We start from the raw sequence: 54,752 nt of genomic DNA, 5'->3' as shown, positions 1-54,752 counted from the left end.
CCCGACTGCGATGACGTGCCCGCCGCCCTGGCCGGCAGGCAGGCCCGGAGCGCGAAGACGGACTGGGCCGACCCGGCGCTGCTCCCGCGGATCCTCACCCGCGGCCGTGACCGGGCGCTTCCGGTGGACGCGACCAAGCGCCTGCTGGGCCTGCTCGCCAAGAAGGCGCCCGAGGCCGCGGACGTCCGCGAGTTCTGCGACCGGCATTCGCTGGCGGAGTTCTCCTGGGCGGTGTTCCAGCGCTGGTACGCGCTCGGGTCGCCGTCCAAACACAACTGGGCGCTGGCGCAGCTCGGCCTGATCGGCGACGACACGACGGTGCGGCGGCTCGCTCCGCTGATCAAGCGGTGGCCGGGCGAGGGCGGCACCAGCCGGGCCGTCGCCGGGCTGGACGTCCTGGCCCGGATCGGCTCCGACGTCGCCCTGACCCACCTGTTCGAGCTGACCCGCCGCGGCAAGTACAAGGGGCTCAAGGCGAAGGCGGCGCAGAAGATCGACGAGATCGCGGCCGCGCGCGGGATCACGCCGGACGACCTCGCCGACCGCGCCGTCCCCGACTTCGGCCTGGACGGGGAGGGCGGCCTCGTCCTGGACTACGGTCCGCGCCGGTTCACCGTGACCTTCGACCAGCAGCTCGCCCCGCTGGTCGTGGAGGCGAACGGCAAGGTCCGCAAGAGCGCGCCCAAGCCCGGCCCGAAGGACGATCCGGCGCTCGCCCCCGCCGCGCACGCGCTGTTCACCGGCCTGAAGAAGGACCTCCGGACGATCGCCGACCAGGAGATCAAGCGCCTGGAGAAGGCCATGGTCGTCCGGCGGAGCTGGACGCCGGACGACTTCCGCGGCCTGTTCGCCGGCCATCCGCTGCTGGGGCACATCGTCCGCCGGCTGGTGTGGATCACTGATGGCGGTACCGCCTTCCGCGTCGCGGAGGACCGCACCTACGCCGACATCAACGACGACTCCTTCGAACCGGCGCCGGACGCCCGCATCGGCATCGCGCATCCGCTGCTGCTGGGCGACGACCTCGGCGCCTGGTCGGAGCTGTTCGCCGACTACGAGATCCTGCAGCCGTTCGAGCAGCTCGGGCGGCCCGTGTACCGGCTCGCGGACGACGAGCGCGCCGCCCACAGGCTCACCCGTGTGGAGAGCCTTGTGCTGCCGTACGGCAAGGCCAAGGGCCATTCGGAGGGACGCTGGGAGTCCGTGGACGCCGACGGGAACTTCGCGGGCGGATGGCTCGCCCGGCGCGACCCGGCCGGTCTGTACGTCGTGGCCGGCCTGAGCCCCGGCCTCGGCTACTACCTGTACGGCGAGGGCGAGGACCAGAAGATCAGCTTCCTGTGGGCCGGACCGGCCCCGGCGCACACGCCGAAGGACGCGGTGCCGCTCGGCGAGGTCGACCCGGTCACGATGAGCGAGGCCGTCCACGACCTGATGCGCAGCGCGTCGTAGCCGGGTGCGGGACGGGCGCACCCACTGTGACCTTGGTGACCCATTTGAGACGATGATGTCTCAAATGGGTTAGCATGGTGTCATGTCGTTCGATCGTGACCGCGTCCTGGCCGACGCGGCGGAGCTGCTGTCGCGCAAGGCGACCGCCACCCAGGACGAGATCGCCCAGGCCGCCGGGATCAGCCGCGCGACCCTGCACCGGCACTTCGCCGGGCGGGACGGGCTCGTCCGCGCGCTCGAGGAGCTGGGGCTGCGCCGGCTCGAGGCGGTGGTGGACGAGGCCCGGCTCGACGAGGGCACCGCGACCGGCGCGCTCGTGCGGCTGGTCGAGGCCTCCCGCCCCGTCGCGGCGTTCCTCGCCTTCCTCGCGACCGAGAACCAGCTGTTCGAGGGCGGCGAGGTCAACGAGGGCTGGGAGCGGGTCGACGGCCGCGTCACGGCGCTGTTCCGGCGCGGCCAGGAGTCCGGGGAGTTCCGCATCGACCTGTCCCCCGCCTGGCTCACCGAGGCGCTGTACGGGCTGATCGCCTCCGCCGCCTGGACCATCCAGACCGGCAGGACCGCGCCTCGCGACTACACCGCGATGATCTCCGGGCTGCTGCTGGGCGGCGTCGAGCGCCGGGCCCCGCGGCCCTGACCACCCCATCGCGTTACGCGGCCTCAAGCGCCGCACCGGACAACACCCTTCGCAACACCCGTTAGGACACGTGGGAGCATGACCACCGCGACGCCGCCCGTTCTCGTGCGCAACGACCGCGACCCAGGCCGCTGGGTCTCGCTCGGCGTCCTCGTCCTCGCCGTGCTGCTGGTAGCCGTCGACGCGACCGTGCTCGGGCTGGCCACCCCCTTCATCAGCGCGGACCTCGGGCCGTCCGGCGCCCAGCTGCTGTGGATCGGCGACGTCTACTCGTTCGTCCTGGCCGGGCTGCTGGTGTCCATGGGCGGCCTCGGCGACCGCATCGGCCGCAAGCGCCTGCTGCTCGCCGGCGCCGCCGCGTTCGGCGCCACCTCCGTGCTCAACGCCTACGCCACCAGTCCCGAGCTGCTCATCGCGGCACGGGCCCTGATGGGCGTGGCGGGCGCGACGCTGATGCCGTCGACGCTGGCGCTGATCCGCAACATCTTCACCGACTCGCGGGAACGTTCCATGGCCATCGGGATCTGGGCCTCCAGCGTCTCGGCCGGCGCCGCCGTCGGACCGCTGGCCGGCGGGATCCTGCTGGAGCACTTCTGGTGGGGGTCGGTCTTCCTCATCAACCTGCCGGTGATGGCGGTGCTGGTCGTGGCCGGCATGCGGCTGCTGCCCGAGTCGAAGGACCCCTCGCCGGGGCCGTGGGACCTGCCGAGCGCCGCGCTGTCCCTCGTCGGCATGATCGGGACGGTCTACGCGATCAAGGAGGCCGCCGCGCACGGCTGGTCGGCGCGGGTCGCCGTGGCCGCCGTCGCGGGCGCCGCCGCGCTGGCCTGGTTCGTCCGCAGGCAGCGGACCCTGGACTCGCCGCTGATCGACGTCCGGCTGTTCCGGCACCGCGGCTTCAGCACGGCCGTGGCCGCCGACCTGCTCGCCGTACTCGGGCTGGCCGGGCTGGTGTTCTTCCTCTCGCAGTTCTTCCAACTGGTCCAGGGCCGCTCGCCGCTGCAGGCCGGACTGGCCGAGCTGCCCGCCACCGTGGGGTCCATCGTCACCGGGCTGCTCGCCGCGATGGCGGTTCGGCGCACGTCGCTGCGCACCGTCGTCGCCGGCGGGCTCCTGTGCATGGGGCTGGGGCTGGCGCTGCTGGCCGGTCTGCACGCGGGCACCGGCTACCCGCTGCTGTTCGGCGCGCTGCTGCTCGCCGGCGCGGGCGCCGGGTTCGCCTTCGCCACGACGTCCGACATGATCGTCTCGATGGTGCCGAAGGAGCAGGCCGGAGCCGCGTCGGCGGTCTCCGAGACCGCCTACGAGCTCGGCGCCGCGCTCGGCATCGCGCTGCTCGGCTCGATCACGACCGGCGTGTACCGGGGCTTCGCGACCCCGGACGGCGTCCCGGCCGGAGCCGCCGCTGCGGCGCACGACTCGATCGGCGGCGCCGCCCAGGCGGCCGCGGCGCTCGGCGGGCCTGAGGGCCACGCGCTGCTGGCCGCCGCCCGCGACGCCTTCGCCGCGGGACTGCGCTGCTCCGCGGGCATCGGCGCGGCGGTGCTGCTGGCGACCGCCGCCGCCGCGTGGATCCTGCTGAAGGACCACCGCCCCGACACGCCCGGGCGGCCGGTCCCGGCGCGCGGCCCGGCCGTCAGCGGTATTGGAACGGGAGGTGGGAGCCGCCGTAGACGAGCACCGGGATCGCGGTGAAGACGATCACGCCTGCCGCGAGCGCGGGCAGGAACGCGGCGGCGGCCGACCCGCGGGCCCCGCGGCGCAGCCGGCCGAGCACGAGCACCGCCCCCGCCAGGTTGAACAGCGCGTAGCCGAGCCGGTAGGGGGTGCTGTAGCCGAGCCACACCCGGACCGCCTCGGCGACGAGCAGCCCGGCCAGGCCCGCCGCCGCGAGGCCCGCCCACGCGGTCGCGGACCTGGTCAGATGCCCCGCCAGGCCGAGCAGCGGCCCGCCGGTCACCGCGATCGCGAGCCAGAAGACCCAGAGCGTCCCGCGCAGTTCCGACTCCAGGGCGAGGACGGTGAGGTAGAAGGCGCAGACCATGCCCAGCAGGAACGCGGACGCGTGGACGGCGGCGGCCTTCGGCGAGTCCGTCCGGCGGCCGATCCAGCTGGCCCCCACCACCCACACGCCCGCGAAGACCGCCAGCAGGTGGAAGGGACGGTGGACGATGGCGAGTTCGGTCAGCACACCGGACAGTGCTCCGACCGCCAGGAGGACCCCTGCACGTCGCATCATGGCCCCAGTGTCGGCCGCGCCATGGGTCCGGGGCATCACCGCACGGAATGATGATCGGGGCGTCCGTGAGATGCTGCCGTCGTGACGACGGCCGAACCGACCCCGCGCCGGCGGCGTGGCCGTCCGGGACACGACCAGGCGGCGATCCTGCGCGCCGCGGTGGAGCTGTTCAACCGCAAGGGGTACGACGCCACCAGCATGGGAGACCTGGCCAAGGAGCTCGGGCTCACCAAGCCGGCCATCTACCATCACGTCACGAGCAAGGAGCAGCTGCTCAGCCGGGCGTTGGACGACGCCCTCGACGAGCTCACCGCCGCCGTCGCCGAGGCCTCCCGCAAGGGCGCCGGGACGAGCGCCTACCAGCGGCTGCGGGCGGTGGTGCGGCGCAGCGTCGAGGTGCTCGTCGCGCACCAGCCGTCCGTCACGCTCCTGCTGCGGGTCAGGGGCAACAGCGAGGTGGAGCTGGCCGCGCTGGAGCGGCGCCGGTGGCTCGACGACCGCCTGGCCGAGCTGGTCGCCGACGCCGCCGCCGAGGGCTCCCTGCGCGGCGACGTGCCGCCGGCGCTGGTGAGCCGCCTGCTGTTCGGCATGGTGAACTCGCTGGTCGAGTGGTACCGCGCGGACGGCGTGTACGACACGGCGACGGTCGCCGGCGCCATCACCGCCATCGCCTTCGACGGCCTGGCCCGCCACGAACCGGAACCGCCGGCGAGTCAGGCGTCGTAGTCGACGGTGACGGTCCCGGTGGCCGGGAACGACTGGCAGGTGAGGACGAACCCGGCGTCGACCTCCGCCGGTTCGAGGGCGTAGTTGCGGCGCATGTCGGCCTCGCCGTCGCGGACGAGGGCGCGGCAGGTCCCGCAGACACCGCCCTTGCAGGCGAACGGCAGGTCCGCGCGGGTCCGCTGGGCGCCCTCCAGGACCGTCGTCTCGCGGGGCACCCGGGACGTCGTGCGCAGGCCGTCGAGGACGACGGTCAGCTCGGCGGTGGCGCCGGTGAGGGTGTCGTCGGTCCGTCGCGGCTGCGGCGGGGGCGCGTCGACATAGAAGAGTTCGACGTGCACGCGGTCCGCAGGGACGCCGAGGCCGGTGAGCGCTCGCCGGGCGTCCTGCACCATCTGCAGCGGACCGCAGAGCCAGACGTGGTCGAAGGCCTCGACCGGGACGAGGCCGGTGAGCAGGCGGGTGAGGCGGTCGTGGTCGAGGCGGCCGGAGAACAGCTCGACGTCGCGGGGTTCCCGGGACAGCACGTGGGCGATCTGGAGGCGGGGCCCGTACCGGTTCTTCAGGTCGCCGAGTTCCTCGGTGAACATCACGGTGCGGCTGGTGCGGTTGCCGTACAGCAGCGTCACCTGCGCGGCGGGGTGGGTCAGCACGGTGGAGGCGACCGAGAGCATCGGGGTGATGCCGGATCCTGCGGCGATGCACAGGTGCCGTTCGCCGAGCGCCGGGTCGGCCTGCCAGGAGCCGGTGGGCGTCTGCACCTCGATGCGGGTGCCGGGCGTGACCTCGTGCACGAGCCAGGAGGAGAACAGGCCGCCGGGGATCTCGCGGACGCCGATGCGCGGCGCCGCGCCGGCGGGCGCGCAGATCGAGTAGGAGCGGCGCTCTTCGCGGCCGTCCACGAAGCGGCGCAGCGTGAGCGACTGGCCGGCCCGGAAGGCGTAGGCGTCGCGCAACGCGGCGGGGACGTCGAAGGTGATCGCGGCGGCGTCGTCGCAGAGGTGATCGACCGCCGCGACGGTCAGCTCGTGGAACACCGCCGACCGGGCGGGTGCGGCGCCGGGCGCGAGCGTGGTCATCTCAGATCTCCTTGACGTGCTCGAACGGCTCGAGGCAGCCGGTGCAGCGGTACAGGGCCTTGCACGCGGTGGCGCCGAACTCCGAGGTCAGGCGGGTGGCCGCCGAGCCGCAGCGCGGGCAGGCGGGCGCGGGCCGGGTCGGGCCGAGCGTGAGCCCCACGGGCCCGGACCCCCGCCGGGCCGGACCGGGCGGTGACAGGCCCGCGGCGCGCAGCGCGGCCCGGCCGCGCTCGGAGATCCAGTCGCTGGACCACGGCGGGTCCAGGACGACGCGGACCTCGACGCGCGGGAATCCGGCGCCGGTCAGCCGGTGGACGAGGTCGTCGCGCATCGTGGCCATCGCCGGGCAGCCGGTGTAGGTCGGGGTGATCGAGGCGACGACGGCCTCCCCGCCGTCCGGCCGGGGTTCGACGTCGACGCCGCGCAGCACGCCGAGGTCGGCGAGGGTGAGCATCGGCATCTCCGGGTCCCGCACCTGCTCGGCGACCCGGCGGGCACGCTCGCGGGCGTTCACCAGCGCCCCATCGGGTGGGCTCGCGCGACGACCTGCATCTCGGCGAGCAGCCTGCCGAGCGCCTCGGTGTGCATGCCGTCGCGGCCCGTCCGGCCGCCGACTCCGGCGAGCGGCGCGCGGTCGGGGCGGTCGACGCCGCTGACGGCCAGCACCTGGTCCAGGACGGCGTCCACCTCGTCGCGGGCGGAGCCGGGATCGACGCCCACCCCGGCCCCGGCGAGGGACGCCTCGACCGGGTGCGCGGCGACCAGTTCCGGTTGGAGCGGCCACAGCGCGTCCAGCGCGGCGACGAGCCGCCGGCGGGATTCCTCGGTCCCCTGGGCCAGGGTGAGGAACCAGCGGCCCGCCCAGTCCCGGTGGTAGGTGATCTCTTTGACGCCCTTGGCCGCGACCGCCGCCAGCACATGGTCGGTGCTCGCGCGGAGCCGCTCCAGCAGCGCGAGGCGGGCGGCGGAGAACAGCAGCAGGCGGACGACCACGTGCGCGAAGTCGCCGTTGGGGACCTCGGCGAGGCGGACGTTGCGGAACCCGCCGGCCTCGCGGAAGAACGCGAGCGCGTCCTCGGCGGGGACCGGTGAGCCCTCGGGGAGCGCGGGGACGGCGCCGGGGTCGGCGGCGGCGGCGCGGGCCAGCAGCAGGCGCGCCTGCCCGAGCAGGTCCAGCGCGATGTTCGCCAGCGCGATGTCCTCTTCGAGGTCCGGCGCGCGGCTGCACCACTCCGCCAGCCGCTGCGACATGATCAGCGCGTCGTCGCCGAGCATCAGGCAGTACACGGCCAGGTCGGCGTGGTCGACGCCGTCCGGGACGGTGGTGTCGACGCCGGCGAGGGGGTCCTCGAAGTCGGTGCCGAACGCCCACTGCGAGGAGTCGCCGCCGATCAGGCCGTCGAAGATGCTGCCGTGGTCGTCGCTCATGGGTGGTCCGCCCTCACATGTGGGGGACGTTCTCGGGGATCTCGTAGAACGTCGGGTGCCGGTAGACCTTGTCGCCGCTGGGCGCGAACAGCGGGTCCTTCTCGTCGGGGCTGGACGCGGTGATCGCGTCGGCCCGCACGACCCAGATGCTCACGCCCTCGTTGCGCCGCGTGTAGACGTCGCGGGCGTGCCGCAGCGCCATGACGTCGTCGGGGGCGTGCAGCGACCCGACGTGCACATGGTTGAGCCCGCGCTTGCCGCGGACGAACACCTCGTACAGCGGCCATTCCCGCCGGTCCTCGCTCATCGGACGCCCTCCTTCGCGTTGTCGGCGGTCCGGTCGGCGAACGCCGTCGCGGCCTCGCGCACCCACGCCCCGTCCTCGTGGGCGGCGCGGCGGTGCGCCATGCGCTGCGCATTGCACGGTCCGTTTCCGCGCAGCACCTGGGCGAACTCGTCCCAGTCCGGTTCGCCGAAGTCGTGGTGCCCGCGCTCGGCGTTCCAGCGGAGCGCGGGGTCGGGCAGCGTCACGCCGAGCGCCTTGGCCTGCGGGACCGTCATGTCGACGAACTTCTGCCGCAGCTCGTCGTTGGAGTTGCGCTTGACGCCCCACGCCATCGACCGCGCGCTGTTGGGCGACTCGGCGTCCGGCGGCCCGAACATCATCAGCGACGGCCACCAGAACCGGTCGACCGACTCCTGCACCATCGCGCGCTGGGCGTCCGTGCCGCGCATCATCGTCATCAGCAGCTCGAATCCCTGCCGCTGATGGAACGACTCCTCCTTGCAGATGCGGATCATCGCCCGCCCGTACGGCCCGTAGGACGTCCGGCACAGCGGCACCTGGTTGCAGATGGCCGCCCCGTCCACCAGCCACCCGATCGTCCCCACGTCGGCGTACGACAGGGTCGGATAGTTGAAGATCGAGGAGTACTTCTGCCGCCCGGACAGCAGCATCTCCGTCAGCTCCGCGCGGGAGACGCCCAGGGTCTCGCACGCCGAGTACAGGTACAGCCCGTGCCCGGCCTCGTCCTGCACCTTGGCCAGCAGGATCGCCTTGCGGCGCAGCGACGGGGCCCGGCCGATCCAGTCGCCCTCCGGCTGCATCCCGATGATCTCCGAGTGCGCGTGCTGGGCGATCTGGCGCACCAGGGTCCGGCGGTAGTCGTCCGGCATCCAGTCCCGCGGCTCGATCCGGTCGCCGCGCCCGATAGTCGCGTCGAATCCGGCTTGCAGCCGCTCCCGTCCCGCCGGTTCCACGGGGGTCGCCGCCATGTCCCCTCCTTGCCCGCCGCACAATTACTTATCGTTCGGTCAGTAATACGGTCGCACGGGCGGGCACCCCGGCGCAACGGGTCGGCGCGGACCGGATCGCTCCGGCGGGCCCGGGTCCTCCGCGGAACCCGCCCGCGGGCTACGGTGAGGTGGCCCGGACCTGGCCGGCCGCATCCACCCTGGAGGAGCGCACATGCACCGCCTCACCGTCCAGTACTTCTCCCCCACCGACCCGGCGGCGTTCGACGAGCGCTACGAGAGCACGCACGTCCCGCTGGTGCGGGCGCTGCCCGGACTGAAGTCGTTCACCCTCACCCGCCCCCGGCCGCTGGGGACCGAGGCGCCCTACCTGGTCGCGGAGCTGTGGTTCGAGGACGGCGACGCGCTCAACGCGGCACTGGGCAGCCCGGAGATGGCCGCGGCGGCCGAGGACGCGGCCAAGTACGACGTCGCCTCCACCACGATGTTCTCCGGCGACGTGAAGGAAGCCCTGCAGTAGCGATCGACGCGCCGCCGCCCCCTTCGTCGCGGAGGGAGGGGGCGGCGGTCGCGTTCCCGGGCCCGTCCAGGCGCCCCCGCCCTGCCTGGGCGTCCCCCGCCCTGCCTAGGAGTTCCCGGACTCCCACTCCGCGCCCCGGCCGCGGGCCTCGCCGAACACCAGCCAGGTGCGGGTGGCGCGGACGCCCGGGATGTCCTGGATGCGCTCCAGCACGACGTGCCGCAGCGCGGTGTTGTCGGGGGCCCTGACCAGGACCAGCACGTCGTAGTCGCCGCCGACCATGGCGAAGTGCTCGACGTAGCGGATGTCCTTCAGCCCGGCCGAGACCGCGCGCCAGGAGTTCTGCTCGATGGTGACCGAGACGTAGGCGCTGGTGCCGAGGCCGGCGCGGTGCGGGGCGATCTGCGCGGTGAACCCGGTGACCACGCCCTCGTCGGTGAGGCGGGTGAGGCGGGCGTAGGCGCTGGCGCGCGAGATGTGCACGTTCTCGGCGAGCGCCCGCACCGAGATCCGGCCGTCGCGCAGCAGCTCGGCGATGATCGCGCGGTCCACCGCGTCCAGCGGTCCGGCAGAACGTCCGGCCCGGACGCCCTCGGCGGCCTCTCCGTCCGACATTCGGTCACCTCCGATCCGGCCTGATGGCCATTTGTCGCTCATTATGCGTGATGTCTTGAACGGATGGTCGCCCGGGCGGACGCTTTGGTCATCAAGCGTCCAGAGAAAGCGAGGGGCGCCATGCTCATGCGGGAACCCGCGCCCGGGCGGGAACGGCGCCAGGCCGCCGAAGACCTCCTCCCCTCTCCCGTGCCGGTCCGTTTCGTCGCCGAGGACGGCACGGCCGCCGATCCGCCGGCCGGGTACGCGGTGCCGGAGGACGCGCGGCTCGTGGAGGCGTACCGCCGGATGGTGGCGGGCCGCCGGTTCGACCGGCAGGCGACCGCGCTGACCAAGCAGGGGCGGCTGGCGGTGTACCCCTCCAGCCGCGGGCAGGAGGCCTGCCAGATCGGCGGCGTGCTCGCCCTCCGCGAGGCCGACTGGCTGTTCCCCACCTACCGGGACTCGATGGCCCTGGTCTCCCGCGGCATGGACCCGGCCGAGGTGCTCACCCTGCTGCAGGGCGGCTGGCACTGCGGATACGACCCGGCCGCCACCCGCGTGGCACCGCAGTGCACCCCGCTGGCCACCCAGACCCTGCACGCGGTGGGGATGGCCGAGGCCCTGCGCCGCAAGGGCGAGGACGCCGTGGTGATGGCCTTCATCGGCGACGGCGGCACCAGCGAGGGCGACTTCCACGAGGCGCTCAACTACGCGGCCGTCCGCCGGGCGCCCGTGGTGTTCCTGGTGCAGAACAACCAGTACGCGATCTCGGTGCCGCTGGCCAAGCAGACCGCCGCGCCCGCGCTGGCCTACAAGGGGATCGGGTACGGCGTCCGCTCGGAGCAGGTCGACGGCAACGACCTGGTCGCGGTGCTGTCGGTGCTGACCACCGCCGTGCGGCACGCCCGTGCAGGGGACGGCCCGTGGCTGGTGGAGGCGCACACCTACCGCATGGACCCCCACACCAACGCCGACGACCCCACCCGCTACCGCGACGGCGGCGAAGTCGAGCGGTGGGAATCGGCCGACCCCGTCGCGCGCCTGGAGACCTACCTGCGGGGCCGCGGCCTGCTGGACGACGAGCAGGTCACCGTCGCGCACCAGGCCGCCGAGGAGTTCGCCGCCCGGGTCCGCGAGGCGATGAACGCCGACTCCGAGCCCGCGCCGCTGGAGATCTTCGAGCACGTCTTCGCCGAGCCCACGCCCCAACTGCGCGAGCAGCGGGCCCTGCTGGCGGCCGAGCTGAGCGCGTCGGAGGACTGAGATGACCTCGATGACGACCGGCACGACGGAAATGACCATGGCGCAGGCGCTGAACACCGCACTGCGGGACGCCCTGCGCGAGGACGAGCGGGTCCTGGTGTTCGGCGAGGACGTCGGCCCGCTCGGCGGCGTGTTCCGCATCACCGACGGGCTGACCGCCGAGTTCGGCGAGGAGCGCTGCTTCGACACCCCGCTGGCCGAGGCCGGCATCGTGGGGCTGGCCGTCGGCCTGGCGATGGGCGGGTTCCGCCCGGTGGTGGAGATGCAGTTCGACGCGTTCGCCTACCCGGCGTTCGAGCAGATCGCCTCGCACGTGGCGAAGATGCGCAACCGCACCCGCGGGCTGCTGCCGCTGCCGATGGTGATCCGCATCCCCTACGCCGGGGGCATCGGCGGCGTCGAGCACCACTGCGACTCCAGTGAGGCGTACTACGCCCACACCCCCGGCCTGAAGGTGGTCACTCCGGCCACCCCCGACGACGCGTACTGGCTGCTGCGCGACGCCATCGCCGACCCCGACCCGGTCGTCTTCATGGAACCCAAGCGGTTGTACTGGTCGTCCGGCGAGGTGTCCCCCGCCGATCGGCGCGCGGCCGGGACGGGACGGGCGGCGGTGCGGCGCAGCGGGGCCGACGCCACGCTGGTCGCCTACGGGCCGAGCGTCCCCGTCGCCCTGGAGGCGGCGCAGGCCGCCGCCGCCGACGGCCTCGACCTGGAGGTCGTGGACCTGCGCACGATCGTCCCGTTCGACGACGAGACCGTCGTGGCGTCCGTCCGAAAGACGGGGCGCTGCGTGGTGATCCAGGAGGCGCAGGGGTTCGCCGGGGTCGGCGCGGAGATCGCGGCGCGCGTGCAGGAACGCTGCTTCCACTCGCTGGCCGCCCCGGTCCTGCGCGTCAGCGGGTTCGACATCCCCTACCCGCCGCCCAAGCTCGAACGCTCGCACCTGCCCGACGTCGACCGCGTCCTCGACGCCGTCGACCGGCTCCAGTTCGGCGACGAGCCCGACGTCCTGCACCTGGCCGGGGAGGCGTCATGACGACGGCCGCTCCCGCCCGGCAGGTGTTCCGGCTGCCCGACCTCGGCGAGGGCCTCACCGAGGCCGAGATCGTCGAGTGGAAGGTCGCGGTCGGCGACACCGTCCGGATCGACCAGGTCGTGGTAGAGGTCGAGACCGCCAAGGCCGCCGTCGAGGTCCCCGTCCCCTACGCCGGGACCGTGCTGAAGGTGCACGCCGAAGCAGGGACGGTCCTCGGGGTCGGCGAACCCCTCATCGAGGTCGGCCCCGCCGGGACGGCGGAGGAGGACCCCGCCGCGGCCCGCTACCGCGAGGAGGAGCAGGCCGGCTCCGGCAACGTCCTGATCGGCTACGGCACCGGCGGCGCGGCGGGCGCGCGCAGGCGGCGGCGCGGCCGCGCCCGGCCCGCCGGCCGGACGGCCACCGCGCCCCTGGCCGGCCCGGAGCAGGCGCGCCCGGTTCCGGCGCCCCCGGCGCAGGCGCCCCGGGTGATCTCGCCGCTCGTCCGCAGGATCGCCGCCGAGCACGGGATCGACGTCGCCGCCGTCACCCCCACCGGGCCGCGCGGCGTCGTCCTCCGCCGCGACGTCGAACAGGCCATCGCCGACGGGACCCGCCGCGGACCGGCCGCCGCGCCGCCGCCCGGGCCGGCGGACGAGCGCGTCCCGCTGCGCGGGCTGCGCCGGGCCGTGGCCGACAAGCTGGCCCGCAGCCGCCGCGAGATCCCCGACGCCACGACGTGGGTGGACGTCGACGCCACCGCCCTCATCGCGACCAAGGACGCGCTGCGCGAGAACCGCCCGGACCTCGGCATCGGGCTGCTCGCGCTGCTGGCCCGCATCTGCGTGTCCGGCCTGCGCCGGTTCCCCGAGCTGAACTCCTCGGTCGACACAGAGCGCGGCGAGATCGTCCGGCACGGGCGCGTCAACCTCGGGTTCGCCGCGCAGACCGACCGCGGCCTCGTGGTACCGGTCGTCCGGGACGCGCAACTGCTGACGACCGAGGGGCTCGCAGCGGAACTCGCCCGGCTCACCGGGCTGGCGCGGGCCGGGAAGCTGCCGCCCGAATCGCTGACCGGCGGCACCTTCACCCTCAACAACTACGGCGTCTTCGGCGTCGACGGCTCCACCCCCATCATCAACCACCCCGAAGCCGCGCTCCTCGGCGTCGGACGCGTCATCGACCGGCCCTGGGTGCACGGCGGCGACGTCGTCCCGCGCAAGGTCGCCCAGCTGTCCCTGACCTTCGACCACCGGGTCTGCGACGGCGGCACCGCCGGCGGGTTCCTGCGCTACGTGGCCGACTGCGTGGAGGACCCCGCCGTCCTGATCGCGCACACGTGAGGGGCGGCCCCGGCCACACGGGACGGAACGGCTAGCCGTGGCGGTCGGGCCGGTAGGGCGCGAGCGCCTCGGCGGGACGGCCGTGGATCTCCTGGTCGACCAGCTCGGCCAGGTGGGGGCCGAGCGTGATGCCGCTGTGGGTGACGGCGGTGTAGAGGCCGGGACGCTGCGGGCCGACCAGCGGGTACCCGTCGAGGGGCAGCGGGCGGACGCACCGCCGCACCTGCGCGACCCGCGCGGTCAGGGCGGGGAGGAGCGTCCGGGCGCGGGCGAGGAGCTCGTCGCCGGCCGCCCGGATCCGCTCCGCCGGGACCGACTCGTCGACACCGGCGTCGATGTCGACGCACTCCAGGACCAGCGTCTCGTTCTCCGCCGGCCGGGCCGACAGTTCGGGGGCGTGGACGACGCCCTTGAGGGCGCCCGGCGCCGGGGTCGTGGTGGCGACCAGGCACGGCGCGGCCGAGCCGGGCTCGGCCGGGTCGACCAGCGGCAGCGTGATCCCGGCGGTGGCCAGCAGCGCGGGGGCGTGCCGGCCCGCGGCGCAGATCGTGAGGTCGGCGTCCAGGTCCCGGCCGTCGTCCAGCCGCACGCCGGTCACGCGGTCGCCGCGCAGGTTGAGCCGCACGGCGCGGTGCCCGGTGACGATGTCGGCACCGGACTGCTGCGCGCGCAGGGCGAGGGCCTGCGCGGCGGGGCCGCCGTGCACGTGGCCCTCGTCCGGGAAGTGCGCGATGAGCGCGCCGCGCGGTGCGCTCAGCGCCGGCTCCAGCGCGTGCAGCTTCTCCCCGTCGATCAGCCGGGCGGCGTACCCGAGGCCGGCCAGGCCGTCGACCCGGGCGGACAGCAGGGCCTTCGCCTCGTCCGCCGTCGCCCACACGACGTTGCCCGCCCGCCGGTACCAGGACGGGTCACCGAACCCGGCGGCCAGGTCCCGCCAGGTGCGCAGCGCCGCCGTCCGGAACCGGTGGTAGACCGGGTCGGCCGGGTCGTTGGCGTTGAGCCAGGCGTAGCTGGTGCCGGACGTCCCGGCGCCGGGCCACCGCTCCTCGACGACCGTCACCGTGTCGCCCGGGCCGGCCCGCCCGCCGTCCACCGGGCGGGCGAGCCGGTCGGCCAGCGGCACCGATGATCCCGGCGCCGATGACGAGTATCCGCATGCTCCCCAGCCTGACAGGCCGCCGGGCCCGCACCAAGAGCGGCCGGCCTACCGCAGCGCGGGAGCGAGGCGGCGCCACTCATCCCGGGGGAAGGCGCTCTGGTCGGCGGTCAGCACCTGCACGCACACGTGGTCGGCGCCGGCGGCGCGGTGCTCGTCCACCCGCCGCTTGATCGCCTCCTCGTCGCCCCAGGCGATCACCGCGTCGAACAGCCGGTCGCTCACCGAGTCGACGTCCTCCTGCGTGTAGCCGAGGCGCAGCAGGTTGCCCGCGTAGTTCGGCAGGCCGAGATAGGAGCCCAGCCAGTTCGTCCCGATCGCCCGCGCCTCGTCCCGCGTCGAGCAGAGGATCACCGTCTGCTCCGGGAGCACGAGCGGCCCGTCGCCCACCGCCTCGCGGGCCAGCCGGGTGTGCTCGGGCGGGACGAGATAGGGGTGGACGCCCCGCGCGCGCTTCGCCGCCGTCTCCAGCATCTTGGGGCCGAGCGCGGCGAGCACCCGGCTCTCCCGGGGCACGGGCCGGTCCGCCCCGTCCAGGCCGTCGAGGAAGGCGCCCATCGCCGCGAGCGGCCTGCGGTACCGGCCGGGCTCCGACGCGTCCACCAGCGGAGCGTGGCTCACCCCGATGCCCATCAGGAAGCGGTCGCCGTGCGCGGCCGACAGCGAGGCGAAGGACGCGGCCGCGTCCTCGGGCGCGTGCATCCACAGGTTCAGGATGCCGGTCGCGACGACGGTGCTCCGGGTCGCCGCGAGGAGATTCCCGACGGCGTCGAAGACCGGCCCCCCGATGTCGGGGATCCACAGGGCGCGGAACCCCAGCTCCTCCAGTTCCGCGGCGGCCTCCGCCGCCTCGGCGGCGTCCCCGTAGCGCAACTGCTGGCTCCATACGCCGACACCGGAAAGCTCCACGGCGTCCTCCCTCCGGTCGTGCGCGCGCCCGGCGGGCCGCCCGGCTCGCGCGGCATGTCCTGATCTTGGTCGCGACTGTACCGGCCCGGCCGCGGGCCGCACCGCCCTCCCCGCCCCGGCCCCGGCCCGGCGCATGACGATGACCAGGGCGGGGCGAGCGTTTGACGTGGGCTTTCTCCGGCTAGTGCCCGGGTAGGCACGGGGAGCGGGAGGGGGCCCGATGACGGCGGTCGAGGAGGCAGCCGACACCAGCGCCGAGGAGTCGCTGGCGCGGCACGGCCTCGGGGCGAGGATCGGCAAGGTCGTGGCGACGACCGACCACAAGACGGTCGGCTACCTGTACCTGTCCACGTCGTTCGCGCTGTTCCTGGTCGCCGGGCTGATGGCCATGCTGATGCGGGCGGAGCTGCTGCGGCCCGGCCTGCAGGTGATGAACGAGCTGCAGTACAACCAGCTCTTCACCATGCACGGCACCATCATGCTGCTGCTGTTCGCGACCCCGACGTTCCTCGGGTTCGCCAACGTCATCGTGCCGCTGCAGATCGGCGCGCCCGACGTGGCGTTCCCGCGGCTCAACGCGCTGACCTACTACCTGTTCGCGTTCGGCTCCCTGATGCTGCTGGCCGGCTTCCTCATGCCCAACGGCGCCGCCGACTACGGATGGTTCGCCTACTCGCCCCTGACGTCGGCGACGTTCTCCCCCGGCGAGGGCAAGGACCTGTGGGTCATGGGCCTGATCGTGTCCGGGGTCGGGACGACGCTGACCGGGGTCAACCTGATCACCACCGTCATCACGATGCGGGCCCCCGGCATGCTGATGTTCCGGATGCCGATCTTCACCTGGAACGTGCTGCTCACCAGCCTGATGGTCATCATCGCGTTCCCGGTGCTGACCTCCGCCCTGTTCGCGCTGGAGGCCGACCGCAGGCTCGGCGCCCACGTCTACGACGGCGCGAACGGCGGGGCGCTGCTGTGGCAGCACCTGTTCTGGTTCTTCGGCCATCCCGAGGTCTACATCGTGGCGCTGCCGTTCTTCGGCATCGTCACCGAGATCATCCCGGTGTTCGCGCGCAAGCCGCTGTTCGGGTACCTCGGCATGGTCGCCGCCACCATCAGCATCACCGGCCTGTCCATGACCGTCTGGGCGCACCACATGTTCGCCACCGGCCAGGTCCTGCTGCCCTTCTTCTCGATCACCTCGTTCATGATCGCGGTGCCGACGGGCATCAAGTTCTTCAACTGGGTCGGCACCCTGTGGAAGGGCGAGATCTCGCTCGAGACGCCGATGCTGTGGGCGATCGGCTTCCTGGTCACGTTCCTGTTCGGCGGCCTCACCGGGGTGATCCTGGCGTCCCCGGCCATGGACTTCCACCTCACCGACTCGTTCTTCGTCGTGGGGCACATGCACTACGTGCTGTTCGGCACGGTGGTGTTCGCGATGTTCGGCGGGTTCTACTTCTGGTGGCCGAAGATGACCGGCAGGAAGCTGAACGAGACCTGGGGCAAGATCCACTTCTGGTCGCTGTTCGTCGGCTTCCACACCACCTTCCTCGTCCAGCACTGGCTGGGCGCGCAGGGCATGCCGCGCCGCATCGCCGACTACCCCGAGGAGTTCGCGACGCTGAACCTCGTGTCGTCGATCGGCTCCTTCATCCTGGGCGCGTCGACGTTCGCGTTCCTGTGGAACATCTATCGGACGCACCGGCGCGGCGAGCCCGTCGGCGTGGACGACCCGTGGGGCTACGGCGGCTCGCTGGAATGGGCCACGTCCTGCCCACCGCCCCGGCACAACTTCACCTCGATGCCGCGGATCCGCTCCCTGCGTCCGGCGTTCGACCTGCGCTACCCGCCGCTGGAGCCGCCAGAGGAGGCGGAGATCGCGACGCCCCCGCCTCCTCCGGCGGCTCCGCCTCCCGGCCGCCGGTGACCGCCCGGGAGGCGGGGGTGTCGCGATCTCCGCAGCGGCTCAGCCCTTGTCGCGGCCGGTCACCTTGTCGAGCACCCGGTCCGCCATCCCGACCATCGGCCCCGCCGCCTTCAGCACGCCGGGCTTGGGCGGGGTGTTGGGGTGCGGGCGGGTCGGCGCGAGCCGCTTGCCCGCCTCCACCTTGCGGCCGAGCTCCTTCGCCCGCTCGGCGGTGATGACCTCGCGCAGGCGCGGCCACACCTGCTCCTCCTCGAAGGCGATGTGCTCGCGGGCGTCGGCGATGAAGTCCGCCAGCAGCTCCTCGAACCTGTCCTGCCAGGCGTGCACGGCGATGAGGTCGTCCAGCACCTGCTTGGCGGCCTGCTCCTGCGCCACGGCGTGGTCGGCCAGCCGGTCCCCTCCCCGGACGAACCGCCGGACGGCCGGCCAGAAGTACTCCTCCTCCACCGCCTCGTGCTTGGACTCCTCGGTGATGAGCCTCTGCACCTTTCTCCGGCGCGCCACGAGCGCGTCCTCGCCGGCGCCGGTCGCCATGGTGGGGCCCGCCTCCAGCTCGTCCAGCATCCGCTTGACCTCGGTGTGGTCGTCGGCCAGCACCGTGAACACGTCGGCCATCTCTCCTCCTCCTGCCCGCGGACGGCTCAGCCCTGCGGGCGGATCACCGCCCGGACGCAGCCGTCCTTCTTGTGTTTGAAAAGGTCGTAGGCGCGGGGCGCGTCGTCGAGGGGCATCTCGTGGGTGGCCAGATGGCCGGTGGCGAGCTCCCCCGCGGCGATGCGGTCCAGGAGCATCGGGATGTAGCGCTGGCCGTGCATCTGGGCGCCGCGCAAGGTGAGGCCCTTGTTCATCAACGCGCCGAGCGGGAACTTGTCGACCGCGCCACCGAAGACGCCCAGCACGAACACCGAGCCGCCCTTGCGGCACGCGTAGACGGCCTCGCGCACCGCGGCGGGCCGGTCGGTCTGCGCCCGCAGCCGCTGCTTGACCCGGTCGTAGGCGTTCTCCGGGCCGGTGGTGTGGGCCTCCATCCCGACCGCCTCGATGCACACGTCCGGGCCGCGCCCGCCGGTCCGCTCCCGGAGCTCGGCTCCGACGTCGGTGGCGGTGTAGTCGATGGTCTCGGCGCCGACGTGCTCGCGGGTCATGGCGAGCCGCTCGGGGAAGCGGTCGATACAGATGACGCGCTCGGCGCCCAGCAGCATCGCGGCGCGCGCGGCCATCTGCCCGACCGCGCCGCAGCCCCACACCGCGACGACGTCGCCGGGCCGCACACCGCCCAGATCGGCGCCCATCCATCCGGTGGGCGCCGAGTCGGAGGCGAACAGCGCGCTGACGTCGTCGACCCCGTCGGGCACGGGAAAGGCGCCGTAGTCGGCGAAGGGCACGCGGACGTACTCGGCGTGACTGCCGCGCAGGCCGCCCATGGCGTGCGAGTAGCCGAACACCGCGCCCGGCTCGTAACCCCACATGGCCTGGGTGATGCCGGAGTTGGTGTTGGAGTTGTCGCACAGCGACCACATGTCGTTGGCGCAGTACCAGCAGCGTCCGCAGCCGACGAAGGAGCACACCACGACACGGTCGCCGACCTTGTGGCGCCGCACGTCCGGGCCGGTCTCGACGACCTCGCCGAGGAACTCGTGCCCGATGACGTCACCGGCCCGCATCGCGGGGATGTAGCCGCCGATCAGATGCAGATCGGAGCCGCACGTGGTGCTCGCCGTGACCTTGACGATGACGTCCTGGTCGTTGCGCATCTCCGGTTCGGGGACGTCCCGCACCGCCAGCTCGTCGACGCCCTCCCAGCACAGTGCCCTCACAGCCGTCCCTCCCCGCCGGCGCGCCGGGTGGCCAGGCCCATCAGCCGCCCGCCCACCGTCGGCCGGGTGGTCGGCGGCGCGTCCGGCCGCATGACCTCGCCGGTCTCGGCCAGCGACTTGGCCTCCCGCAGCGCCTGCCGCACCTGCTGCCGGGGGTCGCGCCCGGTCAGCCGCGCCAGGGTCCCGGTGCCGTTCGCCTCGCGCGGCCGCGCGGCCAGCTCGGTGCCCTTGCCGCCCGGCGCCGCCGCGGTCCGGATCTCGATGTGGTCGCCGAGCCGGGCCAGCGGGTCCGGGACCCCGCCGCGGTCGAACTCCCCGGGCGGCCGGTTGACGGTGACGGCCAGCCAGCGGCCGGACTCCACCCCGCGCGAGGCCGGGCGGGAGCGCAGGCGGCGGACGGCGCCGGCGACGGCGCCGGCCGTGACCATCCCCACCACGATGGCGCGCTTCATCTTCCCTCCAAAGCACACGTGGCGCCCGGGGCGGCGGCGCCCGGGGCCGGCGCGCGGCCGGGCCCGGGCGCCGGGCCGGTCAGCTCTTGCCCCGGGCGTCGCGGATCATGTCCCGGATGCGGTCCGCCATCGCGACCATGGGGCCGGCGAGCATGTTCTTGGCCGCCGACTCCACCCCCGGGTGCGGGTGGGTGGGCGCGGTCGCCTCGGCCGCGCGGACGGCGGCGGCGAACCCCTTGAGCTGCGCCGGGCTGAACTGGTCGCGGAGCCGGTCGAACTCGTAGCGCTCCTCGGCCCTGGCGTGGGTGAGCACGTCCATGCGGAGCTTGTCGATCGACTTCAGGAACCGCGGGTCATCGGTGTCCATGCCGTCCAGCTCCGACAGCAGCTCCTTGGCCTCGCGCTCCTCGGCCAGCCGGTCGTCGACGATCCCGTCGCCGCCGGGCAGCCGCCGCGCGGCCGGGTGGACGATCTCCTCCTCGGCCGTCTCGTGCACCGCCAGCAGCCGCACGAGCGCCTGGAAGGCCTCCTTGCGCTCCCGCCCGTCCGAGTGGAGCACCTCGTCGAACAGGTCCCGGATCCGCCCGTGCTGCGCCCGCAGCAGGTCGATGACATCGCCGGTGGACTCCACCCGCGTCGTTGTCGCGCTCACGTTCGTCGTCTCCTTCGGGGTCGTCACCGGGCGGGCTTGTCGCGCAGCCGCTCGACGGGGTGGGGGCCTTCGGTGGCGAGGCGGTACTCGTCGCCGAACTTGGCGCGGTGCTCGTCGATCACGCGCTCCTGCGGGCCCGGCTCGGCGTTGATCTTCTCCTGCATCCGCTCGAACCGCTCGTGCATCTCCTGGACGTAGCCGGTGCCCAGCGTGGTGAAGTCGATCTGGGTGCCGAGCAGGTCGCGCACCAGCTGCTTGTTCGGCTCGAAGGTGACCGGCTCGGGCAGCGCGGGCGCCAGGACGCTCTCGGGGTCGCGGCCGTCGTGGCGGCGCATCAGGTCGCAGGCGATCCGCAGGTGCTCCAGCTCCATGTTCAGGTGCAGTTCCCAGATGCCCTTGACGCGCGGGTCGGACTCGGTCTGCATGAACGAGTAGTACAGGTAGCACTCGTTGTACTCGTGGTTGACGAGCCGCTCCCACCACGTCTCGCCCGGGTCGACCAGGGACTCGTAGTGGGTGACGTGCTCCTCCTCCACCAGCCCGATCTCCTGGTAGAGCTGGCGCGCGATCGGCTCCATGTACATCGGGCCGACGTTCATGTAGAAGTTCATCGTCTGCTGCTCGGCCGACATGATCGTCAGCGCGTGCAGCTTGGACAGCGGCGCCGCGGTCGCCTTGTCGTAGGGCTCGCGGACGTTGTCCATCGGGTCGCGGTGCTGCAGGTGGCCGGGACGGCCCGGCATCACCTCGGTGAGCTGGTCGACGATCTTCTCGGCCTTGCGGTGCTCGATCATCTCGTACAGGTTGGCGTACCGGTACAGGTGGTCGAAGTCCTCCAGCAGCCCGAACTCGTAGGCCTGCCTGAGGTAGGGGTCGGGCTCCTGCCGGGCGACCCAGCCGGTCAGGTCGACCGCGACCTGCTCGTAGCTGATCGTGGTCTCCAGGATCGAGGCGGGGCCGGGCAGCAGCCAGTTGACCACCTTCTGCTGCTGGGCCTCGATGTAGCGGACCCGGGCCAGCTGCTGCTTGACCTCCAGGTCCGGGCAGACGCGGGCGAAGTGGTGGCTGAACATGATCGCCTCCACCTCGATGCCGTTCATCGCGATGATGCGGCACTTGGTGTAGGGATCGGACTCGTCGGGATCGACGGGCGCGACGTCCAGCTGCGCCCAGTTGCGCAGCTGGTCCTCCAGCGGGATTCCGCGGTGTTCGAGCGGGTTGAACGCCATTGGGGACGACCTTTCTCATCCGTGGCCGGCGGGTGTGCGGGCTACCGGGGGCGGCGTTGGCGGCGCATCTGCCCGAGGGCGACCCGCAAAAACATCCCCTGGCCCTCATCGGCCTCTGCTACCCGCGTATCCGCTGTTCAGACACCCTGCCGTGGCCGTGGTCGCCGGCCGGGCGGCGGCACCGGCCAGCAGGACCCGCCATTCCACTGCAAAGCGGGCATGTGACCTTTATCCAACAAAGCCGATCTTCCGGCATGTTTTCGGCCGGGCTTCTGCGGCATAGAGAGCAGCATGGTGCTGTTGAGGCCGCCGGGCGTGTACCGGCCCCAGGGGGACACCCGACTGCTGACCGATGTTCTGCGCCGCCTTCCCGAGACGCCGGGCGCCCGCGTCCTGGAGCTCGGCACGGGGACGGGCGCCGTGGCGATGGCCGCCGCGCGCGCCGGAGCCTCCCGCGTCGTCGCGGTGGACGTGTCGGCGCGCGCCGTGCTGGCCGCGCGGCTCAACGCCCGGTTGCGGGGACTGCCGGTCCGCGCGGTGCGGGGCGATTTGTTCAAGCCCGTCGCGGGCGAGCGGTTCGACCTGGTCATCGCCAACCCGCCGTACGTGTGCGGGACGGACCCCGCGGCGGCGCGCGGTTCGGCCCGCGCGTGGGAGGCCGGGCCGGACGGCCGGGCCCTGCTGAACCGGATCTGCACCGAGGCCCCGGGCCACCTGGCCCCGGGCGGGACCCTGCTGGTGCTGCACTCCGCGCTCAACGGGATCGCGGCCACCTTCGACCTGCTCGAACGCGCGGGGATGCGGGCGTCGGTCGTGGCCCGCCGCCAGGAGCCCTTCGGGCCGGTGATGCTCGGCCGGGCCGCCGAACTGGAATCGCGCGGGCTGGTGCGGGCCGGGCAGCGCCATGAGGAGCTGGTGGTGATCCGCGCCGACCTCGCGGGCGCGGACGAGCGCCCCGGCGACGTCTCCCAGGTCGCGTGAGGCACCGCAGACGAGCCCGGAAGGCCGGTGACCACCGATGACGCCCGATCCCGCCGGCACGCCGCGCGACCGCCGCTCCGAGGAGCCGGAGGCGCGGCGGGTGCGGATGGTGCCCGGCGGTCCGATGCTGGTCGAGGGCCCGGTCGAGGTCGTCCTGGACGACGGCACCACGGTGACGTGCGATCGCTTCCAGGTCGCACTGTGCGCCTGCCGGCGGAGCCACCGCTACCCGTTCTGCGACACGAGCCACCGCGCCCGGCGGCGTGCCGGCGCGCGACCCCGCGCCGGGGGGGGGCGGGGCCCGAGACCGCGCCCGGACGGGCCGGAGGCCGCCGCCTCCTAGGGGCCTCCTAGGGGCCGCGCGCTAGAGACGGCCGTCGAGGGACGGCCGGCCCGACTCCCAGCGGTCCAGGACGAACGTTCCGAACCGCTCCTCCAGCAGCTCGGTGGCCCGCACTCCGAAGACCACGTCGGCGGCCAGCTCGGGCTCGCCTCGCAGGAGGTCGCCGATGACCTCGTGCCGCAGCACCTGCTCGTGCACGGCGTCGGCCTCGATGTGCTCGGTGTAGAACAGCAGCGCGGCCGGGCCCGCCTCCAGCCGTTCCAGGGCGCCGGCCAGCCGCCGGGCGCTCGGCGCGGTGGTGATCTCGGCGGCGGCGAAATGCCCGACCATCGCCCCGCGCAGGCCGCGGTGCAGCCCGAACAGCGACATCATGTTCACGATCGCCAGCATCTCGGCGGGCACCCGGTCCAGGTAGGCGCCGTACGAGGGATCGAGGCCGACCTCTTCCAGCAGGTCCGCGAAGAGCCGGGCGTGGACGCGGTCGCCGCGTCCGCCGCCGAACTCGTCGAACTCCACCGCGACCAGGGCCGCCTTGGCGTGGCCGCGCAGGCGCGGGATGACCCAGGCGTGCGGATCGGCCTCCTTGAGGTGGTAGATCGAACGGTGCGCCAGGTACTCGCGCATCTGCCACCACTCGCCGCGGTCGCGCAGGTAGTGGGACACGCCCTGCCCGTCGACGGGCTCCACCAGCAGTTCGTCCAGGACGCCGGTCACATCGTCGCCTTCGGCGGTCCCGGCTCGGAGCGCGTGCAGGAAGGCGCGCTCCATCTCGCCGCGAAGGCGCAGCAGGTCCGAGTCCCACTCCCATCCGGCGTCGACGCCCTCGAACCCGCGGTAGTGCAGCTCGTAGCAGGAGTACAGCGCGAGTTGCAGGTCCTCCCCGAACGGATCGGCGCCGGACACGGCGTCCGGCGCCACGCGGACGCCGCTTCCGGGCGGACGCGGCAGCGCCGCCGTCACCGCTTCCGACAACGCTCCACGGGGCGCCGGGAGCGGCGGCACCGTCTCGCGAACAACGCTTCCCACCAGAGTCACAATGCCCCCTTTAACCAGGCTTTCAGGGCATTTGTCGTACCCGGCGGATCGCCGTCCAAGCGCCCGGCCGGGCGCGGCCCGGGCCGCGCCCGGCCGGTCACTCCATCTGGGCGGCCATGCGCGCGATGTCCTCGCGGTCCAGGTGGACGAAGTCGCCCGTCGCCTCGACCGTCACCCGGCCGCGCTGCAGCAGCCGCCCGACGGTCCGCACCCGCCTGCCCTCGCGCGCCTCGACCTCGCCCTCGAACACGCACGGCTCCCCGAGCAGGGTCGGGCGGCGGTAGACGATCTCCAGCCGGGCCGTCGGGCCCGCGACCCCGGCGATGACGTTCGCCGCCGCGCAGACGATGTCGAACGCGCCCGCGAGCACCGCGCCGTGCACGCAGCCGGGCGGCCCCTCGTAGGGGCGGGTGAACGTGCCGCGCAGTAGCGCCTTCGGCGGCTCGAGCGCCACCTCCAGCGGGAGCGCCATCGGGTTGTGCCGGCCGATGACGATGTCGTAGGCCATGCGCCCGGCGAGGTCGGCGCCGGCGCCGTCGGCGCGGGCGCCGTCCGCGAGGTGCAGCATGGTCTTCGGCAGCGGCGGGTCGGGGACGTGCCGCTCCAGGGCGTCCGCGACGGACTCCAGCTCGCGCGCCGCCGCCAGCGTCGCGTCCGCGGGCGCCGTCGTCGCCGTGGCGACCGCGATGAGGCGCCGGATGGCGTCCATCAGCACCGCGGACTCCTCTTCGCGGCCCGCCAGCGCGGGATGCGGGGGTTCGGACGTGTTCGTCACATGCACCTCAACCATCGTTGCCATGCCGCCGGGACGTTCTCAGGGTGAGGCGGGCGCCGCCTCCGCGTCCGGCTGCTCGAACATGCCCCGGCCGCGGAACAGCTTGACGACCAGGTCGCCCTGGTTGCGCAGCATCGTGACGTACTCCCGCTCCGCGGCCTGCGCGTCGGCCTTCTTCATGGCGCGGACGATCGCGGCGGTGCCGCGCTTCTCCACGGCCTGCACGCCGGGCACCAGCTCGAAGACGTTGCCGGGGATGATGCCGGTCATCTGCTTCAGCATGTTGCGCAGCCGCGGCGACTGCGCGGCCTCCACGACGAGGCCGTGGAAGCGCGCCGTCAGCTCCTGCAGCGCCTCCGGATCGCCGGCCGCGGCGATCTCCTTCTGCAGCACCGCCAGCCGCGCGCCCAGCTCCGCGCCCTGCCGCTCCACCGCCCGCCGGGCCCCGAAGCCGTAGAACAGCCCGTACAGCTCGTAGTGGTCGCGGACCGACGACTCGTCGAGCGCGTTCACGAACGCCCCGCGGTGGGCGAGGATCGTGATCCAGCCCTCCCGCTCCAGCGCGATCAGCGCCTCGCGGACGGGGATCCGCGACACCCCGAGCGCGCGGGCCACCGCGTCCTGCGGGACCCGCTGCCCCTGCCGCAGCACGCCGTCGAAGATCAGCCGACGCAGGTAGAGCCGGACCTGCTCGCCGCTGGTCAGCCGGGACAGGCTCTGCCCCGGCAGCGCGTCGGCCCCGTCCGTCATGCCGGCGCCCCGCAGCTCGGGTTCCTGGCTCCGCGGGATCTGTCTCACCCCTAGGCTCGGTGGGCGGCCCGACGCCGCCCGGCACGCAACGCAAAGCTAGCAGCGCGCACTCCCCGTGTCCGGCGGCCCGCGGGTCCGGCACGTCCGCCGGGGCGGCGCACCTCCGCGCGCGGCGCGCAAAGAATATATTGTAGCCGTTATCACATCGCATGGTCGCCCCCGGCGGCCGGAGCCTCCTCCAGGAGCCGCTTGATCACCTTGCCGGTCTCGTTGTAGGGCAGCGCGTCGCGGAACTCGACGTGCGCGGGCACCTTGAAGGGCGCGAGCCCCGCGGCCACCCAGTCCCGCACCGCCCGCGCCGTGAGGCGCGCGCCGTCGCGGGGCACCACGACGGCCTTGACCTCCTGCCCCAGGACGGTGTGCGGGACGCCGATGACGCAGGCGTCGGCGATGTCCGGGTGCTCCACGAGCCGGTACTCGATCTCGATCGGGTAGACGTTCTCGCCGCCCCGGATGATGAGGTCGCGCATCCGGCTCTCCAGGTACAGGACGCCGTCCACGATCCGGCCGAAGTCGCTCGACCGGTACCAGCGGTCCGGGGTGAGCGCCTCGGCCGTCGCCTTCTCGTCGCCCCAGTAGCCGAGGAACACGCCCGCGCCGCTGATGTGGACGCGTCCGACCTCGCCCTCGGGCAGCGGGTTCCCGTCCTCGTCGCGGACCTGCACCCGGACGGTGGGCGCGGCGGCGCCGACCGAGGCGGGATGGCCCTGCATCTCGCGGCCGTTGAGGAAGGTGCCGGTCCCGGTCGTCTCGGTCATCCCGTAGCCGTTGGTGATGCCGACGCCGGGCATCTTCTCCTCGAACAGCCGCAGCAGTTCCGGCGCGAAGTTGGCGCCGCCGCTGCCGATCGTGGTGACCCGCGAGGTGTCGTACTCGGCGAACCTCGGGTGGGTCAGCATCCGCCAGAAGTGGGTCGGGACGCCGGTCCACTGCGTCAGCCCATGGTCGTGGGTCAGTTTCAGCGCGGCCTCCTCGTCCCACCGACCGGGCGGCGGGAGCACGAGCTTGATGCCGTACAGCGGCGCGTTCGCCAGCGCGAAGCAGGCGCCCGAGATGTGGAAGAGCGGGTTGGCGAAGACCGAGGCGCGCTGCGCGCCGTCGGGGACCTGCCGCCGGCCGGGCGGGCCGGTGAGCGTTTCGACGGCGCCGCCGAGCCCGCCGAACAGCCCGAAGTGGACGAAGTTGCGGTGCGACATGGTGGCGCCCTTCGGGCGTCCGGTCGTCCCGCTGGTGAACATGATCGCCGCGGGATCGTCCTCGTGGATCCCGGCGGCGGGTGGGGCGGCGGGCCGCTCCGCCTGAGCGAGGGCGGCGGTGTGCAGCTCGTCCAGCGAGACGACCGGGACGCCGTCGGCGGCGGCGCGGGTCTCCGCCAGGCGCACCAGCGGCTTACCCGAGCCGAACAGCACCGACGGCCCGGTCAGGCCGATGCCGTGGTCGAGCTCGCCCGGCGTCCACCAGCCGTTCAGCCCGACCATGACCGCGCCGAGGGAGAGCGTCCCCCACCACAGCAGGACGTGCTCCAGACCGTTCGGCGCGGACACCGCCACCCGGTCGCCCTTCACGATGCCGTACCGGGCGGACAGGACGCGGGCGTACGCGGCGGCGAGCCGGTGCGCCTCGGCGAACGTGACGGAGGGGGCGGAGGGGGCGGAGGGATCGGCGAAGGCCAGGTAGGTCACGTCGGGGGTGTGCTCGGCGGCGCCGGCGAGCAGGGCGGGGACGTGCGGCGCGCGCTGCGCGAACACCTCGGCCGGCACGCCGAGCACGTCCTCGACGCGGCGCTCGAACATCGCGCCGGGACCGCACAGCAGCTCGCGCATGCCGTCGTCGAGCAGCTCGTCGCCGTGCCACGCCAGGGTGAGGGGGGTGGGCATGGATCACATCCCGTCGTGCGCCGGGGGTCGGCTCACCCCTTGTATATAACATCAAGTCTACGAAATTATGAGACGGCAGTCTCATCCGATTTCCTCGGGCGCGGGCCGCGCGCCGAGCCGGCCCGTCCAGCCTCCCGCGCACTGGTGGAGAGAGCACGATGAACGAGTCGATCAACCTGGTCAGCGGCGAGTTCTGGGGCCGCGACCCGCACCCCGAACTCCGCTGGATCCGCGAGAACGACCCGGTCTACCGGGACGAGAACGGCGGCGTGTGGGGCATCTCCAAGCACGCCGACGTCAAGGCGGTGTCCCGCGACCCCGAGGCGTTCTCGAGCGCGCACGGGATCCGGCCCGACAACGCGGCCATGCCGATGATGATCGACATGGACGACCCGGAGCACAAGATGCGCCGCAAGCTGGTCAGCGCCGGCTTCACCCCGCGCCGGGTCGCCGAGCAGAAGGCCTACCTGCGGCGGATCTGCGACGAGATCATCGACGCGGTGTGCGAGCACGGCGAGTGCGACTTCGTCCACGACATCGCCGCGCAGCTGCCCCTGATCGTGATCGGGGACGCGCTCGGCTTCGCGCCGCAGGACCGCCAGACGCTGCTGGCCTGGTCGGACGACATGCTGTGCGCGCTGACCGGCGGCGACGACGTGGAGCTGATGGTCAAGGCCGCGGACGCCTTCAACGGGTTCAACGAGTACGCCACCCGGGCCGTCGAGCAGCGCCGCGCCGAACCCCGCGACGACCTGCTCAGCATCCTGGTGCACGCCGAGATCGACGGCGACCACCTCGACCACGACTCGCTGCTCCAGGAGTCGCTGCTGATCCTGATCGGCGGCGACGAGACGACCCGGCACGTCGTCTCCGGCGGCATGTACCAGCTGTGCCTGCACCCGGACCAGCGGCGGAAGCTGATCGACGACCCCGGGAAGATCCCGACGGCGGTCGAGGAGATGCTGCGCTGGGTCTCCCCCATCAAGAACATGAACCGGACCGCGACCCGCGACGTCGAGCTGCGCGGGCGCACGATCCGCGAGGGCGACAAGGTGCTGCTCCTCTACCCGTCCGCCAACCGGGACGAGGAGGTGTTCGAGGACCCGTTCCGGTTCGACGTGGAGCGCACCCCCAACGACCACATCGCGTTCGGCAACGGCCCGCACTTCTGCCTCGGCAACAGCCTCGCCCGGCTGGAGCTCAAGGTGATGTTCGAGCGGCTGATGGCCCGGCTGCCCGACATCGAGCCGATCGACGACGCCGAGCCGGCCCACCGGTCCGCCAACTTCGTCTCCGGCTACGAGTCGTTCAAGGTGCGGTTCACCCCGTCCGCCCGGCTGGGCGCCTGACGTGGCGGCCGCGGACGACCTGCCGGAACTGGGCTTCTACGGGCTGGCCGGGCACGCGTCCTCGCCCCGCGACCTGCTCGGCCAGGTGCGCGACGGCGAGCGCCTCGGCCTCGGCTCGGTGTTCCTGTCCGAGCGCTTCGCCACCAAGGACGCCGCGACCCTGTCGGGCGCGGCGGGCGCGGTGAGCGAGCGCCTCGGCATCGCCACCGCCGCCACCAACCACAACACGCGCCACCCGCTCGTCACCGCGACGTTCGCGGCGACGATGCACCGGCTCACCGGCGGGCGCTTCGCGCTCGGCCTCGGCCGCGGGTTCGACCTGCTGTTCGACGTGATGGGCCTGCCGCGCGTCACGTCCGCGCAGCTGGAGGACTTCATCGGCATCATGCGGCGGCTGTGGCGCGGCGAGGCGGTCGTCGACCACCACGGGCCCGCGGGCGACTTCCCGTACCTGAACCAGGACGCCTCCTTCGACGAGGACATCCCGGTCATGCTGACCGCGATGGGCGAGAAGACGCTGGAGTTCGCCGGGTCGGTCGCGGACGGCGTCGTCCTGCACACCTTCTTCACCGACGAGACGCTGAGCCGTTCGGTGCGGGCGGTGCGGCGGGGCGCCGAGAAGGCCGGACGTGATCCGGCGGGCGTCCGGGTCTGGTCCGTCCTCGCCACGGTCGGCGACCACCTGGACGAGGAGCAGCGGCTGCGCAAGCTCGTCGGCCGGTTCGCCACTTATCTGCAGGGGTACGGCGACCTGCTGGTCCGCGTCAACGGCTGGGACCCTGAGCCGCTCGCCCGCTTCCGCGCGGACGACCTCGTCACCGGCTTCCCCGGCGCGTTCGACGCGATCGGCACCGTCGATCAGCTCACGCACCTCGCCACGCTCATCCCGGACGAATGGCTGGCCGCGTCGGCGACCGGAAGCGCCGCGGCCTGCGCGCGGCGCGTCCTCGACCAGTTCGACGCGGGCGCCGACGGGGTCGTCCTGCACGGCGTCACGCCGGCCGAGGTCGAGCCCGTCGTGGCCGCCTACCGCGAGGTCAGGCCCGACGGCTTCGCGGAAGCGCGGCACAACCCCGGTCGGAGCTGAGCCCGTGACCGTGATCGACGGCCCGTCGGGGCTCACAGCGGCCGTGCTCAGCGAGATCCTCCAGGCGCCCGTCACGTCGGTCGCCTGGGAGAAGGTCGGCTCGGGGCAGATCGGCGCGTGCTACCGCCTCCGGCTGGACGGCGCCGAGGGCGTGCCGCGCCGTCTCGTCGCGAAGCTGGCCGCCGAGGACGAGGCGTCGCGTGCGTTCCTCGGTCCCGCGTACCGCGCCGAGGTGTCCTTCTACCGGGACATCGCGCCGACGGTGGCGGTACGGACGCCCCGCTGCCACTACAGCGCCCTGTCCGAGGACAACACCACGTTCGTCCTGCTGCTGGAGGACCTGCATCCGGCGACGCAGGGCGACCAGATCGCCGGCTGCACCCCGCAGCAGGCCGCCGACGCGGTCACGAACCTCGCGGGGCTGCACGGCCCGCGCTGGTGCGACCCGACACTGCTGGACCTGCCGTGGCTGAGCGCGGTGGGCGAGGACGACGCGGCCACCCTGAGCGAGGTCTTCGCGCCGGCCGTCAAGACGTTCACCGAGAGGTTCGCCGGGGAACTCGACGGCCGGGACGTCCGGACGCTCCACGAGACCGCCGACGCGATCGCCGCGTGGGTCACGGCCCGCCCCGAGCGCTTCGGGCTCGTCCACGGCGACTACCGGCTGGACAACCTCATCTTCCCGCCCGCTCCCGAGCGCGGCGTGACGGCGGTGGACTGGCAGACGCTCAGCCTCGGGCACCCGCTGCGCGACCTGGCCTTCTTCCTCGGCACCGGCCTGGAACCCGGCGACCGGGCCGCGCACGAGCGCTCGCTGGTCGGGGCCTACCACGCGGCGCTGACCGGCTACGGGGTGGACGGCTACGACCTGGACGAGTGCTTCGAGGACTACCGGTTCGCCGCCCTCCAGGGGCCGCTGATCACCGTGCTGGGATGCGCGTACGGGGCGCGCACCGAACGCGGCGACCGGATGTTCCTGACCATGACGGAGCGATCCTGCGCCGCGATCCGCGACCTCGGCACGCTCGGGCTCGTATGAGCGCTCGGGCTCGTATGAGCGCTCGGGCTCGTATGAGCGCCGCCACCGGGTCAGGCGGGCTCGCAGATCACGACCGGGATCTCCCGTTCCGTCCAGGACTGGTACTTGTCGAAGTCGGCGTAGACGGCGACGAGGCGGGGCCAGAGCGCGGCGCGTTCCTCGGGTGAGGCGGTGCGGGCGAGCATGCGGCGGGCGTCCCGCCGCACCTGCACGGTCACCCGCGGGTCGGCGCTCAGGTTGAGGTACCAGAGCGGGTGCTTCGGCAGCCCGCCCTGGGAGGCCACGAGGATCACCCGGTCGCCGTCCGGCATGAACAGCAGCGGCTGGGTGCGCGGCTTCCCGCTCTTGCGCCCCTTGGTGGTGACCAGGCAGATCGGGACGCCCTTGCGGAAGGCGCTGCCCATCCGCCACGTCCCGCCGACGCGGCCGCCGGTCGCGCGGTAGGCCGCGATGTTGAGGCGCGACATGACCTTGAGGATCTTCGGCACGATCGGCGAGTCCATGCCCTTGGGCGCGGCGCTGCTCGTCGGCGACATCGTCATCCCTTCCATTCGAAGTCGGGCATGCCCGGCAGGCGCCCGGTGGCGAGCGCTTCCGCCTGCTCGGCGAGGCCCGGTTCGTACTCGGGATGCGTGAGAACGAGGAAGCGCTCCTCGCGGACGGCGCTCAGCACGTCCTCCACCACATTCTCCACGGGGATGCCGTCCGCGACGGTCTGGGCGATCATCTCGCCCATGAACGCGGAGTCCTCGCCCGGCTCGGTCGCCAGGCCGGCCGGACGGCCGCGCTCGGATTCGTGGATGCGCGTCTGGACGCCGCCGGGGCACAGGGCGGAGACGCGCAGCGGCGAGTTCTCCAGCGCGAGTTCCTGCGCGAGGCTGAGGGTCGCGGCGAACGCCGCCCACTTGGAGACCGTGTAGGGCGCGGCGCCGGGGCCGACGAAGAGGCCGGCGACCGAGCAGGTGTTGACGATGTGGCCCTCGCCGCCCTGCTCGATCATGCGGGGGACGAAGGCGCGGACGCCGTGCAGGATGCCCCAGAGGTTGACGCGGAGCGTCCATTCGAAGTCGGCGGCGGGACGCGTCCACGTGCGTCCGCCCATGTAGACGCCCGCGTTGTTGAACAGCAGGCGCACCTCGCCGAGCGCGGCGAACGCGCAGTCGGCGAACGCCCGCACGGACTCCTCGTCGCCGACGTCGGTGACCCGCGTGACGACCGCGGCGCCGGGGCCCAGGGCGCGTTCGGTCTCCCCGAGGGCATCGGCGTCGATGTCGGCGAGCGCCAGGCGCACGCCCTCGCGCGCCAGCCGGACGGCGAGCGCGCGCCCGATGCCGCTTCCGGCGCCGGTGACGGCCGCCGCCCTGCCGCGCAGTTCCCGCACCGCACCCTCCGGGGTCGGCCCGCCGGCCACTGTCGGCGGGATCGGAAGCACGCTAATCTCAAACCCGACTTGCATCAAGTATCAAGTATTCGGAGCTGCCCATGGCGGTGCCCGCTTCCCCCACCACCGCCGTCGTCGTGACCGGCGCGGCCTCGGGCATCGGCGCCGCCTGCGCCCGCGCCCTCGCCGAGGCCGGCCGCCCGGTCGCCCTGTGGGACCGCGCCGACCCGGCCGGCGTCGCCGAGGCGATCACCGCGGACACCGGAACGGCGGCCCTCCCCGTCGTCATCGACGTGACCGGCGCGGCCGCGTTCCCGGACGCGATCGAGCGCAGCCGCGAGGCGCTCGGCCCGATCGGCGGGCTGGTGCACGCCGCCGGGATCTCCGGGCCCGCCGCCGTCGGCGACCTCGACGAGGCCCGCTGGGACGCCGTCCAGCACGTCAACCTGCGGGCGCACGCGCTGCTGTCCCAGGCGCTGCTGGACGACCTGCGCGCGCAGGAGGGCTCGGCGATCGTCGGGATCTCCTCGATCGAGGCGTTCCTCGGGAGCCTGTTCATCCCGTCCTACTGCGCGTCGAAGGCGGGGCTGCTCGGCCTGACGCGGTCGCTCGCGCACCTGCTCGCCGGCGACGGCGTCCGCGTCAACGCCGTCTGCCCCGGGTACATCGACACCCCGCTGCTCAGCAGGGACGTGCCGGCGGAGATGCGGCCCCTGTTCGAGGCCAAGGCCCCGGTCGGCCGGCTCGGCCGCCCCGAGGAGGTCGCCGCGGCGGTCCGTTTCCTCATGAGCGACGAGGCCTCGTTCATCACCGGCACGCACCTGACGGTGGACGGCGGCACCACCGCCGTCGACCGCTGAACCCACCGAACCGCTGATCCCACCAAGGAGACGACATGGGAAACCTCGACGGGACGACGGCGCTGGTGACCGGCGGCGGCAGCGGCATCGGGCTCGCGTGCGCCGTCCGGCTGGCGGAGCAGGGCGCCGCCGTCACCATCTGCGGGCGCACCGAGGACCGGCTGCGCGAGGCCGCCGCCAAAGCGGGCAACGGCATCGAATACGTCGTCGCGGACGTCACCGACGACGCGCAGGTCGAGGCGGCCGTGCGGGCGGCGGCGCTGCGCGGGCCGCTGCGGACGGTCGTGGCCTGCGCCGGCGGGTCCAGCTCGATCGGCCCGATCGCGCAGCTCGACCTCGACGCCTGGCGCGCGACGATGGAGCTGAACGCGACCGGCACCATGCTGACGATCCGGCACGCCGCGCGCGCGATGGCGGGCGCGGGCGGCGGATCGATCGTCGCGATCTCCTCGATCGCCTCGTCCAACACCCACCGCTGGTTCGGCGCGTACGGGGTGTCGAAGGCGGCCGTGGACCATCTCGTCCAGCTGGCGGCCGACGAGCTGGGCGGCGCGGGGATCCGGGTGAACGGGGTCCGGCCGGGGCTGACCCGCACGGAGCTGGTGGCGGGCATCGCCGACACCGGCCCCGTGCTGGAGGACTACCTGTCCTGCATGCCGCTCGCGCGGGTCGGCGAGCCGGAGGACATCGCCGCCGCGGTCGGGTTCCTGGCGGGCCCGGACTCCTCGTGGATCACCGGGCAGATCGTCAACGTGGACGGCGGCCACCACCTGCGCCGGGGGCCCGACTACTCCTCGGTGTTCGAGCCGCTGTTCGGCGCCGCGGCGCTGCGCGGCCTGCCCGCCGAGGAGTGATCGGGCGCGTCCGGCGGCTCAGCCGAGCTGCGCGGCGATGCGGTCGCCCGCGCCCGCGTCGCCCAGCAGCCGCGCGAACGCGGCGTCCTCGCGCTCGCGGGCGCGCCGGACCTCGTCCCGCCGGGAGGCGACCAGCAGTTCCTTGGTCGCCACCAGCGACGCCAGCGGTTTGGCCGCGATCTCCCGGGCGATCCCGCGCGCCGTCTCCAGCAGCGTCTCGGCCGGGCACGCGCGCAGCGCCAGGCCGCAGCGCACGGCCTCCTCGGCGGTGACCCAGCCGCCGGTGAACAGCGCGAGCGCGGCCGGCTGGTGGCCCATGCGCGCGGGCAGCAGGTAGCTCCCGGCGGCCTCGGGAACGACGCCCATCGTCGCGAACGGCGCCATCAGCCGCGCGTGCTCGGCGATGAGCACCACGTCGCAGTGGCCCAGCATGGTGATCCCCAGCCCGACGCCCGAGCCGTTCACCGCCGCCATGAGCGGTTTGGTGAACGCGGTCAGCGCGTCCACGAGCGCGACGAACCCGCTGCCCATGTCCTGGTCCGAGCGCCCGGCGGCGTGGTCGCGGGCGATGTCGGCCATCTCCTTGATGTCGGTCCCGGCGGTGAAGGTGCGGCCCTCCCCCGTCAGCAGGACGACCGAGACGCCGTCGTCGGCCGCGGCGTCCCGCAGCGCCCGCGCGGTCGCGTGGTACAGCTCCTCGTCGAAGGCGTTGGCCGCGTGGGGGCGGGCGAAGACGAGCGTCCGCACCGCGCCGTCGTCCTCGATCCGCAGCGTCTCCGTCATCGCCGGTCCTCCTCAGGATCTCCGCTTGAGATACTTAATACAATATTCCTCATTCGGACGGGGACGCGGCCCGGCGGGGGGTGCGCAGGTCGCGCAGGGCGACGGGGAGCGCCGCCATCAGCAGCGCCGCGGTGAGGGCGAACGCCCACGGGTAGCCGGTCCGCCCGGCGACGAGCCCGAAGCCGAGGGCGCCGATGCCCATCCCGGCGTCGTAGGCGAAGTTCCACAGTGCGCTGACCGTGCCGTAGGACGAGCGCGGCGCCCGGGCGTACATGAGGGCGAGCGTGGCGTTCTGCAGCAGCCCGAACCCGACGCCGAACACCGTCACCCCGGCGATCACCGCGAGGTCGTCGTGGGTGAGCGCGGTGAGCAGGACGCCGGCCGCCGAGAGCACCACGCCGGGCGGCACCAGGCCGGCCTGCCCGTGCCGGTCGCCGTGCCGGCCCGCCACCACGCGGGCGACGGTCGAGGCCAGCGGCTGCAGGAAGAGGGAGATCGCGACGACGCCGGTGGACGCGGACGCGACCGCGAGCGGCAGGAACGTCACGATGATCCCGGCGACCAGCGCGGACGCGCCGAAGACCAGGGCGGGACGCGACAGCGCCGGCGTCCGCAGCCCGGCCAGGACCCCGACGGCCCGGCCCGTGCCGCGCTCGCCGTCCGGCAGGCCCGGCACCGAGGCCACCGCGACGAGGGCGGCGAGGCCCGCGACGACGGCGACCGGCGTGTACCCGAAGTGCTGCGCGGACCAGACGCCGAGCGGCAGCGCGCACAGCGCGGGAGCGCCCGCGACGATGCCGACGAGCGCCAGCCCCTCGCCGCGCCGCTCGTCCGGGATGAGCGCGGCGGTGAGGGCGCCGCCGGCGACCACCGTCACCGCGAATCCGAGGCCGCGCAGCAGGCAGACCAGGACGACCCACCCCATGCCCGACGACGCGGTCAGCACGAGGGCCGGCGCGCCGAGCAGCACCAGCCCGCCGCCCAGCGCGGCGCGGTATCCGTACCGGCTCACCAGCCGCGGGGTGCCGAGCTCGCCGCACACGGTGGCGAGCATGAGCGCGCCGGTCGCCAGGCCCGCCGCGCCGCCGCCTCCGCCCGTCCCCTGGGCGTAGAGCGGCACGACCGACAGCAGCAGGTAGAAGCTGATCGACGAGCCGAGCATGGAGACGAACCGCAGCATCAGCGGGCGGGTCACCAGCGGCGGTTTCGCGGCGGGAAGTGGAATCGCGGGGGCTTCGGTGCGGTACGTCGTCGTCATACCGATCACGCTAGGGATCGGGCGGATCGCCGATAAGCTCCATTTCCATGCCGCTGGAGTGGTCCGGTTTGTCGCCCGACCTGCTGCTGACGCTGGACCGGGCGTCCGCCGAACCGCTGCGCGTCCAGCTGGAACGCCAGGTCAGGGACGCGGTCCGGGGCGGCAGGCTGGGCGTCGGCGAGCGGCTGCCGTCCTCGCGGGAACTGGCCCGCGCGCTGGGGCTCTCGCGCGGCCTGGTCCAGGACTGCTACGCCCAGCTCCAGGCGGAGGGGTACCTCGTCACCCGGGTCGGCTCGGCCACCCGCGTCGCGGCCGGAGCGGCGCCCGCCGTCCCGCCCGCGCCGCCGCGGCCCGCTCTCCCGCACTCCCGGCTGATCGCCGACTTCCGTCCCGGGGTGCCGGACCTCGGCTCCTTCCCGATGGCCGACTGGCTCTGGGCGGTCCGCGAGGCGGGCCGGACGATCCCCACCGCCTCGCTGGACTACGGCGACCCGGCGGGCGAGGCGGGCCTGCGCCAGGTGCTGGCCGGGTACCTGCGGCGCGTCCGGGCCGCGGCCGCCGAGCCGGACCGGATCGCCGTCTGCTCCGGCCACGCCCAGGGGCTGCTGCTGGCGCTGAGCGCGCTGGCCTGCGCCGGGGTGCGGACGGTCGCCTACGAGGATCCCGGCGGGCCCCGCTCCACCAGCGGCGCCGCCGCCTGGGCGGGGCTGGACGCGGTCCCGGTGCCGGTCGACGAGCACGGCGTGGACGTGCGGACGCTCGCCGCCACCGGGGCCCGCGCCGTCGTCGTCACGCCGGCGCACCAGTGGCCGACCGGCGTGGTCATGGCCCCGCACCGGCGGCTGGAGCTGATCGCGTGGGCGGCGGAGCGGGACGCCTTCGTCATCGAGGACGACTACGACGCCGAGTTCCGCTACGACCGCGAGCCGGTCGGCGCGCTGCAGGGCCTCGCCGCGGACCGGGTCGTCTCCATCGGCACGGTGAGCAAATCGCTGGCGCCGGCGCTGCGCATCGGCTGGCTGCTCGCCCCGCCGTCGCTGGCCGCGGCGATCGTCGAGCACAAGCTGCTCAACGACCGCGGCTCCCCCGCGCTCGACCAGCTCGCCCTCGCCCGGCTCATCGAGTCGGGCCGCTACGACCGGCATCTGCGCCGGATGCGGCCGGTGTACGCGGCGCGCCGGGCCGCGCTGGTCGACGCGCTCGCCGAGCACGCGCCCCGCGTCCGGGTGACGGGCCTGGACGCCGGCTTCCACGCCGTCGCGCACCTGGACGTCCCCGGCGGCGAGGCCGCACTGATCGACGCGGCCCGCACCCGCGCCGTCGGCCTGCACGGGATGAGCATGTGCCGCGCGGACGGCGCCGACTCCCCGCTGCAGCTCGTGCTCGGCTTCGGCAACACCGGCGAACGCGCCATCCGCGCGGGCATCGCCGCCATCGCCGACCTCCTGACCCCCCACTGACCAAGCCCCAAGCATCCGACGCGGCGGTGCAGAGGCGACGCGGCGGGCCAGGGCGCACCCGATGCGGGTCAGCGGGTCTGGGCGTGCTCGATGACCTGACGCAGGTCGAGGGCGCCGTCGTTGGCCGCCCAGACGGAGGCGGCGACCAGGGCGGCGGTGGCCGCGACGAGCCAGCGGCGGTGCGGCGGCGGAGGTGCGAGCAGGGCGGCGACCCGGCGCGGCACCGGGCCGGGGTGGCGGCCGAACGCGCGGCCCGGGCCGATGCCGAGGGCGGCGGCAGGCCCGAGCCCCGGCCGCCGGTTGTGCGCGAGGGCGGCCTTGCCGATCGCGCGGGCGACCCGCTCGCGATCGGTTCCGGCGGCGGCCCGCTCGTCCGCCCAGCGCTCGGTCGTGAACGTCACCGCGCCGCGCAGTGGCAGCAGCAGCGGGTTGGCGGCGGATGCGACGTGCACCAGCGCGCGGAAGACGTGATGGCGCCCGGACAGGTGGGCGCGCTCATGAGCGAGCAGGACGCGCCGCTCTGCCTCGTCCAGGATCGACAGCATCCCGGTGGACACGACGACGCGGCCCGGCCGGCCGGGGAGCGCGAACGCGTCCGCCGCGTCGTCCTCGACCACCGCGACGATCCCCCGTCCGGGCAGCGCACGGGCCGCCCGCGCGCCCGCCAGCAGCCCCCGGACCCGGCGCACGGCGGCCCACCCCGCCGCCGCCAGGCTCGCCGCGAGCGCCGGGCCCGCCACCGTCGCCACGACCGGGCTCGTCTCCGGATCGCGGTGCAGGACGTGCTCGGACAGGTGGCCGAGCCCCGCGATCACGGGCAGCCGCAGCGCCCCGCCCAGCGCCAGCTCGGCCAGCGACGCGGTGCTGGCCAGCGCCAACACGACGGCCGTCGCGGTGAGCAGCCACGTCGCGGTACGCGGCGGGAGCCGCCCCGAGAGGGGGCGCGCGGCGAGGGACATCACGGCGGGCAGCACCAGGGGCAGCAGGCCGTCCGGGTCCATCGCCGCTCACCCGCCTCCGAGCAGGGCGCGGACGAGCCGCTCGTCCTGGTCGGACAGGCACTCCACGAACCGGGCAAGGACGGCGGCGCGGTCGGGCCGGCCGTCCATGGCCTGGTGCATGCGCCGCGCGACCAGGCCCGGCTCGTCGCTCACCGGCGCGTACCGGTAGGCGCGGCCGGACTTGCCGCGCACCAGCAGGCCCTTGTCGTGCATGCGGGTCAGGATCGTCACGACCGTCGTGTAGGCGAGGTCACCGCCGAGGCGCTGCCGCACGCCGGCGGGGGTCAGCGGCTCCGCCGCCCGCTGCAGGACGTCCATGATCTCCGACTCCAGGGCGCCCGCCGCCCTGCGCCCGCCGCTCATCGGCTGGCCCTCGCGGGACCCGCCCCCTCGGCGGACTCCGGCACGGCGCGCGGCACGGTCAGCGCGCCCGCCGGTGGGCGCCGCGCGAGCCCGCCGGCCGCCGCGGCGGCGTCTGCGGCCGCGGGTCCGCCCCCGGCTGCCCGTACTGCCCCTGCTGGCCGGGCTGCTGCCCATACTGGCCCGGCTGCCCAGGCTGACCGGGTTGCCCGTACTGGCCCGGCTGCCCGGGCTGCTGCCCGTACTGGCCGGGCTGACCGTACTGGCCGGGCTGGCCCGGCTGGCCGTACTGGTTGGGCTGGCCGTACTGGCCGGGCTGCTCCTGCTGGTCGGACGGGCCGGGCCGGCCGGTCGTCCGGCCGCGGGAGCCCGTGCTCCTGCGGCGCGCCTTCAGCAGTTCCAGCGCGACGGGGATGAGGGAGAGCGCGACGATCACCGCGACGGCCGGCAGCAGGTACTTGTCCACGTCCGGGATCGAGGACCCGAGCAGGTAGCCGCCCAGCACCAGGCCGAGGCTCCACACCAGCCCGCCGACGATCTGCCAGAGGGTGAACACCCGCGTCGGCACCTCCAGGGCGCCGGCCAGCGGGTTCAGGACGGTCCGGACGACGGGGACGAACCGGGCCAGCACGATGGCCTTGCCGTGCCCGTACCGGGCGAGGAACTCCTCCGCCCGCTGCACCCCTTCGAGGAGGTGCCGGTTGCGGCTGCGGGCGAGCAGCGCGCGCCCGCCGCGCCGCCCGATGACGAAGCCCGTCTGCGCGCCGGCCAGCGCGCCGAAGGCGGCGGCCGCCAGCACCGCGGGCAGCGACAGCCGGGTGTCGCCGTGCGAGCTTGCCGTGCACAGCAGGCCCGCGGTGAACAGCAGCGAGTCGCCCGGCAGGAAGAAGCCGATCAGCAGCCCGGTCTCGGCGAACATCACCACGGCGATGCCGATGGCGCCGAAGGCCGCCAGCAGGGATCCCGCGTCCAGCGGGTTCACCGCCGCGGGCAGTGCGCCGAAGGCATCGATCATGGGATCCCCCGTTTCCAGGGACCGGGCCCGCGCCCGGTCCGGCGTCCCCGAAATCTACACGCTCGTAGATGGAGGCCGCGACCGTGTCGCACGGCATGATCATCGCACGGCGGGCCGGGCCGGCGGGCCGGAAACGGGATCCCCGGGCGGATCCCCCGGCCCGGTCCGGCCGCGGGCCGCGCCGCGCAGCCGGGACCGGGCCGCCCGGCGCAGCGCGGGCAGCGCCGCCCGCGCGGGCCATCCGCCGGCGGCGATGCGCAGCGCGAGCTCGCCGGTCTCGGCGACGTAGGCCTCCAGGCGGTCGCCGGCCGCCCGGGTCAGCCGGGGCCGGACGGGCAGGACCAGCCCGCGGTGCGCGGTGCCGTCCGAGGTCAGCCGCACCTCGACGGCGCTCGCGCCCGCGTCCAGCCGCAGCCACAGGCCCCACGACCGGTCGGCGAGCCCGGTCGGCCGGATCGCGGTCTCCGGGACGAGCACCGCCTCCCAGGTGATCTCGCCGTCCCGCAGCCGGACGGTCGCGGGCACCTCGAACACCCGGCCCTCCCGGTGCCGGTCGCGGATCTCCAGCGCGCCGCCCAGTTCGGTCCCGGGGCCGATCCGGCCGAGCGGGTTGACGACGGTCCCGGACACCCGCAGCGCCCGCCCGGCGCGGCACATCCGGGTGACCCGGCCGCCGAGCCTCAGCGCGCTGAGCGGGGCGGTGGCGATGCCGAGGTCGGTGATGTCGAGGACGCGGCGCCCCAGCGGCGTGCCCAGGTGGGCGCCCGGCCAGTAGACCCGGCCGTCCCGCTCCACGGGCTCGATCGCCAGCACGGGCTTCCCGGCCCCGCGCGGTGCGTAGTCGGCGGCGGCCATGGCCGCGTCGGCGCGTCCCTCCAGGACCATCAGCGCGGCGATCGCCGGGACGCGGCCGGCCTCCTCGACGAGCGTCTCGTCCAGCTCAGCGACATAGGACCGGGCCAGCTCGACGAACGCCTCCCGGTGCCCCGGTTCGCGGCAGCGCAGCTCGCGCAGGCAGCGCGGCAGCACCCGGCCGACGAACCGCGCCTCCACGCGCCGCGCGAGCGGCTCGGCGCCCCGGGCGCGCAGCATCGCCCCGGTCCGCCGCAGGATCTCCAGCCGGTCGGCGAAGTCGCCGAGGTCGGTGCACGGGACGCCTCCCGAGTCGGCGAAGCGGTTGTAGGCGCGGTCGGGGACGACCACGATCGCCTCGGCGGCGGCGTACGCGCGGGCGGTGAACAGCAGGTCCGCGTGGCGCGGCCGATCGAGGAACCGCAGGCCCTCGCGGTCCAGGAAGGCGCGCCGGTAGCACTTGCCGGCGGCCACCGCGTCGTCCAGCAGCTCCGGCGCGTCGAGGATCCCGCAGTGCAGCCGCCGCTCCTCGTACAGGCGCGGGAACCGGGTCCGCTCCCCGTCGCGGGACACCCGGACGCGGCGTCCCGCCACCAGGTCGGCGCCGGCCTGCGCGGCGGCGGTCACCATGGTCTTGCAGGCGTGCGGGTCGAGGGTGTCGCCGCCGTCCAGGAACATCACGTACCTGCCGCGCGCGTAGCGCAGGCCGAGGTTGCGGGCCCGGCCGTCGCCGCCCGACCGCTCCGGCAGGGCGAACGCCCGCACCCGGTCCGAGGCGCCCGCGACCAGCCGCGGCACCGCCCGCGCCGCCGGGCCGCCGCCGGCCTCGCCGACGATCACCACCTCGACGCCGGGCAGCGACTGCTCCAGCGCCGAGCGGACCGCGCGGGCGAGCCGGCGCGGGTCGTCGCGGGCCACCACGACGACGGTCACGTCCGGATCCGGCAGCATCGGCCCACCTCCTCGCCCCGGCCCGTCCGCCGTCGGCCGCCCCGGCGGACGCGTGAGGCCACTGGCCGGATCGTAAGAGGCGGAGGGTTATCGGAACGTAAGCGCCGCGACACCCTGCCGCGAACACTCCGGTAGCGTCGCGTGCATGCGGCTTCATGTGGGATGCGCGATGTGGGCGCACACGCCGTGGCAGGGCCGTTTCCTGCCCCATCCGCTCTCCGCGGGCGAGCGTCTGCGCGCCTACGCGACGTGGTGCAACGCGGTCGAGGGCAACACGACGTTCTACGCGACCCCCACGGCCGCGACCGTGGGTTCGTGGGCCCGGCAGACCGCCCCGGACTTCCGCTTCCTGCTCAAGCTGCCGAAGACGATCACGCACGAGCGCCGGCTCGCGGACGCCGGCGAGGAGCTGCGGTCGTTCCTGGCGGCGGTGGAACCGCTCGGCCCGCGCGTCCACGCCCTCTGGGTGCAGCTGCCGGGCTCGTTCGGACCGAACGACCTCGGCGCGCTCGCGGCGTTCCTGCGCCGCCTGCCGCCCGCCCACCGGTACGCCGCCGAGGTCCGGCACCGCGCGTTCTTCGAGGACCCGCGCTGCGCGCGCGACCTCGAACGCGTCCTCGGCCAGGCGGGCGCGGAGTGGGTGCCGTTCGACACGACCGTCCTGTTCCGCAGCCCGCCGACCAGCGACGCCGAGCGGGACGCGTGGACGAAGAAGCCGCGCGTGCCGCGCCGGGCGCCCGCCCTCACCGACCGGCCGGTCGTCCGCTATCTCGGCCGGGACGACACCGACCGCACGGTGGAGGGCTGGCGGCCGTGGGCGGAGAAGGTCGCCGGCTGGCTGCGGGAGGGACGCTCGCCGACGGTGTTCGTCCACACCCCCGACAACGCCGAGGCACTGCCCCTGGCACGCCGCTTCCACGACGACGTGCGGGCCCTCGTCCCCGAACTCGAACCGCTCCCCGAACCCCTTCCGGCCGAGCCTCCGACCCTCTTCTAGCGGCGGTCGGCGGGTCAGGGCGCGACGAGGCGCTCCGAGAGAGCGGGCGTCTTCCACTCGGGCGGTACGACGGGGTTGCGGAACTCGTCGGCCCAGCCCATCTCCTGCAGCCAGTCCGAGGTCATGTGGCGTTGCAGCCCCGTCATGATGCCGCCCGGTATCACGGCGTTGCAGGTGATGCCCTCCCCCGCGAAGCGCGCGGTCCGGCCGACCGCGACACCACCCGCGCCGAGCCCGCCGCGCGCAGCGCGGGCGGCAGGCCCGTCGTGAACGCGAAGTGGCCGAGGGCTACCCACGCCGCCGCGGCGCCTGCGAGACTCGACGGGTGGACAGGTCGAACGGGCTCGGCGGCTTCCTGCGGGCCCGCCGCGGGCGGCTGCGGCCGTCCGACGTCGGGCTTCCCGAGGGGACGAGCCTGCGCCGCATCCCCGGGCTGCGGCGCGAGGAGCTGTCCGCGCTGTCCGGGGTGAGCATCGACTACTACATCCGGCTGGAACAGGGCAAGGAGACCAACCCGAGCAACGCCGTGCTCGACGCCCTCGCCCGCGCGCTGAGGCTGGAGGAGGAGGAGCACGCCCACCTGTACGCGCTCGCCAACCACGCCGCGCACCGCACGTTCCCGGCACGGCGCCGCGACGCCCCGGACGTCCGTCCCGCGATCCGGCTGCTGCTGGACAACCTGCGCCCGTGCCCCGCGTACGCGCTGACCGCGACCAGCGACGTCCTGGCGGGCAACCCGGAGGCGTTCGCGCTGTTCGCGGGCATCACCGACTGGCCGGAGCACCGCCGCAACACCATCCGGTACGTCTTCCTGCATCCGGCGGCCCGCGACCTGTTCCCCGACTGGGACCATTCGGCCCGCCGGAGCGTCGCGAACCTGCGCGGCGTCCTGGCCGCCGACCCGCCGGCGCCGGGCCTCGCCCCTCTGGTGGACGAGCTCACCGCGCGGAGCGCGGAGTTCGCCCGCCTCTGGAACCGCTACGACGTGCGGGACCGGCGCAGCGAGAAGAAGTCCTTCCACCACCCTGTCGCCGGGGACATGACCCTCGACTACGAGGTGCTGCGGGTCGGCGACACCGGCGTGCGCCTCGCGGTCTACCAGGCCCCGCCCGGCACGCCCGACCACGACGCCCTCATCCTGCTGTCCATGTCGGCGGACCCCGCCGGCACCGGCCGGGACCAGCGCCGCGTATGACCGCCTATGACGTCGTCGTCGCCGGCGGCGGCCACAACGGGCTGGTCGCCGCCGCTTATCTCGCGCGGGCGGGCCGCCGGGTGCTGGTGCTGGAACGGCTCCCCGGCCTCGGCGGGCTGGCCGTCTCGGCGCGGCCCTTCCCCGGCGTGGACGCGCGGGTCTCGCGGTACTCCTACCTGGTCAGCCTGCTGCCGACGGAGATCGTGCGGGATCTCGGGCTGCCGGTCGAGCTGCGGCGGCGCCGGTTCGCGTCGTACACGCCGTCCGGTGGCACGGGCGTGCTGGTCGACAACGCCGACGACGCCCGCACGGCCGCGTCGTTCGTGTCCGTCACCGGCGACGACCGGGACCTCTCCGCATGGCGGGCCTTCTATGGGGCCGCCGGTGATGTCGCGCGGCGCGTCGCGCCCACGCTGCTGGAGCCGCTGCCCAGCCGGGCGGAGCTGCGCGCGGCGGTCGGCTCCGAGGAGGCGTGGCGGCTGTTCTTCGAGCGCCCGATCGGCATAACGGTGGACGAGCGGTTCCGCCACGACACGGTCCGCGGGATCGTGCTGACCGACGCGCTGATCGGCACGTTCGCCGACCTGGCGGACCCGTCGCTGCTCGCGAACCGCTGCCTGCTCTACCACGTGATCGGGAACGGCACCGGCGAGTGGAACGTGCCGGTCGGCGGCATGGGCGCGGTGACGGACGCGCTCGCCGCCACGGCGCGGGCGGCGGGCGCGGAGTTGCGCACCGGCATGGAGGTGCTCGCGATCGACCCGTCGTCCGGCGAGGTGGCCTTCCGCGGCGAGGACGGCGCCGAGCACGCGGTCACCGGGCGCCGGATCCTCGCCGCGCTGCCTCCGGCGGTGCTGTCCCGGCTCCTCGGCGAGACCCGGCACGATCCGCCGGAGGGGTCGCAACTGAAGGTGAACATGGTGCTCGCCCGGCTGCCGCGGCTGCGCGACCCGTCGGTCCGTCCCGAGGAGGCGTTCGGCGGTACCTTCCACATCAACGAGGGACGCGACCAGCTCGCCGCCGCCCACGCGCAGGCTGCGGCCGGGACGATGCCCGCCGTCCCACCGGCGGAGGTGTACTGCCATTCCCTGACGGACCCGTCGATCCTGGGAGCGGACCTGCGCCGGTCCGGGGCCCATACCCTGACGCTGTTCGGCCTGCACATGCCCGCCCGGCTGTTCCGCTCCGATCCCGCGCGGGCGCGTGACGAGGCGCTGCGCGCGACGCTCGCCTCGTTCGATTCGGTGCTCGCCGAGCCGATCGAGGACTGCCTGCTGCGCGCACCGGACGGCACCCCCTGCCTGGAGGTGAAGACGCCCGTCGACCTCGAACGGGACGCGGGACTGCCCGGCGGCCACATCTTCCACCGCGATCTCGCCTGGCCGTACGCGGAGGAGGAGCCCGCCGGACGGTGGGGCGTCGAGACCACCCATCCGCGCCTCCTGCTGTGCGGCGCGGGCGCCCGCCGCGGCGGAGGCGTGAGTGGCATCCCCGGTCACAACGCCGCCCGCGCCGTCCTCGAAGGGCGTTAGATCTGGAGCTGGTCGGCGAGGCGGGCGCGGTGGAGGCTCGGGGGGCCGAAGAGGAGTTCGGAGCTCTTGGCGCGCTTGTAGTAGAGGTGCGCGTCGTGCTCCCAGGTGTAGCCGATGCCTCCGTGGTACTGGACCATGTCGGTGGCCGTCCGGAAGTAGGCGGGACCGATGTAGGTCTGTGCGAGCGCGGCGGCCGTCGGCAGTTCGGCCAGGTCGTGGTCGGCGGTCCAGGCGGCGTAGCGCAGGACGGACTGGGCGAGCTCCCAGGCGCCGTACATGTCGGCGCAGCCGTGCTTGACGGCCTGGTAGGAGCCGATGGGGCGGCCGAACTGCACCCGCGCCTTCGCGTACTCGACGGTCAGCTCCATCGCCCGCCGCATCCCGCCGGCCTGCTCGGCGGCGAGCGCGACGGCGGCGCGGCCGGTGACGGTCTCCAGCGCGGCGCCGGGGTCGGCGCAGACCAGCCGGCGGGCGGGCGCGCCGGCGAAGGTGATCCTGGCGAGCCGCCGGGTCGGGTCGAGGCCGGTCAGTGCCGTCCGGGTGACGCCGGACGCGCCGCCCTCCACCGCGAACCAGCCGGGCCCGCCGGAGGTCCGCGCGTAGACCAGGACCAGGTCGGCGGAGTCTCCGGCGAGGACCGGGTCCTTGGTGCCGGTCAGCTCCCAGCGGCCGTCGCGCTCGGCCGCCGTGGTGGCGCCGCCCGCGAGGTCCCAGGCGCCGTTCTCCGCGGCGGCGACCGTCCCGATCAGGTCGCCGGCGGCGAGCCTCGGCAGGTGGTCGCCGCCGGCGCCGACGTCGTCGAGGGCGAGCAGCACGTCGGTGGCGAGCACGGCCGAGGCCAGGAACGGCGACGGTGTCAGGGCGGCGCCGAGCTCCTCCAGGACCACGGCGCGCTCCACGTTGCCCGCGCCCGCGCCGCCGAACGCCTCCGGCACGACCAGGCCGAGGACGCCGAGGTCGCCGAGGGTGCGCCACAGCGCGCGGTCGAACCCGTCCGCGGAGTCCATCGCCGCGCGGACGGCCGCGCTCGGCGACCGGTCGGCGAGGACCTTGCGGACGGTCGCCCGCAGCTCCTCCTGCTCGGGGTCCAGTACGAGCCTCATCGGGCGTCCTCCGTCCGCTGCGTGCCGACCTTCAGTTCGCGGAACGGGACGTCCCGGTCCACCTGCGGCTCCTTCGGCAGCCCGAGGATCCGCTCGCCGATGATGGTGCGCTGCACCTCGTTGGTGCCGCCGGCGATGCTCGTCGCGGGCGCGGAGTTGATGCCGAGCGCGAGGTCGTCGCCGTGCCGGTCGCCGGGCTCCCACGCGACCGCGCCGGCGCCGGCCAGCTCCCCGGCGACCTCGATCGCGCGGCGCAGCTGCAGCGCGCCGGCGAGCTTGGCGACCGAGCCCCGAGCGCCCGGCGGGCGGCCCGCCTGGATCTCCTGCCGCATCCGCGCGTTGAACAGCTCCAGCGCGCGCTCGTGCGCGTACAGCCCGGCGAGCCGCTCGCGGTGCGCCGGGACGTCGCTGACGCCTTGCCTGCGGGCCAGGGCGAGCACCGCCTCGAAGCCCAGCGCGCTGCTCCGGGACGGGCGGGCCGAGCCGATCGACACCCGCTCGTGCCCGAGCATGGTGATCGCCGCCTGCCAGCCCCGGCCGGCCTCCCCGATGACCGCGTCGGAGGGGATCCGCACGTCGTCCAGGTAGACCTCGTTGAACGGCGCCTTGCCCGACATGTCCTTCAGCGGCCGGACGGTCACGCCCGGCGCGTGCATGTCCACGATGAACATCGTGAGGCCCGCGTGCTTCGGGACGTCGGGGTCGGTGCGGGCGAGCAGGGCGCCGAAGTCGGCCCACTGGGCGTTGGTCGTCCACACCTTCTGCCCGTTCACCACCCAGCCGCCGTCGTCGCGGACGGCCCGCGCCTGGAGGCTCGCCACGTCCGAGCCGGCGCCCGGCTCGGAGAACAGCTGGCACCAGATCTCCTCGCCGCTGAGCAGTTTCGGCAGGTAGCGGCGTTTCTGCTCGGGCGTGCCGAGGTCGACCAGCGTCGGCCCGCACATGCCCATGTTGACGATGAAGGGGTAGGTGGGCAGGTCGTAGTCGGCGGCCTCCTCGGCGAAGACCTGCTGCTCGGCCGTGCCGAGGCCCTGCCCGCCCGCCTCCTCCGGCCAGGTGATGCCGGCGAAGCCCGCCGCGTACAGCGCCGCCTGGAACCGCTTGGCCTCGCCGAGCTGCTCGGCGGGCGGCAGGCCGGTGACCGGGCCGGGGGCGTTGCCGGCCAGCCAGGCGCGCACCCGCGCGCGGTAGTCCTCTGTCATCTCGTCGTCTCCGCTCGTCAGATGTCCTGTGCGCGCAGTCCCGCGCGGGCCTTCTCGGCCAGCTCGACGCCGAGGGACGCGCGGTCGCGGGCCTCCGCCAGGTAGCCGTCGTCGGCCATGTGACCGGCCAGGTAGCGGGCCTGGACGCCGGCGCCGATGCACGCCGACCGCCAGTGCGCGAACGCCACCCAGTACGGCAGGTCGGACACGTCGCGTCCGGACAGCCGCGCGTACCGCTCGGCGAGCGCCGCGCGGGAGGCGAAGCCCGGCACGGTCGTCGGGCCGCGCGGCGCGGCGCCGACCGGGTCGTCCGGCTCCTGCCACGTCGACAGCAGGTAGCCGAGGTCGGCGAGGGCGTCGCCGGACGTCGCCAGCTCCCAGTCGAACACCGCCAGGACCGTCCCGTCCGGGCCGAACGTGAGGTTCCCGGCCCGGTAGTCGCCGTGCACGATCCCCGTGCCCTGCGGCGGGATGCGCGCGGCGAGCAGGTCGTGCACCTCGTCCAGCAGCGGCAGGTAGGCGGCGCCCGATTCGTGCGCCTGGTGCCGCCAGCGCCGCAGCTGCCGCTCGGCGAACCCGGTGCGGCGCACCATGTCGCCGAGGCCGGCCTGGTGCGGGTCGATGGCGTGCAACGCGACGAGGACCCGGACGAGGCTCTCGCAGGCGTTCTCCTTCGCCTCCGGGCTCAGCCTTCCGGCTGCGTCGCGGTCGGCGAGGACGATCCCGTCCACGAACCCCATCACGTAGAAGGGCGCGCCGGTGACGGCGGTGTCGTCGCAGAAGGCCAGTGGCCGCGCGACGGGGACGTCCGTCCCGGCCATCGCCGAGATGAACCGCCATTCCCGGCCCATGTCGTGCGCGGTCTCGAGGACGCCTCCCATCGGCGGCCGGCGCAGCGCGTAGCCGGCGCCGGCGGCGTCGGTGACCCGGTAGGTGAGGTTGGACCGGCCGCCCGACACGAGTCCGAACGCGACCGGCCCGGTCAGCCCCTCGACGCGGGAGGCCAGCCACTCCCCGACCCGCTCGGCGTCGATCCCCGGCGGGCCGGGGACGGCCGCGCGCCCGTCCCGCATCGGCCTCAGCCCTTCCCCTCGCCGGGACGGATCCGGTTCGGGCCGGCGAAGCCGAACAGGTAGCCGGCGACCTTGCGCATCTGGACCTCCTCGGCGCCCTCGGTGATCCGGTAGCGGCGGTGGTGCCGGTAGATGTGCTCGAACGGGGTGTGCCGGGTGTAGCCGAGACCGCCGTGCACCTGCATCGCCCGGTCCGCGGCCTCGCACACGAACCGGTTCGCGCGGTAGTTGCACATCGACACCCTGTCGCTGATCTCCAGGTGCGGGAGCCGGTCCAGCTCCCAGGCCGTCTTGCGGACGAGGCCGCGCAGCATCTCCGCCTCGGTCTGCAGCTCCACCAGCGGCCACTGGATCGCCTGCCGGGTGGCGAGGGGCTGCCCGAACGTCACCCGCTCCCGCGCGTACGCGACGCTGCGGTCGATGCAGTACTGGCCCGCGCCGACCCCGGACGCGGCCTGCCGGATCCGGTTCTCGTGCACGAAGGTCTGCGCGACCGCCAGCCCCTCGCCCTCGGCGCCGAACACCGCCGAGTCGGGCACCCGCACGTCGCGGATGGTCACCTCGGCGTGGTCGGTGGGCATGTTCAGCGTCCACCAGTGGAAGTCGACCGAGAACCCCGGGGCGCCGGTGGGGACGAAGAACGCGGTGATGCCCCGCGCGTCGCCCGGCTCGCCGGAGGTGCGGGCGAACACCACGTCGTGGGTCGCCGAGTGCATGCCGGAGTTGAAGCGCTTGGCGCCGTTGAGGACCCAGTCGCCGCCGTCGCGCACGGCGGTGGTCTCCATCCACGTCGCGTCGCTGCCGTGGTCCGGTTCGGTGAGCCCGAAGCCGATGCGCTTCTCGCGGGCGAGCATCGGCTGCATGAACTCCTCCTTCTGCTCGTCCGTCCCGAACTCCAGGAGCATGTGCGCGAACGGGAAGTTCCCCACGACGGACGACTCGTTCTGCAGGTCGTTGTGCAGGCCGAGGCCCCGGTGCGCGAGGTGCTCGCGGATCACCGCCATGTCCAGGTTCGTGCCGTCCGAGCCGCCGAGCGACTCCGGCAGGCCGTAGCGGAGCCAGCCGGCCGCGTCGGCGCGCCGGAACATCTCGCCGAGCAGCTCCTCCCACTCGGGCCGCGGCACGCCGCCGTTCTCGAAGTCGGTGCGCGCGTACTCGCGGCGGTGGTCGAAGAACCGCTCGTTGTCGTCCTGCGCCTGCAGCGGCGCGATCTCCCGGTCGATGAACGCGTCGAGATCGGCCAGGAGCCGGGTCAGCTCCGCGGGCAGCTCGAAGTCCACTCACCCTCCCTAACGCTTGCTCAGGCCAGCTTGGCACCGGGGGCGGCTCCCGGGGAAGCCGCCACCGGTCAGCCGATCTTCGTTTCCCGCGACTCCCAGTACGGGTCGCGCAGCTGCCGCTTCAGCGCCTTGCCCGACGGGTTGCGCGGCACCTCGGCGATCCGGTCGTACCCGCGCGGCACCTTGTAGGACGCGAGGTGCTCGCGGCAGAACACGTCCAGGTCCGCGTCGGACGCCTCGGCGCCCGGGTGCAGCACGATCGCGGCGTGCACGGACTCGCCCCACTCCTGCGACGGGATCCCGAAGACGGCGGCGTCCGCGATCGCGGGGTGCGCGGTCAGCACCGCCTCGATCTCGGCCGGGTAGATGTTCACCCCGCCCGAGATGATCATGTCGGTGCGGCGGTCGCAGATGTAGTAGAAGCCCTCCTCGTCGCGGTAGGCGATGTCGCCGACCGTCAGCCACTCGCCGAGGCGGGCGTCCTCGAACTTGCGGTCCGCCTTGTAGTAGGCGTCGAACGTCGCCTTGCTGCGCACGTACAGGTCGCCGGGCACGTGCGGCTCCTCGACGCGCTCGCCCTTGTCGTCGAACAGCGCGATGTCGATGCCGGGGGCGGGACGGCCGCAGCTGCCCGGCTTGCGCATCTGGTCCTCGGGCCGCAGGATCGTGTCCACGCCCAGCTCGGTCGACCCGTACACCTCGAAGAGCGACCCGTCGCCGATCTTCTCGACGTAGCGGCGCTTCAGCTCGAACGGCCAGGGCGCCGCGTTGGCGACGAACCGCCGCAGCGACGACAGGTCCCGGGCGGCGATCACCTCGTCCGGCAGGTCCAGCACGCGCCGGATCGGGGTCGGCGCGGAGAACGTGGCGGTCACCTTGTGCTCCTCGACCAGCTCCAGCCAGCGCTCGGGGTCGAAGTCGCGCATCACCACGACGGTCCCGCCCATCTGCTGGACGATCAGCATGAAGCTCATCGGGCCGGAGTGGTAGAGCGGCCCGGTCGTCAGGTAGACGTCGCCCGGCTGGTAGCCGATCTCGGTGACCAGGCCGATGACGATCTCCGGGTCCGGCTGCCCGCGTACCACGCCCTTCGGCTTGCCCGTCGTGCCGGAGGTGTAGAACATCGCGGTGCCGGCGGCCGGGTCGTCGCCGGCGGCCGGCGGCTCGGTGTCCGGGCTCGCGGCGGCGCCCGCGTCCAGGTCGGACGCCCAGTCCGGCACCTCCCCGGTCCCGCACCGGAACGCCAGCCAGCTCCCGACGCCCTCGACCTCGCGCGCCGCGAGCTCCAGCTGCGGCGCCTGCTCGACGTCGAACAGCACGACCGCGCTGTCGGCGTTGGCGACGACGTAGGTCGCCTCCTGCGGGCTCAGCCGGTAGTTCAGCGGGACGCCGACCGCGCCGGACTTGCGCAGCGCGGCGATCAGCGCGACGACCTCGGTACTGTTGCGCCCGCACCAGGTGACCTTGGTGCCGGCCCGGACGCCGAGGCTCACCAGCAGGTTGGCGTAGCGGTTGACCAGCGCGTTGAACGCGGCGTAGCTCAGCCGCCGGTCCCCCTCGATGATCGCGGTCCTGGACGGGTGCGCGGCGGTCAGCGCCGCCAGCGGATCGGGGACGGGTGCGGTCACGGTGTCACACTCCCGGTAGCCGGCTGGGATGGCATTGAACGAATGTACGTTGGAATGCAGGCGGAATCCAGAGGAGGATCTTCGTGGCCGACGACGCAGGCGGCGCGCCGCAGCGCGCGTCCCGGGGGCGCGGGACCCCGGCCCACCGCACGTCCGCCGACGTCACGCCCACGTCGAGCGACGCGCTGTCGCTGCCGGCCGACACCCCGGGGACCCGCATCCTCATCGCGGCCGCCGTCGAGACGATGTCGGAGAAGGGCTACAACGGCACGTCGGTGCGCGACATCGCCGACCGCGCCGGGATGAGCCCGGCCGTGCTCTACCACTACTTCGGCTCCAAGCACGACCTGCTCGTGGCGATCATGCACCGGACCATCGACCACCTCATCGAGCGCTGCGCGGCCGTCCTGGACGACGGGCCGCCGGGCCCCGCCCGCCGGCTGCGCCGGCTCGTCCGCGAGCACGTCCTCGTGCACACCGAGCTGCGCCGCGAGGCCGTGCTCGGCGTCGGCGAGATGCACAGCATCGAGGAGCGCGAGCGCGCGCTGCTCATCGCCAAGCGCGACCGGCACGAGCGGCTGTTCCACCGGGTGGTCGACGACGGCGTGGCGTCCGGCGCGTTCGGCACGCCCTATCCCGCGGAGGCCGTGCGCGGCATCCTCACGATGGCGACGGGCGTTTCGGTGTGGTTCCGCGAGGACGGCCCGCTCACCGCCGCCGAGGTCGCCGACCGCTTCGCCCACCTCGCCCTCGCCCTCGTGCAGGCGGACCCGGCTGTCACGTTTCCCCTCCCGCGGGGGTCATAGGAGGGACCATCGTCCTCCCGAAGGGATCTGCCACCGATGCGCAAGCTCGGCACCGCCCTGGCCGCCTCGGCCGCCCTCGCCCTGCCCGTCCTCGCCGCCCCCACCGCGTCCGCCGCGTCCGGCTGGACGGTCGTGAATCCCTCCTCCGCAGGCGTCTTCACCGCCGATTCCGGGACCCTGACCATCACGGCGGGCAGCACGGCCATCACCTGCCCCACCATGCACCTCTCCGGAACACTGCCGAGCGTGTCGTCCGGCCCGGCCGGGCTCGGGCGCATCGGGAACGGTTACGCCGAGAACTGCACGGACGCCAAGGGCGTGACGTGGGGCGTCTCGATCTCCAATGCCTGGACCGGCGACATCCTGGACGGGAAGAGCTACGACGCCGCGGCGGGACGGGCCGAACTGACGGTGTTCAACCCGTTCATCATCGTCCACAGCACCTCGTGCTCCTTCGTCCTGTCCGCCCTCAACGCGAACTACACCAACGGCGGTTCGGTGCTGCGGACCGGGCAGGGCGCCGTCGGCTACGGCGGAGGCTGCGGTATCGCGGCCGGCACCGCCGCCTCCTTCGCGGCGGCGTTCACCGTCAGCCCGGCGATCACCATCACGGGCCCGGGCGCCTGAGGGCGCGGCGGGCGCCGGGGCCGTCCCTCGCGGCGGTCCCGGCGCCCGCCGGTCAGCAGTCGTGCGGCGGCGCGGAGGCGGAGCCGGTCGTGCAGCGGACCTGGTCCAGCGAGCGGAGGATCCGGTCGAGGCGCTGCGCGGTGGGGTCGGTGACGTACTCCAGGACGGCGTGGTCGAACGCGGCGGCCATCACGGTCGGCATCGAGTCCGAGGCGTCGAAGCGGACCGTCCCCGCGCTCGCCAGGGTCTGCGCGATCCGCCGGGACAGCGGGTCGGGGTAGTCGCCCGGCGGGACGGACCGGTTGAGCGAGAACGCGCCGCTCCCCGGCCGCTCGATCCACGTCTCCTGGGCCTTTGCCGTGGTCAGGTACGCGACGAGCCTGCGGGCGGCCGGTGTGGCGCGGAACATGCCGAGCAGGTCGCCGCCGATCTCGACCGCCCGCCCGCCGGGGAACGGCACGAAGTCGTAGTCGCGTCCCGCCTGCGGCCGGCCGGAGGTCTGGCCGTAGAAGGCCGTGATGAACGACGCCTCGTGGTCGAACAGGCAGCCCGGCGGATTCGCGAACATCGGCGCGCCCGCCTTCCCGTAGCCGGTGAGCAGGATGGCGTCCGTGCCGGAGCGGGTGCCGGCCACCACGGTCCCGAACGTCTGCCACGCCTTGCGGACCGGGTCCGACGTCCACGCCAGGTTCCCCGACACCCACTGGTCGTAGACGCCGGGACCGGACTCGTGCAGCACGACGTCCTCGATCCAGTCGGTGCCCGGCCAGCCCGAGTTGGACGTGTCCTCGAGGCCGAGGCACCAGGGCTTCGCCGCCGCGCCGGACGCGATCTTCGCCAGGTCGCCGAAGGATCCGACGGGCTGCGCGAGCCTCGCCCGGGTCGCCGCCGGGAGGCTTCGCGGGGCGTACCAGATCAGGCCCTTCACGGCCGCCTTGACGACGATGCCGTAGGGGCGGCGGACGCCGTCCGGGCCGGTCGCGCCGGTCAGGTCGCCGCCCATGCCCTGCTGGGCGCCGCCGACCGGCCTCAGCTCCCCGGCGGCGGCATAGGTCCGCAGGTCGCCGGGGGTGGCAAGGATGGCGGTGTCGGGCGGCGTGCCGTCGTGCAGCTCGCTGGCGAGGATGGCGCGGGCGTCGCGGGTGCCGGTGTAGTCGACGTGGACGCCGGTGCTCTTCTCGAAGCCGGACAGCACCGCGCGGAACGCGTCGCCCTCGGCGCCCGTCCACGAGCCGAGCACCGTGACGCTCTCACCGGAGCCGGCGCCGCCGCAGGACACGGTGGTGAACGCGCAGAGCAGGAGCAGCGCTGCCAGCAGTCGCACGGTCATCTCCCGTACTCGCGGAGCCGGATCCACAGGCCGAGGGCGGAGAGTCCAGCGACGGCCAGCGACAGCAGCGGCAGGCCGGCGTTCAGGCCGCGGGTGTCGGTGGCGTCGGACAGCTTCGCCTCCAGGGGCCGCTGCGCCTGGTCCGCGGCGGCGACGTTCAGGCCGCCGCCCTGCGGCGCGGTGCGTCCGGTGCGGAGCGCGCCGGACCCGGCG

The 54,752-nt window shown here is 74.1% G+C and carries 56 protein-coding genes (2 of these 56 only partly in view); 22 read left to right on the top strand and 34 right to left on the bottom strand.

Going from position 1 to position 54,752, the window contains the following annotated elements; genetic code table 11:
* The 3 genes from ACA514_RS12980 to ACA514_RS12970 all read left to right on the top strand — a co-directional run.
* Positions 1-1,452, top strand: the 3' portion of a protein-coding gene (locus tag ACA514_RS12980) for a DUF4132 domain-containing protein (protein ID WP_375041327.1). Its footprint begins 1,164 nt before the window's first position; the window shows 1,452 of its 2,616 coding nt (coding positions 1,165-2,616); the start codon falls outside the window, past its left edge; it ends in the stop codon at positions 1,450-1,452.
* Between the two features lie 82 nt (positions 1,453-1,534).
* A complete protein-coding gene (locus ACA514_RS12975; RefSeq protein WP_375041326.1) occupies positions 1,535-2,089 on the top strand; it encodes a TetR/AcrR family transcriptional regulator in 555 nt (184 codons plus the stop codon).
* A 78-nt stretch (positions 2,090-2,167) separates the two neighbouring features.
* Positions 2,168-3,784 carry an MFS transporter gene (locus ACA514_RS12970; protein ID WP_375041325.1) on the top strand — a complete coding sequence of 539 codons (1,617 nt, stop codon included), beginning with the start codon at positions 2,168-2,170 and terminating at the stop codon, positions 3,782-3,784.
* Here the strand turns inward: ACA514_RS12970 and ACA514_RS12965 are convergent.
* Positions 3,726-4,328 carry a DUF6518 family protein gene (locus tag ACA514_RS12965; RefSeq protein WP_375041324.1) on the bottom strand — a complete coding sequence of 201 codons (603 nt, stop codon included), beginning with the start codon at positions 4,326-4,328 and terminating at the stop codon, positions 3,726-3,728. The two genes, ACA514_RS12970 and ACA514_RS12965, sit on opposite strands and share 59 nt — an antisense overlap.
* Before the next feature lie 81 nt (positions 4,329-4,409).
* On the opposite strand from ACA514_RS12965, the gene ACA514_RS12960 reads away from it, so the two are divergent.
* Positions 4,410-5,054 carry a TetR/AcrR family transcriptional regulator gene (locus tag ACA514_RS12960; protein WP_375041323.1) on the top strand — a complete coding sequence of 215 codons (645 nt, stop codon included), beginning with the start codon at positions 4,410-4,412 and terminating at the stop codon, positions 5,052-5,054.
* On the opposite strand, the gene paaE is transcribed toward ACA514_RS12960, so the two are convergent.
* The 5 genes from paaE to paaA are packed head-to-tail and all read right to left on the bottom strand — an operon-like array spanning position 5,042 to position 8,833.
* On the bottom strand, positions 5,042-6,130 hold the full coding sequence (gene paaE / locus ACA514_RS12955) for a 1,2-phenylacetyl-CoA epoxidase subunit PaaE (protein ID WP_375041322.1): 1,089 nt from the start codon (positions 6,128-6,130) through the stop codon (positions 5,042-5,044). The two genes, ACA514_RS12960 and paaE, sit on opposite strands and share 13 nt — an antisense overlap.
* Position 6,131: 1 nt before the next feature.
* Positions 6,132-6,644: a 1,2-phenylacetyl-CoA epoxidase subunit PaaD gene (gene paaD, locus ACA514_RS12950; protein WP_375041321.1), complete on the bottom strand. Its 513-nt coding sequence runs from the start codon at positions 6,642-6,644 to the stop codon at positions 6,132-6,134.
* On the bottom strand, positions 6,641-7,558 hold the full coding sequence (gene paaC / locus ACA514_RS12945; RefSeq protein WP_375041320.1) for a 1,2-phenylacetyl-CoA epoxidase subunit PaaC: 918 nt from the start codon (positions 7,556-7,558) through the stop codon (positions 6,641-6,643). The genes paaD and paaC overlap by 4 nt, the downstream gene beginning before the upstream one ends.
* Before the next feature lie 13 nt (positions 7,559-7,571).
* Positions 7,572-7,865, bottom strand: coding sequence for a 1,2-phenylacetyl-CoA epoxidase subunit PaaB (gene paaB / locus ACA514_RS12940; protein WP_344260440.1), 294 nt, complete (start codon positions 7,863-7,865; stop codon positions 7,572-7,574).
* On the bottom strand, positions 7,862-8,833 hold the full coding sequence (gene paaA, locus ACA514_RS12935) for a 1,2-phenylacetyl-CoA epoxidase subunit PaaA (protein WP_375041319.1): 972 nt from the start codon (positions 8,831-8,833) through the stop codon (positions 7,862-7,864). Before paaA ends, paaB begins: the two co-directional genes overlap by 4 nt.
* 193 nt (positions 8,834-9,026) lie before the next feature.
* Here paaA and ACA514_RS12930 point away from each other — a divergent pair, with 193 nt between their 5' ends.
* A complete protein-coding gene (locus tag ACA514_RS12930) occupies positions 9,027-9,332 on the top strand; it encodes an EthD family reductase (RefSeq protein ID WP_375041318.1) in 306 nt (101 codons plus the stop codon).
* Between the two features lie 105 nt (positions 9,333-9,437).
* On the opposite strand, the gene ACA514_RS12925 is transcribed toward ACA514_RS12930, so the two are convergent.
* A complete protein-coding gene (locus tag ACA514_RS12925; protein ID WP_375041317.1) occupies positions 9,438-9,947 on the bottom strand; it encodes an Lrp/AsnC family transcriptional regulator in 510 nt (169 codons plus the stop codon).
* Between the two features lie 120 nt (positions 9,948-10,067).
* On the opposite strand from ACA514_RS12925, the gene pdhA reads away from it, so the two are divergent.
* Genes pdhA through ACA514_RS12910 form a run of 3 tightly spaced genes read left to right on the top strand, consistent with a single transcriptional unit; the run spans position 10,068 to position 13,553 of the window.
* A complete protein-coding gene (gene pdhA, locus ACA514_RS12920) occupies positions 10,068-11,192 on the top strand; it encodes a pyruvate dehydrogenase (acetyl-transferring) E1 component subunit alpha (protein ID WP_375041316.1) in 1,125 nt (374 codons plus the stop codon).
* A gap of 10 nt (positions 11,193-11,202) precedes the next feature.
* Entirely contained in the window at positions 11,203-12,231 is a 1,029-nt protein-coding gene (locus ACA514_RS12915) for an alpha-ketoacid dehydrogenase subunit beta (RefSeq protein ID WP_375041497.1), read from the top strand.
* Complete coding sequence (locus tag ACA514_RS12910; protein ID WP_375041315.1) at positions 12,228-13,553, top strand: dihydrolipoamide acetyltransferase family protein; 1,326 nt, start codon at positions 12,228-12,230, stop codon at positions 13,551-13,553. The genes ACA514_RS12915 and ACA514_RS12910 overlap by 4 nt, the downstream gene beginning before the upstream one ends.
* A gap of 31 nt (positions 13,554-13,584) precedes the next feature.
* Here the strand turns inward: ACA514_RS12910 and ACA514_RS12905 are convergent, their stop codons facing one another.
* Entirely contained in the window at positions 13,585-14,676 is a 1,092-nt protein-coding gene (locus tag ACA514_RS12905) for an NAD(P)/FAD-dependent oxidoreductase (RefSeq protein ID WP_375041314.1), read from the bottom strand.
* 81 nt (positions 14,677-14,757) lie between these two features.
* A complete protein-coding gene (locus ACA514_RS12900; protein ID WP_375041313.1) occupies positions 14,758-15,618 on the bottom strand; it encodes an LLM class F420-dependent oxidoreductase in 861 nt (286 codons plus the stop codon).
* A gap of 220 nt (positions 15,619-15,838) precedes the next feature.
* On the opposite strand from ACA514_RS12900, the gene ctaD reads away from it, so the two are divergent.
* Positions 15,839-17,545, top strand: coding sequence for a cytochrome c oxidase subunit I (ctaD, locus tag ACA514_RS12895; protein WP_375041312.1), 1,707 nt, complete (start codon positions 15,839-15,841; stop codon positions 17,543-17,545).
* A gap of 39 nt (positions 17,546-17,584) precedes the next feature.
* Here ctaD and ACA514_RS12890 read toward each other — a convergent pair whose 3' ends face one another.
* The 5 genes from ACA514_RS12890 to ACA514_RS12870 form a co-directional block, all read right to left on the bottom strand.
* On the bottom strand, positions 17,585-18,160 hold the full coding sequence (locus ACA514_RS12890; protein WP_375041311.1) for a hemerythrin domain-containing protein: 576 nt from the start codon (positions 18,158-18,160) through the stop codon (positions 17,585-17,587).
* Positions 18,161-18,186: 26 nt separating this feature from the next.
* A complete protein-coding gene (locus ACA514_RS12885) occupies positions 18,187-19,362 on the bottom strand; it encodes a zinc-dependent alcohol dehydrogenase (protein ID WP_375041310.1) in 1,176 nt (391 codons plus the stop codon).
* Positions 19,359-19,814 (bottom strand): hypothetical protein, encoded by a 456-nt coding sequence (locus tag ACA514_RS12880; RefSeq protein WP_375041309.1) that lies wholly within the window; start codon positions 19,812-19,814, stop codon positions 19,359-19,361. The genes ACA514_RS12885 and ACA514_RS12880 overlap by 4 nt, the downstream gene beginning before the upstream one ends.
* 79 nt (positions 19,815-19,893) lie before the next feature.
* Positions 19,894-20,466 (bottom strand): hemerythrin domain-containing protein, encoded by a 573-nt coding sequence (locus tag ACA514_RS12875; RefSeq protein WP_375041308.1) that lies wholly within the window; start codon positions 20,464-20,466, stop codon positions 19,894-19,896.
* A 23-nt stretch (positions 20,467-20,489) separates the two neighbouring features.
* Positions 20,490-21,695 (bottom strand): hypothetical protein, encoded by a 1,206-nt coding sequence (locus ACA514_RS12870; RefSeq protein ID WP_375041307.1) that lies wholly within the window; start codon positions 21,693-21,695, stop codon positions 20,490-20,492.
* Between the two features lie 291 nt (positions 21,696-21,986).
* On the opposite strand from ACA514_RS12870, the gene ACA514_RS12865 reads away from it, so the two are divergent.
* Positions 21,987-22,676, top strand: coding sequence for a HemK2/MTQ2 family protein methyltransferase (locus tag ACA514_RS12865; protein WP_375041306.1), 690 nt, complete (start codon positions 21,987-21,989; stop codon positions 22,674-22,676).
* A gap of 37 nt (positions 22,677-22,713) precedes the next feature.
* A complete protein-coding gene (locus tag ACA514_RS12860; protein WP_375041305.1) occupies positions 22,714-23,019 on the top strand; it encodes a CDGSH iron-sulfur domain-containing protein in 306 nt (101 codons plus the stop codon).
* A 21-nt stretch (positions 23,020-23,040) separates the two neighbouring features.
* Here the strand turns inward: ACA514_RS12860 and ACA514_RS12855 are convergent, their stop codons facing one another.
* The 4 genes from ACA514_RS12855 to ACA514_RS12840 form a co-directional block, all read right to left on the bottom strand.
* A complete protein-coding gene (locus tag ACA514_RS12855) occupies positions 23,041-23,991 on the bottom strand; it encodes an iron-containing redox enzyme family protein (protein WP_375041304.1) in 951 nt (316 codons plus the stop codon).
* Between the two features lie 160 nt (positions 23,992-24,151).
* On the bottom strand, positions 24,152-24,844 hold the full coding sequence (locus ACA514_RS12850) for a PaaI family thioesterase (RefSeq protein ID WP_375041303.1): 693 nt from the start codon (positions 24,842-24,844) through the stop codon (positions 24,152-24,154).
* Positions 24,845-24,868: 24 nt separating this feature from the next.
* Positions 24,869-25,627, bottom strand: a complete 759-nt coding sequence (locus ACA514_RS12845; protein ID WP_375041302.1) for a GntR family transcriptional regulator — start codon at positions 25,625-25,627, stop codon at positions 24,869-24,871.
* A 152-nt stretch (positions 25,628-25,779) separates the two neighbouring features.
* Positions 25,780-27,516, bottom strand: a complete 1,737-nt coding sequence (locus ACA514_RS12840) for a class I adenylate-forming enzyme family protein (RefSeq protein WP_375041301.1) — start codon at positions 27,514-27,516, stop codon at positions 25,780-25,782.
* 158 nt (positions 27,517-27,674) lie between these two features.
* Here ACA514_RS12840 and ACA514_RS12835 point away from each other — a divergent pair, with 158 nt between their 5' ends.
* Genes ACA514_RS12835 through ACA514_RS12825 form a run of 3 tightly spaced genes read left to right on the top strand, consistent with a single transcriptional unit; the run spans position 27,675 to position 30,991 of the window.
* Positions 27,675-28,865: a cytochrome P450 gene (locus ACA514_RS12835; RefSeq protein WP_375041300.1), complete on the top strand. Its 1,191-nt coding sequence runs from the start codon at positions 27,675-27,677 to the stop codon at positions 28,863-28,865.
* Between the two features lies 1 nt (position 28,866).
* Positions 28,867-29,952 (top strand): TIGR03857 family LLM class F420-dependent oxidoreductase, encoded by a 1,086-nt coding sequence (locus ACA514_RS12830; protein WP_375041299.1) that lies wholly within the window; start codon positions 28,867-28,869, stop codon positions 29,950-29,952.
* 4 nt (positions 29,953-29,956) lie between these two features.
* Complete coding sequence (locus tag ACA514_RS12825) at positions 29,957-30,991, top strand: phosphotransferase family protein (RefSeq protein ID WP_375041298.1); 1,035 nt, start codon at positions 29,957-29,959, stop codon at positions 30,989-30,991.
* Positions 30,992-31,041: 50 nt separating this feature from the next.
* Here the strand turns inward: ACA514_RS12825 and ACA514_RS12820 are convergent, their stop codons facing one another.
* Positions 31,042-31,533, bottom strand: coding sequence for a nitroreductase family deazaflavin-dependent oxidoreductase (locus ACA514_RS12820; RefSeq protein ID WP_375041297.1), 492 nt, complete (start codon positions 31,531-31,533; stop codon positions 31,042-31,044).
* The gene (locus ACA514_RS12815; protein WP_375041296.1) at positions 31,530-32,372 is read right to left on the bottom strand and encodes an SDR family NAD(P)-dependent oxidoreductase; all 843 of its coding nucleotides are present in this window, start codon (positions 32,370-32,372) and stop codon (positions 31,530-31,532) included. The genes ACA514_RS12820 and ACA514_RS12815 overlap by 4 nt, the downstream gene beginning before the upstream one ends.
* Before the next feature lie 101 nt (positions 32,373-32,473).
* Here ACA514_RS12815 and ACA514_RS12810 point away from each other — a divergent pair, with 101 nt between their 5' ends.
* A complete protein-coding gene (locus ACA514_RS12810; RefSeq protein ID WP_375041295.1) occupies positions 32,474-33,232 on the top strand; it encodes an SDR family NAD(P)-dependent oxidoreductase in 759 nt (252 codons plus the stop codon).
* Between the two features lie 35 nt (positions 33,233-33,267).
* Entirely contained in the window at positions 33,268-34,086 is an 819-nt protein-coding gene (locus ACA514_RS12805) for an SDR family oxidoreductase (RefSeq protein ID WP_375041294.1), read from the top strand.
* 18 nt (positions 34,087-34,104) lie between these two features.
* On the opposite strand, the gene ACA514_RS12800 is transcribed toward ACA514_RS12805, so the two are convergent.
* Entirely contained in the window at positions 34,105-34,869 is a 765-nt protein-coding gene (locus ACA514_RS12800; protein WP_375041293.1) for an enoyl-CoA hydratase/isomerase family protein, read from the bottom strand.
* Between the two features lie 49 nt (positions 34,870-34,918).
* Complete coding sequence (locus ACA514_RS12795; RefSeq protein WP_375041292.1) at positions 34,919-36,127, bottom strand: MFS transporter; 1,209 nt, start codon at positions 36,125-36,127, stop codon at positions 34,919-34,921.
* A gap of 47 nt (positions 36,128-36,174) precedes the next feature.
* Here ACA514_RS12795 and ACA514_RS12790 point away from each other — a divergent pair, with 47 nt between their 5' ends.
* Positions 36,175-37,587: a PLP-dependent aminotransferase family protein gene (locus tag ACA514_RS12790; RefSeq protein WP_375041291.1), complete on the top strand. Its 1,413-nt coding sequence runs from the start codon at positions 36,175-36,177 to the stop codon at positions 37,585-37,587.
* 68 nt (positions 37,588-37,655) lie between these two features.
* Here ACA514_RS12790 and ACA514_RS12785 read toward each other — a convergent pair whose 3' ends face one another.
* From ACA514_RS12785 to ACA514_RS12770, 4 genes are all read right to left on the bottom strand, one after another.
* Positions 37,656-38,588, bottom strand: coding sequence for a M56 family metallopeptidase (locus tag ACA514_RS12785; protein ID WP_375041290.1), 933 nt, complete (start codon positions 38,586-38,588; stop codon positions 37,656-37,658).
* Between the two features lie 6 nt (positions 38,589-38,594).
* Entirely contained in the window at positions 38,595-38,951 is a 357-nt protein-coding gene (locus tag ACA514_RS12780) for a BlaI/MecI/CopY family transcriptional regulator (RefSeq protein ID WP_375041289.1), read from the bottom strand.
* A gap of 58 nt (positions 38,952-39,009) precedes the next feature.
* The gene (locus ACA514_RS12775) at positions 39,010-39,963 is read right to left on the bottom strand and encodes a DedA family protein (protein WP_375041288.1); all 954 of its coding nucleotides are present in this window, start codon (positions 39,961-39,963) and stop codon (positions 39,010-39,012) included.
* Between the two features lie 99 nt (positions 39,964-40,062).
* Complete coding sequence (locus ACA514_RS12770; protein ID WP_375041287.1) at positions 40,063-41,766, bottom strand: glycosyltransferase family 2 protein; 1,704 nt, start codon at positions 41,764-41,766, stop codon at positions 40,063-40,065.
* 145 nt (positions 41,767-41,911) lie between these two features.
* On the opposite strand from ACA514_RS12770, the gene ACA514_RS12765 reads away from it, so the two are divergent.
* Positions 41,912-42,763 carry a DUF72 domain-containing protein gene (locus ACA514_RS12765; RefSeq protein WP_375041286.1) on the top strand — a complete coding sequence of 284 codons (852 nt, stop codon included), beginning with the start codon at positions 41,912-41,914 and terminating at the stop codon, positions 42,761-42,763.
* 14 nt (positions 42,764-42,777) lie between these two features.
* Here the strand turns inward: ACA514_RS12765 and ACA514_RS12760 are convergent, their stop codons facing one another.
* On the bottom strand, positions 42,778-42,909 hold the full coding sequence (locus tag ACA514_RS12760; protein ID WP_375041285.1) for a hypothetical protein: 132 nt from the start codon (positions 42,907-42,909) through the stop codon (positions 42,778-42,780).
* 179 nt (positions 42,910-43,088) lie between these two features.
* Here ACA514_RS12760 and ACA514_RS12755 point away from each other — a divergent pair, with 179 nt between their 5' ends.
* Positions 43,089-43,958, top strand: coding sequence for a helix-turn-helix transcriptional regulator (locus ACA514_RS12755; RefSeq protein WP_375041284.1), 870 nt, complete (start codon positions 43,089-43,091; stop codon positions 43,956-43,958).
* Positions 43,955-45,490, top strand: coding sequence for a phytoene desaturase family protein (locus ACA514_RS12750; RefSeq protein ID WP_375041283.1), 1,536 nt, complete (start codon positions 43,955-43,957; stop codon positions 45,488-45,490). The genes ACA514_RS12755 and ACA514_RS12750 overlap by 4 nt, the downstream gene beginning before the upstream one ends.
* Here ACA514_RS12750 and ACA514_RS12745 read toward each other — a convergent pair.
* The 5 genes from ACA514_RS12745 to ACA514_RS12725 all read right to left on the bottom strand — a co-directional run bounded on the left by ACA514_RS12745 (position 45,487) and on the right by ACA514_RS12725 (position 51,776).
* Entirely contained in the window at positions 45,487-46,593 is a 1,107-nt protein-coding gene (locus tag ACA514_RS12745) for an acyl-CoA dehydrogenase family protein (protein WP_375041282.1), read from the bottom strand. The genes ACA514_RS12750 and ACA514_RS12745 overlap by 4 nt on opposite strands.
* Positions 46,590-47,795: an acyl-CoA dehydrogenase family protein gene (locus ACA514_RS12740; protein ID WP_375041281.1), complete on the bottom strand. Its 1,206-nt coding sequence runs from the start codon at positions 47,793-47,795 to the stop codon at positions 46,590-46,592. The genes ACA514_RS12745 and ACA514_RS12740 overlap by 4 nt, the downstream gene beginning before the upstream one ends.
* A gap of 17 nt (positions 47,796-47,812) precedes the next feature.
* The gene (locus ACA514_RS12735) at positions 47,813-48,868 is read right to left on the bottom strand and encodes a phosphotransferase family protein (RefSeq protein ID WP_375041280.1); all 1,056 of its coding nucleotides are present in this window, start codon (positions 48,866-48,868) and stop codon (positions 47,813-47,815) included.
* 5 nt (positions 48,869-48,873) lie between these two features.
* Positions 48,874-50,148, bottom strand: coding sequence for an acyl-CoA dehydrogenase family protein (locus tag ACA514_RS12730; protein WP_375041279.1), 1,275 nt, complete (start codon positions 50,146-50,148; stop codon positions 48,874-48,876).
* A gap of 68 nt (positions 50,149-50,216) precedes the next feature.
* The gene (locus ACA514_RS12725; protein ID WP_375041278.1) at positions 50,217-51,776 is read right to left on the bottom strand and encodes an AMP-binding protein; all 1,560 of its coding nucleotides are present in this window, start codon (positions 51,774-51,776) and stop codon (positions 50,217-50,219) included.
* An 83-nt stretch (positions 51,777-51,859) separates the two neighbouring features.
* Between ACA514_RS12725 and ACA514_RS12720 the strand changes: the two genes are divergently transcribed.
* Both ACA514_RS12720 and ACA514_RS12715 read left to right on the top strand, forming a co-directional pair.
* Positions 51,860-52,582: a TetR/AcrR family transcriptional regulator gene (locus ACA514_RS12720; RefSeq protein WP_375041277.1), complete on the top strand. Its 723-nt coding sequence runs from the start codon at positions 51,860-51,862 to the stop codon at positions 52,580-52,582.
* Positions 52,583-52,618: 36 nt separating this feature from the next.
* Positions 52,619-53,209 carry a hypothetical protein gene (locus ACA514_RS12715; RefSeq protein ID WP_375041276.1) on the top strand — a complete coding sequence of 197 codons (591 nt, stop codon included), beginning with the start codon at positions 52,619-52,621 and terminating at the stop codon, positions 53,207-53,209.
* Positions 53,210-53,261: 52 nt separating this feature from the next.
* On the opposite strand, the gene ACA514_RS12710 is transcribed toward ACA514_RS12715, so the two are convergent.
* Both ACA514_RS12710 and ACA514_RS12705 read right to left on the bottom strand, forming a co-directional pair.
* Positions 53,262-54,533, bottom strand: a complete 1,272-nt coding sequence (locus tag ACA514_RS12710) for an ABC transporter substrate-binding protein (protein WP_375041275.1) — start codon at positions 54,531-54,533, stop codon at positions 53,262-53,264.
* 2 nt (positions 54,534-54,535) lie between these two features.
* Positions 54,536-54,752, bottom strand: partial view of a hypothetical protein gene (locus ACA514_RS12705; protein WP_375041274.1) — the end only. It continues 836 nt past the right edge of the window; the window shows 217 of its 1,053 coding nt (coding positions 837-1,053); its start codon lies beyond the right edge, outside the window; it ends in the stop codon at positions 54,536-54,538.

Origin of the sequence: Actinomadura sp. NTSP31 (genome assembly GCF_041951385.1) — a bacterium.
Lineage (GTDB): Bacteria > Actinomycetota > Actinomycetes > Streptosporangiales > Streptosporangiaceae > Spirillospora > Spirillospora napierensis.
Note: the sequence above shows the minus strand (reverse complement) of the source record. Positions and strands in the feature narration are given on the sequence as shown.

What these genes read in the sequence shown, in the direction of transcription:
- ACA514_RS12975 (WP_375041326.1), top strand. Translation starts at nt 1,535, where the DNA reads ATGTCGTTCGATCGTGACCGCGTCCTGGCCGACGCGGCGGAGCTGCTG.
- ACA514_RS12970 (WP_375041325.1), top strand. Translation starts at nt 2,168, where the DNA reads ATGACCACCGCGACGCCGCCCGTTCTCGTGCGCAACGACCGCGACCCA.
- ACA514_RS12965 (WP_375041324.1), bottom strand. Translation starts at nt 4,328, where the DNA reads ATGATGCGACGTGCAGGGGTCCTCCTGGCGGTCGGAGCACTGTCCGGT.
- paaE (WP_375041322.1), bottom strand. Translation starts at nt 6,130, where the DNA reads ATGACCACGCTCGCGCCCGGCGCCGCACCCGCCCGGTCGGCGGTGTTC.
- paaC (WP_375041320.1), bottom strand. Translation starts at nt 7,558, where the DNA reads ATGAGCGACGACCACGGCAGCATCTTCGACGGCCTGATCGGCGGCGAC.
- paaB (WP_344260440.1), bottom strand. Translation starts at nt 7,865, where the DNA reads ATGAGCGAGGACCGGCGGGAATGGCCGCTGTACGAGGTGTTCGTCCGC.
- paaA (WP_375041319.1), bottom strand. Translation starts at nt 8,833, where the DNA reads ATGGCGGCGACCCCCGTGGAACCGGCGGGACGGGAGCGGCTGCAAGCC.
- ACA514_RS12930 (WP_375041318.1), top strand. Translation starts at nt 9,027, where the DNA reads ATGCACCGCCTCACCGTCCAGTACTTCTCCCCCACCGACCCGGCGGCG.
- ACA514_RS12925 (WP_375041317.1), bottom strand. Translation starts at nt 9,947, where the DNA reads ATGTCGGACGGAGAGGCCGCCGAGGGCGTCCGGGCCGGACGTTCTGCC.
- pdhA (WP_375041316.1), top strand. Translation starts at nt 10,068, where the DNA reads ATGCTCATGCGGGAACCCGCGCCCGGGCGGGAACGGCGCCAGGCCGCC.
- ACA514_RS12915 (WP_375041497.1), top strand. Translation starts at nt 11,203, where the DNA reads ATGACGACCGGCACGACGGAAATGACCATGGCGCAGGCGCTGAACACC.
- ACA514_RS12910 (WP_375041315.1), top strand. Translation starts at nt 12,228, where the DNA reads ATGACGACGGCCGCTCCCGCCCGGCAGGTGTTCCGGCTGCCCGACCTC.
- ctaD (WP_375041312.1), top strand. Translation starts at nt 15,839, where the DNA reads ATGACGGCGGTCGAGGAGGCAGCCGACACCAGCGCCGAGGAGTCGCTG.
- ACA514_RS12890 (WP_375041311.1), bottom strand. Translation starts at nt 18,160, where the DNA reads ATGGCCGACGTGTTCACGGTGCTGGCCGACGACCACACCGAGGTCAAG.
- ACA514_RS12880 (WP_375041309.1), bottom strand. Translation starts at nt 19,814, where the DNA reads ATGAAGCGCGCCATCGTGGTGGGGATGGTCACGGCCGGCGCCGTCGCC.
- ACA514_RS12870 (WP_375041307.1), bottom strand. Translation starts at nt 21,695, where the DNA reads ATGGCGTTCAACCCGCTCGAACACCGCGGAATCCCGCTGGAGGACCAG.
- ACA514_RS12865 (WP_375041306.1), top strand. Translation starts at nt 21,987, where the DNA reads ATGGTGCTGTTGAGGCCGCCGGGCGTGTACCGGCCCCAGGGGGACACC.
- ACA514_RS12860 (WP_375041305.1), top strand. Translation starts at nt 22,714, where the DNA reads ATGACGCCCGATCCCGCCGGCACGCCGCGCGACCGCCGCTCCGAGGAG.
- ACA514_RS12850 (WP_375041303.1), bottom strand. Translation starts at nt 24,844, where the DNA reads ATGGTTGAGGTGCATGTGACGAACACGTCCGAACCCCCGCATCCCGCG.
- ACA514_RS12840 (WP_375041301.1), bottom strand. Translation starts at nt 27,516, where the DNA reads ATGCCCACCCCCCTCACCCTGGCGTGGCACGGCGACGAGCTGCTCGAC.
- ACA514_RS12835 (WP_375041300.1), top strand. Translation starts at nt 27,675, where the DNA reads ATGAACGAGTCGATCAACCTGGTCAGCGGCGAGTTCTGGGGCCGCGAC.
- ACA514_RS12820 (WP_375041297.1), bottom strand. Translation starts at nt 31,533, where the DNA reads ATGACGATGTCGCCGACGAGCAGCGCCGCGCCCAAGGGCATGGACTCG.
- ACA514_RS12810 (WP_375041295.1), top strand. Translation starts at nt 32,474, where the DNA reads ATGGCGGTGCCCGCTTCCCCCACCACCGCCGTCGTCGTGACCGGCGCG.
- ACA514_RS12805 (WP_375041294.1), top strand. Translation starts at nt 33,268, where the DNA reads ATGGGAAACCTCGACGGGACGACGGCGCTGGTGACCGGCGGCGGCAGC.
- ACA514_RS12800 (WP_375041293.1), bottom strand. Translation starts at nt 34,869, where the DNA reads ATGACGGAGACGCTGCGGATCGAGGACGACGGCGCGGTGCGGACGCTC.
- ACA514_RS12795 (WP_375041292.1), bottom strand. Translation starts at nt 36,127, where the DNA reads ATGACGACGACGTACCGCACCGAAGCCCCCGCGATTCCACTTCCCGCC.
- ACA514_RS12790 (WP_375041291.1), top strand. Translation starts at nt 36,175, where the DNA reads ATGCCGCTGGAGTGGTCCGGTTTGTCGCCCGACCTGCTGCTGACGCTG.
- ACA514_RS12785 (WP_375041290.1), bottom strand. Translation starts at nt 38,588, where the DNA reads ATGGACCCGGACGGCCTGCTGCCCCTGGTGCTGCCCGCCGTGATGTCC.
- ACA514_RS12780 (WP_375041289.1), bottom strand. Translation starts at nt 38,951, where the DNA reads ATGAGCGGCGGGCGCAGGGCGGCGGGCGCCCTGGAGTCGGAGATCATG.
- ACA514_RS12775 (WP_375041288.1), bottom strand. Translation starts at nt 39,963, where the DNA reads ATGATCGATGCCTTCGGCGCACTGCCCGCGGCGGTGAACCCGCTGGAC.
- ACA514_RS12770 (WP_375041287.1), bottom strand. Translation starts at nt 41,766, where the DNA reads ATGCTGCCGGATCCGGACGTGACCGTCGTCGTGGTGGCCCGCGACGAC.
- ACA514_RS12765 (WP_375041286.1), top strand. Translation starts at nt 41,912, where the DNA reads ATGCGGCTTCATGTGGGATGCGCGATGTGGGCGCACACGCCGTGGCAG.
- ACA514_RS12760 (WP_375041285.1), bottom strand. Translation starts at nt 42,909, where the DNA reads ATGACGGGGCTGCAACGCCACATGACCTCGGACTGGCTGCAGGAGATG.
- ACA514_RS12750 (WP_375041283.1), top strand. Translation starts at nt 43,955, where the DNA reads ATGACCGCCTATGACGTCGTCGTCGCCGGCGGCGGCCACAACGGGCTG.
- ACA514_RS12745 (WP_375041282.1), bottom strand. Translation starts at nt 46,593, where the DNA reads ATGAGGCTCGTACTGGACCCCGAGCAGGAGGAGCTGCGGGCGACCGTC.
- ACA514_RS12740 (WP_375041281.1), bottom strand. Translation starts at nt 47,795, where the DNA reads ATGACAGAGGACTACCGCGCGCGGGTGCGCGCCTGGCTGGCCGGCAAC.
- ACA514_RS12735 (WP_375041280.1), bottom strand. Translation starts at nt 48,868, where the DNA reads ATGCGGGACGGGCGCGCGGCCGTCCCCGGCCCGCCGGGGATCGACGCC.
- ACA514_RS12715 (WP_375041276.1), top strand. Translation starts at nt 52,619, where the DNA reads ATGCGCAAGCTCGGCACCGCCCTGGCCGCCTCGGCCGCCCTCGCCCTG.